General features: G+C 70.6%; 52 protein-coding genes, 2 tRNA genes and 5 pseudogenes (1 of these 59 running past the window's edge). 32 read left to right on the forward strand and 27 right to left on the reverse strand.

Annotated elements, in window-relative coordinates; translation table 11 throughout:
- The first annotated feature begins 55 nt into the window (after positions 1 to 55).
- Positions 56 to 1,381 (forward strand): hypothetical protein, encoded by a 1,326-nt coding sequence (locus tag AB0P17_RS04705; protein ID WP_365807559.1) that lies wholly within the window; start codon positions 56 to 58, stop codon positions 1,379 to 1,381.
- A 43-nt stretch (positions 1,382 to 1,424) separates the two neighbouring features.
- On the opposite strand, the gene AB0P17_RS04710 is transcribed toward AB0P17_RS04705, so the two are convergent.
- Complete coding sequence (locus AB0P17_RS04710) at positions 1,425 to 2,813, reverse strand: serine/threonine-protein kinase (protein ID WP_365807560.1); 1,389 nt, start codon at positions 2,811 to 2,813, stop codon at positions 1,425 to 1,427.
- A 73-nt stretch (positions 2,814 to 2,886) separates the two neighbouring features.
- Positions 2,887 to 3,435 carry a DNA-binding protein gene (locus AB0P17_RS04715; RefSeq protein ID WP_329822797.1) on the reverse strand — a complete coding sequence of 183 codons (549 nt, stop codon included), beginning with the start codon at positions 3,433 to 3,435 and terminating at the stop codon, positions 2,887 to 2,889.
- 185 nt (positions 3,436 to 3,620) lie between these two features.
- Here AB0P17_RS04715 and AB0P17_RS04720 point away from each other — a divergent pair.
- The 3 genes and pseudogenes from AB0P17_RS04720 to AB0P17_RS04730 form a co-directional block, all read left to right on the forward strand.
- Positions 3,621 to 3,693: transfer RNA gene (locus tag AB0P17_RS04720), tRNA-Ala, on the forward strand.
- A 578-nt stretch (positions 3,694 to 4,271) separates the two neighbouring features.
- A pseudogene (locus tag AB0P17_RS04725) lies at positions 4,272 to 4,334 on the forward strand (hypothetical protein); the annotation flags it as partial.
- Between the two features lie 100 nt (positions 4,335 to 4,434).
- Positions 4,435 to 4,656: pseudogene (locus AB0P17_RS04730) on the forward strand (integrase core domain-containing protein); the annotation flags it as partial.
- A gap of 212 nt (positions 4,657 to 4,868) precedes the next feature.
- Here AB0P17_RS04730 and AB0P17_RS04735 read toward each other — a convergent pair.
- The 7 genes from AB0P17_RS04735 to eda all read right to left on the reverse strand — a co-directional run bounded on the left by AB0P17_RS04735 (position 4,869) and on the right by eda (position 10,719).
- Entirely contained in the window at positions 4,869 to 5,087 is a 219-nt protein-coding gene (locus tag AB0P17_RS04735) for a hypothetical protein (protein ID WP_365807562.1), read from the reverse strand.
- A 64-nt stretch (positions 5,088 to 5,151) separates the two neighbouring features.
- The gene (locus tag AB0P17_RS04740; RefSeq protein ID WP_365807563.1) at positions 5,152 to 5,943 is read right to left on the reverse strand and encodes an SDR family oxidoreductase; all 792 of its coding nucleotides are present in this window, start codon (positions 5,941 to 5,943) and stop codon (positions 5,152 to 5,154) included.
- 166 nt (positions 5,944 to 6,109) lie between these two features.
- Entirely contained in the window at positions 6,110 to 6,922 is an 813-nt protein-coding gene (locus AB0P17_RS04745) for a sugar phosphate isomerase/epimerase family protein (protein WP_365807564.1), read from the reverse strand.
- A 57-nt stretch (positions 6,923 to 6,979) separates the two neighbouring features.
- A complete protein-coding gene (locus tag AB0P17_RS04750; RefSeq protein WP_365807566.1) occupies positions 6,980 to 8,401 on the reverse strand; it encodes an MFS transporter in 1,422 nt (473 codons plus the stop codon).
- A gap of 88 nt (positions 8,402 to 8,489) precedes the next feature.
- Entirely contained in the window at positions 8,490 to 9,287 is a 798-nt protein-coding gene (locus AB0P17_RS04755; protein WP_365807568.1) for an IclR family transcriptional regulator, read from the reverse strand.
- Positions 9,288 to 9,406: 119 nt separating this feature from the next.
- Positions 9,407 to 9,994: an AAA family ATPase gene (locus AB0P17_RS04760; protein ID WP_365807569.1), complete on the reverse strand. Its 588-nt coding sequence runs from the start codon at positions 9,992 to 9,994 to the stop codon at positions 9,407 to 9,409.
- Complete coding sequence (gene eda, locus AB0P17_RS04765) at positions 9,991 to 10,719, reverse strand: bifunctional 4-hydroxy-2-oxoglutarate aldolase/2-dehydro-3-deoxy-phosphogluconate aldolase (protein ID WP_365807570.1); 729 nt, start codon at positions 10,717 to 10,719, stop codon at positions 9,991 to 9,993. Before eda ends, AB0P17_RS04760 begins: the two co-directional genes overlap by 4 nt.
- A 190-nt stretch (positions 10,720 to 10,909) precedes the next feature.
- Between eda and AB0P17_RS04770 the strand changes: the two genes are divergently transcribed.
- The 6 genes from AB0P17_RS04770 to AB0P17_RS04795 are packed head-to-tail and all read left to right on the forward strand — an operon-like array spanning position 10,910 to position 15,991.
- Positions 10,910 to 11,797 (forward strand): Gfo/Idh/MocA family oxidoreductase, encoded by an 888-nt coding sequence (locus AB0P17_RS04770; protein ID WP_365807571.1) that lies wholly within the window; start codon positions 10,910 to 10,912, stop codon positions 11,795 to 11,797.
- Positions 11,790 to 12,785: a LacI family DNA-binding transcriptional regulator gene (locus AB0P17_RS04775; RefSeq protein WP_365807573.1), complete on the forward strand. Its 996-nt coding sequence runs from the start codon at positions 11,790 to 11,792 to the stop codon at positions 12,783 to 12,785. Before AB0P17_RS04770 ends, AB0P17_RS04775 begins: the two co-directional genes overlap by 8 nt.
- A complete protein-coding gene (locus tag AB0P17_RS04780; RefSeq protein ID WP_365807574.1) occupies positions 12,782 to 13,354 on the forward strand; it encodes a VOC family protein in 573 nt (190 codons plus the stop codon). The genes AB0P17_RS04775 and AB0P17_RS04780 overlap by 4 nt, the downstream gene beginning before the upstream one ends.
- Complete coding sequence (locus AB0P17_RS04785) at positions 13,351 to 14,271, forward strand: sugar phosphate isomerase/epimerase (protein ID WP_365807576.1); 921 nt, start codon at positions 13,351 to 13,353, stop codon at positions 14,269 to 14,271. Before AB0P17_RS04780 ends, AB0P17_RS04785 begins: the two co-directional genes overlap by 4 nt.
- Entirely contained in the window at positions 14,268 to 15,248 is a 981-nt protein-coding gene (locus AB0P17_RS04790; RefSeq protein WP_365807577.1) for a Gfo/Idh/MocA family oxidoreductase, read from the forward strand. The genes AB0P17_RS04785 and AB0P17_RS04790 overlap by 4 nt, the downstream gene beginning before the upstream one ends.
- Complete coding sequence (locus AB0P17_RS04795) at positions 15,224 to 15,991, forward strand: SDR family oxidoreductase (RefSeq protein ID WP_365807578.1); 768 nt, start codon at positions 15,224 to 15,226, stop codon at positions 15,989 to 15,991. Before AB0P17_RS04790 ends, AB0P17_RS04795 begins: the two co-directional genes overlap by 25 nt.
- Before the next feature lie 100 nt (positions 15,992 to 16,091).
- On the opposite strand, the gene AB0P17_RS04800 is transcribed toward AB0P17_RS04795, so the two are convergent.
- Entirely contained in the window at positions 16,092 to 16,394 is a 303-nt protein-coding gene (locus AB0P17_RS04800) for a hypothetical protein (RefSeq protein WP_365807580.1), read from the reverse strand.
- A 346-nt stretch (positions 16,395 to 16,740) separates the two neighbouring features.
- Between AB0P17_RS04800 and AB0P17_RS04805 the strand changes: the two are divergent.
- From AB0P17_RS04805 to AB0P17_RS04820, 4 genes and pseudogenes are all read left to right on the forward strand, one after another.
- Positions 16,741 to 16,860: pseudogene (locus AB0P17_RS04805) on the forward strand (hypothetical protein); the annotation flags it as partial.
- Positions 16,861 to 16,969: 109 nt separating this feature from the next.
- Positions 16,970 to 17,071 (forward strand): annotated as a pseudogene (locus AB0P17_RS04810) (hypothetical protein); the annotation flags it as partial.
- 281 nt (positions 17,072 to 17,352) lie between these two features.
- Positions 17,353 to 17,502: pseudogene (locus AB0P17_RS04815) on the forward strand (hypothetical protein); the annotation flags it as partial.
- Between the two features lie 85 nt (positions 17,503 to 17,587).
- A complete protein-coding gene (locus tag AB0P17_RS04820; protein WP_365807695.1) occupies positions 17,588 to 17,923 on the forward strand; it encodes an SDR family oxidoreductase in 336 nt (111 codons plus the stop codon).
- A gap of 20 nt (positions 17,924 to 17,943) precedes the next feature.
- On the opposite strand, the gene AB0P17_RS04825 is transcribed toward AB0P17_RS04820, so the two are convergent.
- The gene (locus AB0P17_RS04825; RefSeq protein WP_365807581.1) at positions 17,944 to 21,789 is read right to left on the reverse strand and encodes a hypothetical protein; all 3,846 of its coding nucleotides are present in this window, start codon (positions 21,787 to 21,789) and stop codon (positions 17,944 to 17,946) included.
- 20 nt (positions 21,790 to 21,809) lie between these two features.
- Positions 21,810 to 23,126: an MFS transporter gene (locus AB0P17_RS04830; protein ID WP_365807583.1), complete on the reverse strand. Its 1,317-nt coding sequence runs from the start codon at positions 23,124 to 23,126 to the stop codon at positions 21,810 to 21,812.
- A gap of 241 nt (positions 23,127 to 23,367) precedes the next feature.
- Here AB0P17_RS04830 and AB0P17_RS04835 point away from each other — a divergent pair, with 241 nt between their 5' ends.
- A complete protein-coding gene (locus AB0P17_RS04835; RefSeq protein WP_365807585.1) occupies positions 23,368 to 24,000 on the forward strand; it encodes a DUF6344 domain-containing protein in 633 nt (210 codons plus the stop codon).
- Positions 24,001 to 24,022: 22 nt separating this feature from the next.
- Here AB0P17_RS04835 and AB0P17_RS04840 read toward each other — a convergent pair whose 3' ends face one another.
- Complete coding sequence (locus AB0P17_RS04840) at positions 24,023 to 24,754, reverse strand: DUF5324 family protein (protein ID WP_365807587.1); 732 nt, start codon at positions 24,752 to 24,754, stop codon at positions 24,023 to 24,025.
- Between the two features lie 289 nt (positions 24,755 to 25,043).
- Here AB0P17_RS04840 and AB0P17_RS04845 point away from each other — a divergent pair, with 289 nt between their 5' ends.
- The gene (locus AB0P17_RS04845) at positions 25,044 to 25,571 is read left to right on the forward strand and encodes a peptidylprolyl isomerase (protein WP_365807588.1); all 528 of its coding nucleotides are present in this window, start codon (positions 25,044 to 25,046) and stop codon (positions 25,569 to 25,571) included.
- A 165-nt stretch (positions 25,572 to 25,736) separates the two neighbouring features.
- Entirely contained in the window at positions 25,737 to 26,642 is a 906-nt protein-coding gene (locus tag AB0P17_RS04850; RefSeq protein WP_365807590.1) for a rhomboid family intramembrane serine protease, read from the forward strand.
- A 287-nt stretch (positions 26,643 to 26,929) separates the two neighbouring features.
- On the opposite strand, the gene crgA is transcribed toward AB0P17_RS04850, so the two are convergent.
- A complete protein-coding gene (gene crgA, locus AB0P17_RS04855) occupies positions 26,930 to 27,187 on the reverse strand; it encodes a cell division protein CrgA (protein ID WP_365807593.1) in 258 nt (85 codons plus the stop codon).
- A 223-nt stretch (positions 27,188 to 27,410) separates the two neighbouring features.
- Between crgA and AB0P17_RS04860 the strand changes: the two genes are divergently transcribed.
- The 5 genes from AB0P17_RS04860 (at position 27,411) to AB0P17_RS04880 (ending at position 31,410) form a co-directional block, all read left to right on the forward strand.
- Positions 27,411 to 28,142 (forward strand): DUF881 domain-containing protein, encoded by a 732-nt coding sequence (locus AB0P17_RS04860; RefSeq protein WP_365807697.1) that lies wholly within the window; start codon positions 27,411 to 27,413, stop codon positions 28,140 to 28,142.
- A gap of 113 nt (positions 28,143 to 28,255) precedes the next feature.
- On the forward strand, positions 28,256 to 28,429 hold the full coding sequence (locus AB0P17_RS04865; protein ID WP_365807594.1) for a hypothetical protein: 174 nt from the start codon (positions 28,256 to 28,258) through the stop codon (positions 28,427 to 28,429).
- Complete coding sequence (locus AB0P17_RS04870) at positions 28,426 to 29,064, forward strand: aminodeoxychorismate/anthranilate synthase component II (protein WP_365807596.1); 639 nt, start codon at positions 28,426 to 28,428, stop codon at positions 29,062 to 29,064. The genes AB0P17_RS04865 and AB0P17_RS04870 overlap by 4 nt, the downstream gene beginning before the upstream one ends.
- A 131-nt stretch (positions 29,065 to 29,195) precedes the next feature.
- Positions 29,196 to 30,566, forward strand: coding sequence for a class E sortase (locus AB0P17_RS04875; protein ID WP_365807699.1), 1,371 nt, complete (start codon positions 29,196 to 29,198; stop codon positions 30,564 to 30,566).
- A 175-nt stretch (positions 30,567 to 30,741) separates the two neighbouring features.
- The gene (locus AB0P17_RS04880) at positions 30,742 to 31,410 is read left to right on the forward strand and encodes a class E sortase (protein ID WP_365807701.1); all 669 of its coding nucleotides are present in this window, start codon (positions 30,742 to 30,744) and stop codon (positions 31,408 to 31,410) included.
- 131 nt (positions 31,411 to 31,541) lie between these two features.
- On the opposite strand, the gene pknB is transcribed toward AB0P17_RS04880, so the two are convergent.
- The 6 genes from pknB to AB0P17_RS04910 form a co-directional block, all read right to left on the reverse strand.
- On the reverse strand, positions 31,542 to 33,590 hold the full coding sequence (gene pknB, locus AB0P17_RS04885; RefSeq protein ID WP_365807598.1) for a Stk1 family PASTA domain-containing Ser/Thr kinase: 2,049 nt from the start codon (positions 33,588 to 33,590) through the stop codon (positions 31,542 to 31,544).
- A gap of 167 nt (positions 33,591 to 33,757) precedes the next feature.
- Positions 33,758 to 35,224: a penicillin-binding transpeptidase domain-containing protein gene (locus tag AB0P17_RS04890; RefSeq protein ID WP_365807600.1), complete on the reverse strand. Its 1,467-nt coding sequence runs from the start codon at positions 35,222 to 35,224 to the stop codon at positions 33,758 to 33,760.
- Positions 35,221 to 36,636 carry an FtsW/RodA/SpoVE family cell cycle protein gene (locus AB0P17_RS04895; RefSeq protein ID WP_365807601.1) on the reverse strand — a complete coding sequence of 472 codons (1,416 nt, stop codon included), beginning with the start codon at positions 36,634 to 36,636 and terminating at the stop codon, positions 35,221 to 35,223. Before AB0P17_RS04895 ends, AB0P17_RS04890 begins: the two co-directional genes overlap by 4 nt.
- A gap of 26 nt (positions 36,637 to 36,662) precedes the next feature.
- The gene (locus tag AB0P17_RS04900) at positions 36,663 to 38,183 is read right to left on the reverse strand and encodes a PP2C family serine/threonine-protein phosphatase (protein WP_365807603.1); all 1,521 of its coding nucleotides are present in this window, start codon (positions 38,181 to 38,183) and stop codon (positions 36,663 to 36,665) included.
- 141 nt (positions 38,184 to 38,324) lie between these two features.
- Positions 38,325 to 38,843, reverse strand: a complete 519-nt coding sequence (locus AB0P17_RS04905) for an FHA domain-containing protein (RefSeq protein WP_365807604.1) — start codon at positions 38,841 to 38,843, stop codon at positions 38,325 to 38,327.
- Between the two features lie 10 nt (positions 38,844 to 38,853).
- Positions 38,854 to 39,720, reverse strand: a complete 867-nt coding sequence (locus AB0P17_RS04910) for a DUF3662 and FHA domain-containing protein (RefSeq protein WP_365807605.1) — start codon at positions 39,718 to 39,720, stop codon at positions 38,854 to 38,856.
- Between the two features lie 338 nt (positions 39,721 to 40,058).
- Here AB0P17_RS04910 and AB0P17_RS04915 point away from each other — a divergent pair.
- The 4 genes from AB0P17_RS04915 (at position 40,059) to AB0P17_RS04930 (ending at position 43,304) form a co-directional block, all read left to right on the forward strand.
- Positions 40,059 to 40,142, forward strand: a tRNA-Leu gene (locus AB0P17_RS04915).
- A 315-nt stretch (positions 40,143 to 40,457) separates the two neighbouring features.
- Positions 40,458 to 41,942: a DUF2252 domain-containing protein gene (locus AB0P17_RS04920; RefSeq protein ID WP_365807606.1), complete on the forward strand. Its 1,485-nt coding sequence runs from the start codon at positions 40,458 to 40,460 to the stop codon at positions 41,940 to 41,942.
- 70 nt (positions 41,943 to 42,012) lie between these two features.
- Positions 42,013 to 42,876 carry a hypothetical protein gene (locus tag AB0P17_RS04925; RefSeq protein WP_365807608.1) on the forward strand — a complete coding sequence of 288 codons (864 nt, stop codon included), beginning with the start codon at positions 42,013 to 42,015 and terminating at the stop codon, positions 42,874 to 42,876.
- Positions 42,877 to 42,959: 83 nt separating this feature from the next.
- On the forward strand, positions 42,960 to 43,304 hold the full coding sequence (locus AB0P17_RS04930) for a rhodanese-like domain-containing protein (protein WP_365807610.1): 345 nt from the start codon (positions 42,960 to 42,962) through the stop codon (positions 43,302 to 43,304).
- Between the two features lie 121 nt (positions 43,305 to 43,425).
- On the opposite strand, the gene AB0P17_RS04935 is transcribed toward AB0P17_RS04930, so the two are convergent.
- The 5 genes from AB0P17_RS04935 to paaA are packed head-to-tail and all read right to left on the reverse strand — an operon-like array spanning position 43,426 to position 47,097.
- Positions 43,426 to 44,484 (reverse strand): 2Fe-2S iron-sulfur cluster-binding protein, encoded by a 1,059-nt coding sequence (locus AB0P17_RS04935; RefSeq protein WP_365807612.1) that lies wholly within the window; start codon positions 44,482 to 44,484, stop codon positions 43,426 to 43,428.
- Positions 44,485 to 45,060, reverse strand: a complete 576-nt coding sequence (gene paaD, locus AB0P17_RS04940) for a 1,2-phenylacetyl-CoA epoxidase subunit PaaD (RefSeq protein ID WP_365807614.1) — start codon at positions 45,058 to 45,060, stop codon at positions 44,485 to 44,487.
- The gene (gene paaC / locus AB0P17_RS04945; protein WP_365807615.1) at positions 45,054 to 45,818 is read right to left on the reverse strand and encodes a 1,2-phenylacetyl-CoA epoxidase subunit PaaC; all 765 of its coding nucleotides are present in this window, start codon (positions 45,816 to 45,818) and stop codon (positions 45,054 to 45,056) included. Before paaC ends, paaD begins: the two co-directional genes overlap by 7 nt.
- On the reverse strand, positions 45,815 to 46,105 hold the full coding sequence (paaB, locus tag AB0P17_RS04950; protein WP_365807617.1) for a 1,2-phenylacetyl-CoA epoxidase subunit PaaB: 291 nt from the start codon (positions 46,103 to 46,105) through the stop codon (positions 45,815 to 45,817). Before paaB ends, paaC begins: the two co-directional genes overlap by 4 nt.
- Entirely contained in the window at positions 46,102 to 47,097 is a 996-nt protein-coding gene (gene paaA, locus AB0P17_RS04955; RefSeq protein WP_365807619.1) for a 1,2-phenylacetyl-CoA epoxidase subunit PaaA, read from the reverse strand. The genes paaB and paaA overlap by 4 nt, the downstream gene beginning before the upstream one ends.
- Before the next feature lie 114 nt (positions 47,098 to 47,211).
- On the opposite strand from paaA, the gene AB0P17_RS04960 reads away from it, so the two are divergent.
- The 3 genes from AB0P17_RS04960 to AB0P17_RS04970 are packed head-to-tail and all read left to right on the forward strand — an operon-like array spanning position 47,212 to position 49,985.
- Complete coding sequence (locus AB0P17_RS04960; RefSeq protein ID WP_365807702.1) at positions 47,212 to 47,916, forward strand: DUF5819 family protein; 705 nt, start codon at positions 47,212 to 47,214, stop codon at positions 47,914 to 47,916.
- A gap of 44 nt (positions 47,917 to 47,960) precedes the next feature.
- Entirely contained in the window at positions 47,961 to 49,307 is a 1,347-nt protein-coding gene (locus AB0P17_RS04965; protein WP_365807703.1) for an HTTM domain-containing protein, read from the forward strand.
- Positions 49,308 to 49,985: a TrmH family RNA methyltransferase gene (locus tag AB0P17_RS04970; RefSeq protein WP_365807621.1), complete on the forward strand. Its 678-nt coding sequence runs from the start codon at positions 49,308 to 49,310 to the stop codon at positions 49,983 to 49,985.
- Positions 49,986 to 50,085: 100 nt separating this feature from the next.
- Here the strand turns inward: AB0P17_RS04970 and paaN are convergent, their stop codons facing one another.
- The gene (gene paaN / locus AB0P17_RS04975; protein ID WP_365807622.1) at positions 50,086 to 51,792 is read right to left on the reverse strand and encodes a phenylacetic acid degradation protein PaaN; all 1,707 of its coding nucleotides are present in this window, start codon (positions 51,790 to 51,792) and stop codon (positions 50,086 to 50,088) included.
- A gap of 359 nt (positions 51,793 to 52,151) precedes the next feature.
- Here paaN and AB0P17_RS04980 point away from each other — a divergent pair, with 359 nt between their 5' ends.
- On the forward strand, positions 52,152 to 53,675 hold the full coding sequence (locus AB0P17_RS04980; RefSeq protein WP_365807624.1) for a 3-hydroxyacyl-CoA dehydrogenase: 1,524 nt from the start codon (positions 52,152 to 52,154) through the stop codon (positions 53,673 to 53,675).
- Positions 53,672 to 54,262: a TetR/AcrR family transcriptional regulator gene (locus AB0P17_RS04985; RefSeq protein ID WP_365807626.1), complete on the forward strand. Its 591-nt coding sequence runs from the start codon at positions 53,672 to 53,674 to the stop codon at positions 54,260 to 54,262. Before AB0P17_RS04980 ends, AB0P17_RS04985 begins: the two co-directional genes overlap by 4 nt.
- 81 nt (positions 54,263 to 54,343) lie before the next feature.
- On the opposite strand, the gene AB0P17_RS04990 is transcribed toward AB0P17_RS04985, so the two are convergent.
- Positions 54,344 to 54,850: an Lrp/AsnC family transcriptional regulator gene (locus AB0P17_RS04990; RefSeq protein WP_365807627.1), complete on the reverse strand. Its 507-nt coding sequence runs from the start codon at positions 54,848 to 54,850 to the stop codon at positions 54,344 to 54,346.
- 206 nt (positions 54,851 to 55,056) lie between these two features.
- Between AB0P17_RS04990 and pdhA the strand changes: the two genes are divergently transcribed.
- Positions 55,057 to 55,867, forward strand: partial view of a pyruvate dehydrogenase (acetyl-transferring) E1 component subunit alpha gene (gene pdhA, locus AB0P17_RS04995; RefSeq protein WP_365807629.1) — the 5' portion only. Its footprint extends 371 nt past the window's final position; the window shows 811 of its 1,182 coding nt (coding positions 1-811); its start codon is at positions 55,057 to 55,059; the stop codon falls past the right edge of the window.

Consider the following 55,867-nt stretch of genomic DNA (forward strand, 5'->3'; position numbering starts at 1 on the left):
GGGGCAGGATGGGACCTCGCAGGCGGAACGTGGGCACAGGCAGGGGGAGAAGCGCGTGAACGGGCAGCGCAGCAGGGGCCGGGTGGCGTCGGCCGCGACGTCGGTGATGTGCCTGGCGGCGGCCATGGGCGCGGTGGTGGCGCTGCCGGGGCAGGCGTGGGCGGCCGGCGGGCCGGCTCCGTACGCCTTCGAGCCCGGCGGGCGGCCGATCGCCGGCGCGACGACCACGAGCGAGGCGAAGACGCTCGACACGGGCGCGGTCTACCGTGACGCGATCGAGCCGGGCGAGAAGCGCTTCTACCGGCTGGAGCTGACGAAGAACACGAGCGACTACGTCTCGGCGGTCGCGGTGCCCGAGTCCGGCACGAAGGTCGCCTACGGGGACCAGATCGAGGTCTCCCTCCAGAACCGCGAAGGCACCGACTGCAGTTCGAACAGCTCGAATTTCGGTGCGCAGGGCGTGTACGCCCGGCCGATCGCCGCCTACGCCCACCGCGTGATCGAGGAGGGACGGTCCACCTGCCAGGAGTCGGGGACGTACTACGTCGTCGTCGAGCGCACCAGTGACAGCGAATCCTCCCCCGCGCCGTGGGAGCTGGAGATCCGGCACGTCACCGAACCCGGGCTCAAGGAGACCGGACCGACCGAGGCTCCCTCCCAGTGGCCGAGCGCCTCCCCCGAGCCGGTCGCGGGAACCGTGCGCGAGCGGGCGGGCGGCAGCGGTTTCGCCGACGCCAAGGGGCTGGAAACGGGCGAGTGGACGACGCGGATCGAGCCGGGGGAGTCGCTCTTCTACCGCGTACCCGTCGACTGGGGGCAGCAGCTCTTCGCCAGCGCGGACCTCGGCAGCTCGGACGGAGAGAAGTTCGTGGGCGGCGCGTTCTCCGTGTCGCTGTACAACCCGGCGCGCGGGTTCGTGGACGGCAGCAACGCGGTCTCGTACGACGGCAAGCAGAAGACGACGGCCCTCGATCCGCTGCCGCCGGTGGCCTACGAGAACCGCTTCGGCAGCCGCTCCGGCGACCAGGACATGCGGTTCGCGGGCTGGTACTACCTACGGGTGGACCTCAGCCCGGAGATGGCCGCGGCGTACGGGAGGAAGCCGTACGGGCTGACGCTGCGGGTCAACGTCAAGGGCACGCCGAAGGCCGGACCCGGGTACGACGGGCCCGCGGGCCTGTTCGCCGTGACCGACGACGACCGGGACGCGGCCGCGTCCGGGCAGGGCGTCGAGGACGCGGCGAGGAGCGACACGATGGCGCTCGTCGCGGCGGGCGGGATCGGCACGGGCACGGTGCTGGTGCTCGGCCTCGGGGTGTGGACGCTGCTCGCGCGGCGCGGGGGCGACGGAGACCGGGGCGGGGCCGCACCGGCGCGGTGAGGGCCGCGTCGGCGCGTGAGGCCGTACGCGACGGCTCCGCGCGTCAGACGACCTGGGTCAGCGCCCAGAAGCCGACGGCGAAACAGGCCAGCGCCAGCAGCAGGACCGGGACCGTCACCTTCGTGGGCGGTCCCGGGCGCCTGCGGGGCGCGTGGTGGGCGACGGTACGGGGCGCCTGCGGGGTCTCGGCGGTGTACGGGCGCGTGAGGCTGTGGTCCTGCCGTACGGCCGAGGTCGGCGCCTGCGACTGGGCCAGCTCGGCCGGCGAGGGGTACGGCTGGGGCTGGGGCTGTGCGTACGGCTGCGGGAGGGGCCCTGCCTGGGGCTGTGGCCGGGGCTCCTGGTGACGGGCCGGCGGTGGGGGGAGATGGAAGCTGCCGGTCTCCGACATGGAGGTGGGGGGCGGAGGCGTGGGCGTGGGCGTGTGCGGGGACGCGGCGGACGGCTCGGCGGGCGGTTCCGGTGTCGCGAGCGGGGCCGGGACAGGCGTCGGCGCGGGTGTCGGCTCGGGCTGTGGGGACTGCTGCGGCTGCGGTTCGGGTTCCGGCTCCTTCACGGGGCCGGAGGGACCGAACCCGGGCGGCAGCGGACCGATCTGGTCGAAGATCTCGACCGGCTCCTCGTCCTCCCCGGCCTCGGGCAGCAGATCCACGGCCGTCGTCAGCGCCTTGCGCGCGCCCGTGGCCGTACGGAACCTGGCGTGCGGGTCCGGCTGTACGAGCCCGGCCAGAACCTGCCACAGCGGCTCCGGGATGCCCTGCGGCGCGCCCGGGGTGCCATGTGCCTCGAAGTGCTCGACGAGCGCCTTGGCGTCGGGTTTCTGACCCTGCAGCAGGTAGAGCGCGACCAGGCCGACCGCGAAGAGATCGGCGGGGAAGTCGGGCTCCGCGCCCATCAGCTGCTCGGGCGCGAAGTAACCGGGTGTCCCCACCACGTAGTTGGTCTCCGTCAGCCGTGGCTCCCCCTTGCGCATGGAGATGCCGAAGTCGGACAGGCGCAGGTGCGGCCGCGCCGTTCCGGTGGCGTCGAGCAGGATGTTGGCCGGTTTGATGTCGCGGTGCACGACCCCCTCCGCGTGCACCGCGGCCAGACCGGCGAGGAGCTGATCGAGCAGGGTGCAGACGAAGCGGGGCGGCAGCGGGCCGTAGTCGCCGATGACATGCGCCAGCGACCCGCCGGTCACCAGGTCCATGGTGAACAGCACCTTGTCGTCGTCCGCCGCCCAGCTCGCCGGGGCGAGGACATGCGGATGATCGATCCTGAGCGCCTGCTCGCGGACGAACCGCAGCAGGGTGTGCGCGTCGCTCTGCTGGAGGACCTTCGCGGCCACGTAACGGCGGCGCCGGTGGTCCCAGGCGCGCCAGACGGCGCCCACACCGCCGCGGCCGATCGGGTCGATCAGCTCGTACCGCCCCGCGAAGACCTCACCCATGGTGCCGCGCTCGCTCCCCGTCGTCGTGTCCGGCGGACTTCCGCCCTTGCCCCTGCCCGTGGCCGGTACCGCGTCAGCTCTGGTGCGCCTCGTAGTGGGCGACCGCGTCCGCGGTGCGCCCGGCACCGTAGACCCGGAGGAACTCTGCCAGTTCGGGCTGGGTCGGGGCGAGGGAGTCCGCCGCGTCTATGATGTCGCCGGCCGCGGCGACCGACCGCAGCAGGGACTGGATCTCCCGCACGACCCGGCGCACGGTGGGCGCGCCCGAGCTGTTCGTGGTCTGGCTGGTCCCGGTCAGGACGGAGCCCCCCTGGGACTTCTTGATCTCCTCCATCCGGTCCGTGGCCTCCCCGGCGCTGACGCTGCCGTCCGCCACCTGACCCGCCAGATCCTGCAGCGCCTGCACCCGCTGGACCACCGCGGGGTTGCCGATCTTCGCGCGCTGGCCGCTCATCAACTGCGAGAGCATCGGGGCGGACAGCCCCAGCACGGCCGCGAGCCGCGCCTGGTTCAGGCCCAGGTCATCGATGAGGCGACGGAAGAGCGCCCCCAATGGCTCCCCGTACCAGCTTCTCTGGAGCTCTCTGGCTCTGGCAGTCGATTCCTGCTGTGCGGCATCCATACGCGTCTCCCCATCGCTTCCCCAATGCGGCAGCTTCACTGCTGCGAACCTCGTGGGGCATCTTACGGAGCGTGGTCGCGGACGGGGAGCCCCAATCGTTTTGCGGGATCACCTGGTGCACCCGCTATTCTGGTGCGCGGTGAGGGGAGTGCCGGTCTCTGCTGGTCGGCGTACCCACTCGTCACGGGGCCTTAGCTCAGTTGGTAGAGCGCTGTCTTTGCATGGCAGATGTCAGGGGTTCGACTCCCCTAGGCTCCACAGCGTTGGAGGCCCCTGACCTGCGGAAGCGTAGGTCAGGGGGCCTCTCTGTGTTCATAACGTCAGCACCGTGTCAGCACCGGTCTGATTTGCGGTGCCTTCCATGGCGTACAGCAAGAAACGGGACAAGCGCGACGGAACGGCGAGCTTCACCGTCATGTGGAGGGCCGGCGGAGCCCGTGGTGGCAAGCAGGAGTCCGAGGTCTTCGAGGACGAGACGGCCGCCGAGCGCTTCCGTGACCTGGTGAACGGGCACGGTCAGCAGTGGCCACCCGGGTGGGTACGGGGGCAGGGGTTCGTAGCCGAACTCCGCAGGCCGGGCACGATGTTCGAGCCTTCGCCCTGGCCCACATCGACCGGCTTACCGGCATTCAGGGTGATAGTCCCGCCGGACGGTTGTCATCAGGTGGAGCCTGTGGGAGAGGCTTCAGCGCCGGGCCAAGGGGCTCAAGCAGAACGATCTTCTTTACACCGGTCCCGAAGGCAGACGATGAGATGCAGGAACGTTTCGCCGCCTTCGATGGCTGCCCGCCATCGAACTTGCTGCGGAGAAATACGGACTCATCAAGCGACCCAGGATCCACGACCTCCGGCACTCACACGCGTCGTGGCTGATCGCCGCGAAGGTGCCGCTGCCCGCCATCCAGGCCAGGCTGGGGCACGAGTCCATCACGACCACCGTGGACCGGTACGGACACCTCCCGGACGCCCTGGACGATGAGGTCATGGCCGCTGTCGAAGTCGAGTTACGACAACGCCCTCGCCGAGAGCTTCTGGCAGGGGCTGAAGAGAGAGACGCTGCACCAGAGGTGTTTCACGACGATCAGCCAGGCCAGGCTGGAAATCTTCCAGTGGCTGACGTACTACAACGGGCGAAGGCGCCACAGCTCGCTCGGCTACCTCTCACCCGTCGAGTTCGAACAGCAGCACCAAACAGAACGTAGACTCACACTCGCGGCATGAACCCCTGTGTCCACACTCCGGGGGGCACCTCAGCATGGAGCCGCCCCCGGTTTGGGTACCAGTCTTCGGCTGCCTCAACGGGCTTCGGAATCCAACCCGAAGCGCCGGATGATGTCCGGGTGGGTGGAAGCGGCAACATGATCGGCAAGGGGCCAGACGCCTCGCTGATGTCCGAGATCCTCGTAGTGCAGCGGCTGGTCCAGATCGAACCCCTATGGCGAGGCGTCTGTGACAGCGGTCAGGATCCGTTCGTCGGGCCCGGGGCCCAGCCCGTGCAAGATCACCGTACGGCCGAGATGGCTCGGCAGCACCACCGTCCAGAGGTCTGCGAATTCCCAGCGGCGGCCGACAACGGTCTCCGTGTCCCGATCATGGAGCTGCCACTCTTCGGTCGGCCAACTGCTGATCTGTGCAGCTTCCTCTTCAGCCACGCCATAGAGCGGGCGGCGGAGCCGCTCACGATCGGCCTCGGTGGCCAGGGGAAGAAGAACCCCGTCAGGACTTGGAGCTGGGCCGACCGGGAATGTGACTGAGAATGGACTTGGAGAAACCCCCATCGACGCAGACATCTTGGCCGGTGACATATCCTGCCAGCGGGCTGACAAGAAACTCGATCACGTTCGCGATATCCATCGGGTCGCCAATTTTCGACAACGGGATGATTTTTTCCCTTGCCTTCTTGACTTCGGGATCGAGGTACATTTGTTCAGTCATCTGCGTGCGAGTCATTCCCGGGGATACCACGTTCACGCGGATTCCGTCAGGTGCCCATTCCAGTGCGAGTGTCTGAGCCAACAGCGTGAGCGCAGCCTTGGTCGGACTGTATGCACCTGATCCGGCATGTGGGAGCTGGCCGGACATTGAAGAGGTGAAACAGGCGGACCCGCGGCTATCCTTCAGGTGCGGGTAACTTGCTTTGGCAAGTAGCCACGCCCCGCGGAGGTTGACGGAGAACATGCCGTCCCAGTCCTCGAGGGAGAGATCCTTGAGTGCGCCAGGGTTGGCGATTCCGGCATTTGCCACCAGCGCATCCAAGCCGCCGAACTCGTCGACCACAGCGGTTACCAGCTGACCAGGTACGTCGGGATCACCCAGGTCTCCTGTCAATGCAATGGCTTTGCCGCCCATCGACTGGATCGATCGGACGACCTCGTCTTGTCGCGCGTTCGCAGTAAGGCCGGATACTGCGATCATCGGCTGTTCGCCACGGGCAAGCGCTGCCTCTGCGAGCCTCAGGCTTGCAGCCGCGCCGATGCCGCTGCTTCCGCCACTGACCAGAGCTCTCATCGCACACTCTCCTTGTATATTTCCAGCGGGCATACTCAGCAGGTCACACAAGTCGTGACAGCTTTCTGATGCGTTTCGAAGCACTTCGACTCACACCGGTGATCGAGAAATGTCACCTTACTGTTCGATGAGCCTCGGAGTCGCTCTGAACACCGATGCGCTGAAATCACTCTCCGAGATTCCAACCCTCTTCACTGAGGTCACGCATCGCCTTCGCGAATTCTTCAAGGGTGTTCTCTTCGCGGATGACTTCGAGCACGACGTTGTCTACCCCAATTGTTTCTTGGACTGCTTTACCCAGCCCGTTCCAATCGATCACCCCAGTGCCGATGGGGTCGTGGCCCCACGTTTCAGTACCCGTATCGGAGATATGCATGAGTGCAACCGATCCGTGGTGTGAGCGCAGACTCGATACGGGATCCTCCCCGATGTAAGCAGCGTTCGCGACGTCGTACACGATTTTTAGTGCATCATCATTGACCGTGTCGACGATATCTGCCAGTTCCCCGATCGTCGGAGCAAAGCAGTAGGGGGTGTTCTCGAAGAGGAGTCGTTTTCCCGCCCGCTTGGCCAGCGGGATCAGCTCTTCCAGGCTTTCGTGCATCCACCCGTGGACATTCTCGAGTGAGGGGGAGATCATGGGGCGCCGTGTGCCGGGTGAGATCACAATTTCCGGGACATCCCAAGCTACCGCAAGATCGATCACCGACGTGATGTGCTCGATGCTCTTCCGGCGCATGCTGGCACCAGGACTGGCCAGATTGATGTCGTATCCGCCGGCGTTAAGGGATCGGATCTTGGCGCCGTTCTCGTTGAGCGTCGCCAGGATTCGCGAATGCTCGGAGCTGGAGATCTCTTCCGGCCAGCAATGTGGAGAGCTGATGGGAACCTCGAAGGTAATGTACCCATTCTGGACCAGCTCAGATATCGCATCGATGGCCGTTGCCGACCAAAGATATGAAAAAGTGTTGATGATCATATGAATTTCCGTTCAATCTTTGAGGTGCCCCCATCGCGCGCTCGGGAGCAGGGGCGGCTACGACCGGGAGTCCTCGAACCGTTCAGGGGCTGAACTGGCAGCAGTGGACGAGTTCTCGCTCATGACGACGGCGATGGTGTCGGTCGCGGAAACGATCTCCCGCGGGGCGCGGCTGCCGGTCTCCGGGAGCGTGAAGTAGACGACGAGGCACAGGGCGACGATGACGATCATGTAGATCGCCACGTACATGGGCCGTCCGGCGCCGACGAACGCGGCTGCGATGAGGGGTGCGGTGCCGCCGAAGAGGGCGATGACGATCTGATGGGCGAATCCGATTCCGGAGACGCGGACCGAGGCGGGGAACAGCTCAGCCTGGATGGTGGGGTAGACGCCTTGCCAGATTCCGAGGACTACCCATCCGGAGGCGGCGACGATGACGTAGACACCGAAGCCGGGCGCCTGCAGGAGGAGAAGGAGCGGATAGAACAGGACGATCATTCCGATGGCGCCGATGATGGGGAAGATCTTCCGGCGACCGAGACGGTCGGAGAGGTAGCCGCTGGCAGGAACGACGACAACCAGCAGGGCTAGGCCGATCGCGCTGCCGGTAAGGGCGGAGGACAGGTCTCGGCCCGAGGTGAGGTTGGCGTAGGTGGGCAGGAACGTCGCCCAGGTGTAGTAGGCCACGGCGGGAGCGGAAAGGGCAGCAGTCTGCAGGAGCGCCTTGGGGTGCTCGCGGAGCAGCTGGAGGAGCTTCGCGGGTGCGGACTTCTGCTCGACGAGCGTGCTGGCTTCGAACTCCGGAGACTCGTCCGAGCGGGCGCGGAGGATGAGTCCAGCGACGCCGATCACACCACCGATGATGAAAGGGATCCTCCATCCGTAAGACGCCAAGGCGTCGGCGGCGAAAAGAGAGGTGACGGTGGCTGCGGCGCCCGTTGCGGCGAGGGTTGCCAGCCCGCTGGCCATGTTGGTGAAGGACCCGAAAAAACCGCGCCGGTTGGCTGGAGCGTGTTCCACCATGTACGCGATGGCGCTCTGCCCCTCGACGCCGGCGGAGATGCCCTGGAGGATGCGGGCGACGACGAACAGGATCGGCGCGAAGTAGCCGATGGTCGCGTACGAGGGTGTAAGCCCGATGATCAACGCGCCGAGAGCCATCCCCGAGACCGCGAGAGACAGGACGCGTCGGCGCCCGTACCGGTCGGCAAGCGGCGAGATGACGATGCCGCTCAGAGGCCGCACGATGAACCCGATGGCGTAAGTGAGGAACGCGGCGATGAGGGACGCGAACTGGGAGCCCGAGGGGAAGATCTGCGCGGAGAAGACAGAGGCGAGAAGACCGTATATATACCAGTCGTACCACTCGACAAAGTGCCCGACGGTTCCGGCGAGCAGGTTACGGGCCTGCCCCTTGCGCGGGGCAGGATCTGCGCTGTCGAGGGTGGACGCGCTGGGCGCGCAACGTGAGGGCGTCATTGCATTCTCCATTGCATTTGGCCGCGAGTGAGCATCCCAACGCCCCGGGCCGAGGGTCGCTGAACTTGTTGAAGGGGTGTCTGCCTGTCTAGGCGGAGAGTTCCTCGTCGGCGACGAGGTAGGCATAGCTCGGCCAGCTCCGGGAGATGTCAGCCGCAGCCGCGAGCAGGGGCGGCGACAGCTCGGCCATGCGTGCTCGGGTCATCCGCACGGAGGGGCCCGCGATGCTGATCGTCCCGGTGGCCTCCCGGCCCGGTCCGGCTCCGTGGATGGCGGCCGCCACGGCACTGATACCGAGGTCCATCTCCTCAATCGTCGTGGCGTATCCGCGGTGACGAACCTCGTCGAGCTCGACCTGGAGAGCGGACCGATCGAGGGTGGATCTGGGGGTGACGTCGAGACGGCTCTCGTTCGCCAGCACGGTCGCGACTCGGTCCGGAGAAAGAGTGGCGAGCCACGCCTTCCCGGATGCAGTGGCGTGGGGGACCGCGTCCTGGCCCATGACGGGGTCGATGCGGAGGGACGAGTTCGCACCCTGGGCTTTGGCGATCCACTTCAAGGAGTCGTTGGTGGCTACCGCCAGGCGAACGAGCTCTTCACACTCCGCCGCGAGCGAGTCCAGGCTTCGCTGAGCCCACGTTTCCACTGCTGACGAGGACAGCTGGCGGAGCCCCAGGGCGCCGAGGCTGTGAGTGGCGAAGTAGCTGGAGGTGCGGGGATCCTGATTCACATAGCCCGCATCGACCAGGGCGGCGAGGAGGCGATGAGCGATGGCCTTGTTGACGCCCAGGCGCTCGGCGATCTCCGTGACGCGTCGGCCTTCGGGATGCGGCGCCAGCAGTTCGAGCACACGCATCGCATTTGTGACGTCATCGGCTAGTGCCATGTCCTCGTCTCCTCGCCATCGTGGATCCGCGTCCGCGTCTGTAACGCTGTTACGAAAAATCACACGCGTCCGCCTGGCTGTCAAGCCCTCCTGGTCGTCAGACCCCGGGAACGCAGCGGTCAGATCTGCTGCACCAGCTCACGCAGACGCGTGAACGCCGACTCGTCATCGTTCACGACGACGTCGTGCTCGCCGGTATTCCAGCGGCACTCGAGTGCACCGAATCGCTCCCAGTAGACGTCCCATCCGGCGAGCTTGACCCGGTCCCGCTCGCTGCCGCGCTCGATCAATCGTTGCCGCACGACCTCGGGCGAGGTGCGCACGTGGATCACCCGGATGCGAGCGGCGGGCCAGCCTGCACTCTCGGTCGAGCGACGCAGGAAGTCGGGGTCTCCGAGGTACGCCACGAACGGTGCATCGAGGACGACGGAGTGGCCGAGTTCCAGATTCCGGCCGGCGGTCGCGAAGAGCGTCTCGTACTCGGCCGGCATGACCCTCCGCAGGTACAGCTCGTTCGATTCCCGATCGGAGGGATCCTGTCCGAACGCCTCGAGAGCCACTCGCACGAGGGGCCCGGCGAGCGTGTCCTTGTCGAGATACGCCGCGCCCGTGAGGGAGCTGAGGTGTCTCGACAGGGTCGACTTACCCGACCCTGCCCCACCGAGCGTGATGTAGGCAACGGGCAGGGCCTGGACGTCGGTTGTCATCGCTTCACTCGCGCGATCGCGGCCACGAACTCCTTCGCCGCCGCGGTGACCTTGCCCATGTCGCCGTCGGGGCGACCGGCCTTGGTGATGGCGCTGCCCACTCCGACCGCCGCGACGCCTGCGGCGAACCAGTCGCCGACATTGGTGGTGGTTACGCCACCCGCCGGAAGGATCGGGACGTGCGCGAGCGGCGCCAGGACCGCCTTGGCGTAAGGGATGCCGCCGGCTTCGGTGGGGAAGAGCTTGACGATGTCCGAGCCGGCCTCGGCCGTATCGAGGATCTCGGTCGGCGTGTAGGCGCCACTGATGGTGACGACCTGGTAGCGGTTGGCGACGCGGATCATCTCGGGGTTGAGGTTCGGGCTGACGAGGAACTGCGCGCCGGCCTGAATGCTCGACCAGGCGGCGTGCCCGTCGAGGACGGTGCCCGCGCCGAAGACGACATCTTCACCGGCGAAGCGCTCGGTCAGACGCTCGATCACGGTGAGGGCGCCGGGGATCGACAGGGTGATCTCGAGGGCGCGGATGCCGCCGGCGACGGCTGCCGAGGCGACCTCGAACGCCTCCTCGGCGGTGTCGAGGCGGACGATGAGGATGTTGCCGGAATCGCGGATGGTCTCTATGACGTGGAGTTTCTGGAACATGACCCCGATGGGTACACCACTTTGGCGCGCTTCGCGAGCCGCGATCCCGATGCGTTGACGAATCGCGGCGAGGTATTGCACCCTGGGCTGCAATCGATCTCAGCAATCGTTCTCATTCGGGGGCGACTGATGCGCCGGGATCCTCATCGAGACGAAGGAGTCCACGGCGGTGGATCATTCCTCTTCGGCTCCTCGGCCCTCGGCCGTGGTGCTGGGTGCGTCCCACTGGCACGCGCCGCTGTACTGTGCCGGGCTCGCTCGACACTTCCGCGTGACGGCGGTGCAGGACCCCGACCCCGCGGTCTCCCGGGCATTCGCCGAGCCTTTGGGCGCACCCGTCGCGGCGAGCGTCGACGAGGCTCTGGACCAGGACGGCATCGAGGTGGCGTTCGTGTTCTGCCCGCACCACGAGATGCTCGCGGTCGGCCGAGAGCTCATCGACCGCGGCATCCCGTTCGTGATCGAGAAGCCAGCCGGTGCGAGCCTCGACGACCTTCGGACGATCGAGGAGGAGGCGCGCTTGGCCGCCGTGCCGACGACCGTGCCGCTCGTCCAGCGCGGCGCCCCGATCGACACTTGGCTGCGACAAGCCGGCGACATTGTCTACGAACGGATGGCGTTCGTCGCCGGTCCGCCCTCGCGGTACCGGCGCAACGGCAACCCGTGGATGCTCGAACCCGCCCTCTCCGGCGGCGGCAGCCTGATGAACCTCGGCCCGCACTTCGTCGACCTGGCGATTCGCCACCTCGGACACCCCGTCGACGTCGTCCAGAAGCTCTCCACCACGCTGCACGGCGAGGCGGTCGACGATCACTCCACGATGGTCCTGACCACCGCCACGGGCCGCGAGGCAATCGTCGAGGTCGGCTACGCGTTCCCCCCCTCGCCGCTGAAGCGGTACTGCAGCTTCACCGCGGCCGGGACCAACGGGTTCGCCACCGTCGACACCAACGGCGACGCGACATTCACCGACCAATCCGGCGTCACCAAGAGCGCCGTCCTCGAAGTCGACAGCGACCCGCTGTACGACGTCTTCGTCACCGGCGTCGCCGACACGCTCACGACCGGGTTCGCGGGCCTGCCGACGCTCGCCGAGCTTGTGACCACTATGGAGCTCATCTGGTCGCCGCACCTGGAGAGGACGGCACGTCGTGGCTGAGGTGAGCATCGACGACGTCGCCGAAGCGGCCGGCGTGCACCGCTCGACCGTGTCGCGCGCGTTCTCGAAACCGGACGCCGTGCGCGCGGCGACCCGGGAACACGTGCTGCGTGTCGCAGCGGAGCTCGGGTACTCGATGAACCCCCTCGCGCAGGCTCTCCGCCGCGGCTCAAGCAACCTCATCCCGCTGATCGTTCCGGACCTGACCAACCCGTTCTTCGCCGAGCTGGCGCGCACGACCGCCGCCGCCGCCGAAGCACGCGGCTACCAGCTGATGCTCTGCATCACCGACGGCGACACCGGGCAGACCGCCGACTACGTGAGCGCGATGCACTCCATGTACTCCCCCTTCGGCATCGTCGCCCCCTCGACCCGGGTCAACCTCGAGGCGCTCCGCCGGTACGCGTTTCAGAACCGGGTCGTCGTCATCGACCGGGTCGAAGACGACCCGGCCGTGCCCACCGTCACTGTCGACAGCGCCCGGGGCGTCGACCTCGCCTTCGACCACCTCCTTGGTCTCGGCCACTCGAACATCGCCTACGCCCCGGGGATCGTCGGCACGTACACCGCCCAGGATCGCTGGGACGCCTACCACCACGCCGCCGAGCGTCACGCCATCCCGCCCGTCGTCCTGGAGGCGGCGCCCGGCGCCGAACCGGGGCCGGGGATCTTGGACCACTGGATGCGGGAACCGATCCGCCCGACAGCGGTGATCGCCTCCAACGACCTCATCGCATTCGCCATGATCTCCGAGCTCGGCTCGCGCGGACTGTCCGTGCCCGCCGACCTGTCGGTGATCGGCTTCGACGGCCTCGACCTCGGCGCCCAGTTCAACCCCCGGTTGACCAGCGTCCGACAACCAATCACCGACCTCGGACGGATCGCCATCGAACTCGGCGAGGGCCTCATCGCCGGCGGCCCACCCGAACACGTCGTGCTCGAGCCATCGCTTCTCATCCGCTCCTCCACCCAGGAACACCGCTCATGAATCCGAACCCCGGTCGCCTTCCCGGTCTCCAATATGTGGACCACATGGCCTTCACCGTCCCCGACCTCGACGACGCCACCCGCCTGTTCACCGTCCTCCTCGGCGCCGAGGAGCTCTATCGCTCCACCCGCGGACCCGATGCCGCGGTCATGCCGGAGCACTTCGGCGTGCCCGCGGACGCACACCTGGAGCTGCGCATGCTCCGGCTGCCGCCGAACCTGAACGTGGAGCTGTTCCAGTGGTGGAGCGAGGACCGCTCCCCCGTGTTCCCGCGCGCCAGCGATGCGGGCGGGCACCACCTCTGCTTCGTCGTCGACGACGTGGACGACGTCGTCGACGCGGTCGCCGACCTCCGGGGCATCGAGATCCTCGGTGCGCGCAAGGAGGTCGCCGGCGACAGCCCCGCCGTCGCCGGGAACCGGTGGGTGTACGCCCGCACCTCTTGGGGGCTCATCCTCGAGTTCGTCGACCGCTCGCGGGTCGTCGATCCCCCGCGTCTCGTCGGGCCCCACGACTGGCACACCCACTCGACCTCGAAGACCTCGAAGACCTCGGAGACACCCTCGTGAAGATCGCCGGCCACACCCTCGGCACTCCCGACCACACCGTTCCCGAAGCGCTTAAACTCTTCGCCCGAGCCGGCCTGGATGCCGCCGAGGTGATCTACCAGGACGACTACACGAGCGGTCTGCCCATCGGCGGTGCCGCGGCAGCGGCGGAAGCGGCACGCGTCGCCGACGGCGAAGGCATCCCCGTCATCGGGCTCACCCCGTACACGACCGCCATCAACGCGACCGACGAGCGCATACGCGGAACAGCCGTCGACGAACTGCGATCGGCCATCGACATCGCCCACGCGATCGGGGCGAACCGCATCCGCGTCTATTCCGGCGCGTGGCAGCCGGACCGGCAGGACCACGCCGCGCACTGGGCGCAGCTCGTCCGCTCGTTCCAGGAGCTCTCCGGCCCGGCGGCGGACGCAGGCGTCGTGCTCTGCGCCGAGAACCACTTCGGCACCATGACGCAGACCGCGCGCGACACCGCCAAGCTCATCCGCGCGGTCGACTCGCCCGCCGTCCGCGTCCTCTACGACCAGGCGAACCTCACCTTCACCCACGACGAGGACGTCGACGACGCCTTCGCCGTCCAGGGCGATCTCATCGGCCACGTGCACGTCAAGGACCTTGTCTTCAAGGACCCGAACGCCCCGTTCGTCGCATCCGAAACGGCGCGCGTGCACGCCGAGGAACGCGCCGTCATCTCGCGCGTCGTCGGCGACGGCACCCTCGCCTGGTCGCCCATCCTCCGACGCCTCCGCGAGGTCGGCTACGACGACGTGCTCTCGCTCGAATACGAGTACCGGTGGCATCCGCAGGATCTCGACGCCCCCGAGATCGGATTCCGTCGCGGCGCCGAGCACCTCCGTACGCTGCTGCGACAGCTCGATGTCAAGGCGACCGGCCAGAACGCCGAGGTCCGCTCGTGACCGCACTGCGCGTCGGCGTGGTTGGCGCCGGCAACATCGCCAGCATCGCGCAGCTGCCCACCCTCGTTCAGCGCGACGACGTCGAGCTGCGCGCCCTGGTGTCGCGGCGCGAGGACCCGAGCCCGCTGCAGCGTCGGTGGGGGTTCGCGAACGTGTACCGCACGGTCGACGCGATGCTCGACGCCGAAGAGCTCGACGCCGTCTTCGTGCTCACTCCCCGCTCCGAGCACGTCGCGGCCGTCGAGAGCGCCCTCCGCGCTGGCACCGACGTGTTCTGCGAGAAACCCCTCGCCACCTCGACCTCCGACTCGGTCCGTCTCGCGGAGCTCGCCGACAAGCACGGCCGCATCCTGATGGTCGGCCTGAACCGGCGGTTCGCGCCCGTGTACGTCGCTGCGAGGGAAGCGTTCGGTGCGGCCGGAGCGTCGTTCTGCGTCGCGCAGAAGAACCGCGCCGGCTCCGAGTACCGGGCCACGTTCGAGAACGCGATCCACATGGTGGACCTCCTCCGCTGGTTCTGCGGCGGAGACGTCGTCGAGGTCACCAGCGCGGCCGCCGGAACCGACCCCTGGGAGGAGGACGGCACGGCCGCCCTCATCCGGTTCTCGACCGGGAATACGGGCCTGCTGGTCGCGGCCCGAGCCGCCGGAGCGTGGGGTGAGAAGCTCGACGCGTACGGGCAGCTGCGCTCGGCGGAGGTCATCGCCCCCGACACCGTCGCGGTGACGGCGGACGGCGTCCGCACCGTCCGGTCGATGAGCCCGGAGGCATTCGGCTGGGCGACCGCGACCGAGACCTTCGGCTTCGCCGACGCGGTCCGCCACTTCCTCGACCGCGTTCAGGACCGGCAGCAGCCGCTGACCTCCGGATGGGAAGCGGTCAAGACCCAGCAGCTACTCGACAAGATCCTCGCGGCGGCAGGCCTGCCCACCGAGGAGCAGGAGGGACGCACGTGGTCCAGCAAAGCAGTGCACTAGCACCTCTGCCCCAGGTCGCCCTGGTCACCGGCTCCAGCGGCGGCATCGGCGCGGCCGTCGTCGAGGCGCTGCAGGCGCGCGGGGACATCGTCGTCGGGGCCGACCTCGCACCGCTCGGCGGGCAGGACATCACCGGCTTCTCCGAGCTCGACGTCACCGACGAGCAGCAGACCGCCGAAGTGGTACGCCGGACCGTCGCCGAGCACGGCCGCATCGACGTCCTCGTCCACGCCGCGGGGGTGCTCGGCGGCACACCCGATCCGCTGGCGACCACGACCGAGGAGTTCGATCGCACCATGCGCATCAACGCCACGGGCACGTTCACCATCACGCGCGAGGTCGCGAACCTCATGCGGGGCAGCGGCACGAAGGGCACCATTCTGCTGCTGTCGTCGGTCGCGGCCAAGGAAGCGCGGCTCGACTACCTGCCGTACAACGCCAGCAAGATCGCCGTGCTGCACATCATGTGGTCGATGGCGAAGATCCTCGGACCGGACGGGATCTCGGTCAACACAGTCAACCCCGGACCGGTGAACACGCCGATGTGGACACTGCTCGCCGACCAGTCCGGCTCCGCGCAGGCAGCACGCGACGCTCGCGCCGCGCAGCTCCCCATGCGACGCTTCGCCGAACCGGCCGAGGTCGCCAACGCGATTGGCTTCCTCACGGACCGGGCCAACCGGTACATCACCGGCGTCTCTCTCGACGTCGCCGGTGGAGCGCATCTCGGTATGGGGTCCTAGGGACCCCCTTATCGATCCGGGCCGAGGCCCGGCGGAGCCGGACGGCAAGCTCCGAGGAGTCGAAGTTGAGTACTGCGCTGTCGTCACCTTCGTCCAGCAGCTACGGGGGCCCGGATCCCTGGACGCCGGCCGCGCGAACGGTGACAATGACGGCGCGGATGGCGCGGGCAACCGCCATCGCACCGAGAGCGACGGCGGCCATCCAGAGCCCGGTGGAATGCGGGCGCCGGGACATGCGGGCGTAGCGGCGAGTCCATCGGCACGCCGTGCCGAGCGCGTACATGAGGTACAGGCCGGCCCCGCCGTAGAAGAACGTGATCTGCGGAGTCGTCATGTCGGCCGTGCTGAAGGAGCCGGCGAAGACCTCGTGCGGCACCGACCCGGCAGCCGCAGTGATCGCCACCGCGCCGATCCCGACAACGACGGCTTCCTTACGGGCCCTACGTCGGCCCGCATCCTCGTCGGCTGCTGAGCGAGATGCGGGAGCGGATGCGCGGCCTCGCCCGACGCGCCGCGACCTACCCCGCCGAGGGCATCGACTACGGGGCGGTCCGCTACTGACGGGCGGTGCACCCGTACGGGGGCTCAGGGGTGTCCGCGACCACGCGTACGCGCCCCTGAGCCTCCCCCGATCGAGCGGAGAACACGAGGAGACCACGAGTGAGGCAGGGGACATGACAGGGAGTGGGCAGGGGCCGCGTACCACCGGCCCGTGGGCGGCGCTGGCTGCCCTGTCGCTGGGACTGTTCATGATCGTGGTGGACACGTCGATCGTGTCGGTGGCCGTGCCGGCCATGGTGCGCGGCCTCGGCACCGGTCTCAACGCGGTGGTGTGGGTCACCAGCGTCCACCTGCTCGCGTACGCCGTCCCCATGCTGTTCACCAGTCGGCTCGGCGACCGCTACGGCCCCCGGCGGGTCTTCGTCGCCGGGGGCCGTGTTCACCGCGGCCTCCCTGGGCGCCGGGCTCTCCACGGGCGTGGAGACGCTGATCGCCGCCCGCGCGGTGCAGGGTCTGGGGGCGGCGCTGCTGACCCCGCAGACCCTGACCCTCATCACTCATCTCTTCCCGGACGGCGACCGCGGCCGGGCGATGGGAATCCTCGGCGGAGCCTCCGGGCCGGCCACCGTCACCGGCCGGGCGACGGGCGACGCCGACCTGGGGACGACCCCCCCATGGCCTCCCCGGACACCTGGCCCGCCGAGGGCACCAGCTCGCCGAACAGGCCGTCCACAACGGCCTGACCCAGGCGGCGAGGGAGACCCTGATCCCCCTGATCGCGGTCCTTCTCCTGGGCACGCCGACCGGCGCCGCGATGCGCTGTACCGCACCGGCCCAGGGCCCCTCACAGCCGACCGATCATCCTTCCCCGCGCACCCCCGTCACCCTCAGGAAAGGCTCCTCATGATCTCCCCCGCTCGGTCCCGCGCGTCGCCCTCGTCACCGGCGCCAACAAGGGCGTCGGACGCGCCGTCGTCGAGCAGCTCGCCGACCTCGGTACGACCGCCTACCTCGGAGCCCGCGACGGAGAGCGCGGCCGGGCGGCCGCGAGTGAACTGCGCGCCGACGGCCCCCCGCGTCGTCAACATCAGCAGCGTGCTCGGCTCGCTCACCGCCGCCGCCGAGAACCACGACCCGACCGGCGCCTTCCCGGACGGCGGCTTCCCCGTCCTCCTCGGCTACAGCCTCTCCAAGACCGCGGTGAACGCCCTCACCGTCATGTACGCCAACGAACTGCGCGAGGAGGGCATCCTCGTCAACTCCGTCTCCCCGAACTGGGTGCCGACCGATGCCAACGACCACTCCGGCATCCTGTCGCGGGAACAGGGCGCCGTCATGCCCGTACGGATGGCCACGCTCCCCGACGGCGGCCCGACCGGCACCTTCACCTGCTCCGACGCCACCGGGGCCGGGTTGACGCTGCCCTGGTGAGCGGGGCGCCGCGGGCCGGGTCACGCTTCGTACCGCACCAGTCGTACCGGTCCGAAGAGGCCCGTACGGACCTGGCCCGCGGTGACCGCCGTCGTCGGGGACGCGTCGTCCAGGTAGCCCGCGAGGGTGCCGCGGACCACGATCTCCAGGTCGTTCTCCCCGGGGCGCAGGGCACCGGTGATCTCGGTGCGCCAGGGGCCCCAGACGAGCCGGTCGACCAGCGCGCCGTTGACCAGCACGTCGGCCGTGCCGCGCACCTCGCCCAGGTCGAGCACCAGGCGCCCGCCGGGCGGTGCGCGGAAGACCGTACGGTGGCGGACCTCGCCGCCCAGGGCGCGCAGCCCGAGCTCCTCCCAGGCCACCAGCTCCGCCGGGGCCTCGGCGACCTCGGCCTCGATCGCCGTGTCCAGCAGGGCGCCGCCGTGCCGGCCGTCGGTCGCCGTGACCCGCAGCAGGACCTCCGTCCCGGCGGGCAGCGGGGCGGGGAAGCGGACCCGGCCGTCCGCCGCCGGACGGTACGTGCGGTCCGCCGCCGTCACCGCCACATCGAGGGCGGTGGGGATCCGCAGCGCGGTCGTCCCCAGCGGCGCCGGGAAGCGGAGCCACTCGGTCCGTGCGCCGTCTTCCCCGGCGGCCGGTGACCGGGGCACCAGGGGCAGTACGACACCGCCTTGCGCCGCTCCCGGCTCCAGCCAGCTCGCGCCGGGCAGCGGATGCGGTCTGACCCGGGCGCACAGGAAACGCGGGTCGCGCGGGTGGTGCCGGCGCGGCGCGGCCGATGTCCAGCCCGGGCCGCTGAGCACGTCCAGGGTGCGGGAATCCACCGTCGCCGCGCCGCCCTCGCCGAGCCGCAGCGCCAGCGTGTTCTCCCCCGGGCGCAGCACCGTACGCAGGTCGTAGGGGTGCACCCGGATCTCGCGGTGGCCCGGGTACGGGTTGAAGTCGCCCTGGCGGCCCACCTCGACGCCGTTGACCAGCACCGTGCAGGCGCCCTCGCAGCCGACCAGCACCTCCGCGTCGTCCGGGACCTCCGCGAGCCGGAAGACCCGGGTCGGCTCCGTGCCGGTCAGCCACTCCGGCCTGCGGTACGCGGCGGGGTCGGTGACCACGGCGAAGGAGGCGCGCAGCGGCCCGTCGCGCTCGGCGGTGAACTCGATCTCCACCTCGACCGTGCGCCCCGCCGTGTGCGCGGGCAGCGGGCTGAAGGACTGGTACCCCTCGCCCTCGGCGGGCAGTCCGGTGCCGTCGATCCGTACCCGGCGCGCCGCCCCTGCCCCCACGGCGAGCCAGCGCGCCGCCCCGTCCTCGCCCCCACCGTCCCCGGCCGTCCCGTCGGGCTCGGGCAGCTCGATCCGGGTGCGTACGGCGACGGTGGCGCCGCGCGGCACATGGCGCCAGTCGAGGAACTCCTCCGGTACGTACCCCTTGGGGCCCAGCGGCCCTTGGTGCGCGGGGTCCTTGTGGATGCCGCGGGAGAGCGACCACCGGGCGGGCCGCCAGGTTCCGTCCGGGTCGCGGACCTCGGCGAACGGGCCGTACCCGGCGACGACCGGCCGCCAGTCGCCGGGCCCGTCGCCGTCGGCCCGGTGCTCCAGGCGCCAGACCTCCACGGGCAGGACGCCCGTACGGTCGGCGGCGGCCAGGTCGCCGTGGGTGTTGTCCAGCGTCGAGCGCGCCAGCGCCCGCCACGGGCCCTCTACGGGGGTGCTGTCCACGGGCTCGCCCAGCGGCTCCCGGGTGGCGTCGGGCAGCTCCGCGCCGAGCACGAGCAGGGTCATGGGGCCGTCGGCGAAGTCGACCTCCACCGTCCAGAAGTCCCCGTCCCCCTCGTCGGCCACCGTCAGCTCCGTACGCGCCCCCGTCCGCGGGTCCCAGCGCTGCGCCCGCAGCGGCGGCAGGCCCTCGACGGTGACCCGCGCGCGCCGGTCGCCCGGCGGCACGAAGACGTAGCCGTCCTCCCGCAACTGGCGCCAGTACTCGTCCCACGGGAAGCCCGCGTCGGCCCAGTCGTGCCGGTCCAGCCCCGCCAGCCGCGTCATCGGCGCCTTCGTACCGCTGAGCTCGTCGTGCGCGGCGAGCAGCACCACCCAGGTGTCGTCCGGGGGCCGTGCCGGGTTCTCCCGCGGCGTCGCGCCCCCCGGTGCCCCCAGCCGCCGCAGCAGATACGGCGCGTCGGCCCGTACCCGGACCGGCCCCGCCGCCAGCGCCGCCGGTACGTCCCGCGGAGCGGCGACCCGCACCGCGAGCCCGGCCAGCGCCGGGCCCACCGGGCTCCGGCCGACGCGGATCACCCGGCCGCCCGCCCGCGCGAACTCCGCGAGGACCGACTCCGCCGCCGCGTCGACGAGCGCCACGTCGGGGATCACCACATTGCGGTAGGTCTCCCGGCCGATCCGCAGCCCGCCGTCCCCGGTGACCGTGGCGCCCGCGACGGTCGCCTCGTCCAGCGTGTCGTGATCGGCCCCGGCCCGCTCCAGCACCCCGCGGCGCTCCGCGAACCAGGCGCTCACGCCGTTCAGTTCGTGGTACGCGGCGACCGCGCGCCGCGCGGGCGGCAGCGGCCCGTCCAGCGTCAGATACGCCTGGGCGGTGCTCGTCGGGGAGAGCAGCACCGTGTCGCAGACGTGCGTACCGGCCGACAGCACCGAGCAGAGCCGGGTCACCGCCCCGGCGAACTGGTGGTACGAGGGCCAGTACGGCTGACGCCAGCAGGTGGACGGCGGGGCCCACTCCCACCAGCCCCCGGCCGTCGAGTAGTAGACGGCGTGCGGGTCGTAGAGGTTGGCGCCCCGGCGCAGAAAGGGCGCGAGCCAGTCGTACGTCTCCTCCAGCGTGCCGCCCCAGCCGGAGGAGTGGAACGCCTCGATCCAGGTCCGCGGGCCGCCGTGCGCGTGCGCCAGTGAACTGTGCGCCTTCGGGTCGCCCCAGTGGTCACTGCCGGGCGCCCCGTACCCCTTGTGGGTGCCCAGGTAGTCGCCGTAGAGCAGCACCCCGCCCACCGGATCGCCCTCCCGCGCCGGGGACGCCTGGTCGAAGCCGCAGACCAGCCCCCGCTCGGCGAACCAGTCGTCCAGCGGGTCGAAGAACGCCCGGCGCGCCAGCGTGGCCCGGTGCGCGTGGTAGTCCCGGCGGACCCGCGCCGCGTCCCGGCTCACGGCCCCGAGATACCGGGCGCCCTCGGCACTCCGGCCGCCCGCGAACAGCGCGGAGCGCAGCGGCACCAGGTCGTACCCGTACGCCTTCTCGAACGTGGCCGCGAAGTCCCGCCCCCAGGTCGGCATCGGCGGCAGCTCGTCCTGGAAGAACCCGGGGATGACCGTGCCGAACCAGTGCCCCACCTGGCGCTCCAGCTCGCCGTGCACCTGGTCGAGCAGGGCCGCGCACGCCTCGGTGCCGAAGTAGTCGAAGCCGCTGACCCGCTCCTCGATCACCCCGTGGGCCCCCTGGTGCAGGGCGAGTCCGGCGAAATCGGGGCGCCCGGCGGTGAGCCTGCCCTGGAAGTTGGCGCCGGAGAAGCCGATCTGGTCGTACATCCACAGGTGGAAGCCCAGCTCACGCGCGTCCTCGCAGGCGCCGTCCAGCAGCTCGATCCACCGGGGGCTGAGGAAGGGCGGATCGTCGGCGAGCGAGCCGAACATCGGCCCCGTCGGCGCCAGACACATGACCACGGCCTGCCGTACGCCCTGCGAGACCAGCTCCGTCATCTGGCGCCGCAGACCCTGCCGCGTGACCTTCGCGCCGCTCCACCACCAGAGGGGCAGCGGGGTGTACTCCGGCCCCGGCGCGGTGAACCGGGCCAGGAGCTCGCCCGCGCTCGTGCGGGTGTCCGTGTGCGCGTTCGCGGTTCCGATTGATCCCGGATTCATGCCCGCATTCCTGCCCCTGCTCATGCCGTGGCACGCTCCGCCTCGATCAGCTCCAGCGGCTTGCCGGAGGTATTGGGCATGAAGAAGAACCCGACCACGCCGCTGACCAGCAGAAACAGCGACAGCAGACCGCCCACGACGCCGAGCCCGACCTGCGCGAGCGTGGGTACGAAGAAGCTCCAGACGCCGAGGAACACGCGCGCCACCCCGAAGGTGAAGCCCTGCGCCGTGCCGCGCAGCATGGTGGGGAACAGCTCCTGGCTGAAGACCTTGTAGAACGCCTCGCCCGCGAGGGCGCCGCCCGCGCTGAACAGCACGATGTTGACGATGATCACCGGGATCGTGAACGGCAGGACGAGGAAGAGCGCGTACGCCACGATCTGCAACACCGAGCCGACGCCCCACAGCAGCCTGCGCGTCCCGTGCGCCCCATCCGCATGCCGCATGAACACCAGCACCGTCACCGCGATGCTGATCACGAAGCCCGCGCAGGACAGCGCCACGCCCGCGGCCTGGCCCCCGGCGCCGAGCGTCTGGACGAAGTACGGCGTGAAGATGCCCGCCGTACCGGCCGCCAGCCCCCAGAAGACGTAGATCGTCCCGGTCCACGCCAGGGCCCGCAGATGGGCCCCGGAGAACAGCTGCCGTACGCCGTGGCCCGCGGCCGTCCCGGCGGCCGTCCCCGCGGCCGCGGCGGCGGACGCGGCCTGCCAGCGCGGTGACTCGCTGAGCCCCTGGCGCAGCGCCCAGGTGATCAGGGCGACGACGAGCAGATGGAGGAAGACGATCCGGATGCCCAGCAGTCCCAGCGGGGCGAGCACCAGGGCCAGCACCAGGACCACCACGGGCCCCAGCGACCAGGCCACCTGGGTGAAACCGAGCAGCCTGCCGCGCGACTTCGGCGGCGAGAACTCGCCGACCAGCGCCAGTGAGGTGGGCACGTCCGCACCGACCGCCACCCCGATGACGAAGACCCCGAGGAAGAGCATGAGGGAGTCGAAGGAGAGCGCGACACAGAGCACCCCCGCCGCGTACACCAGCAGGTCGTACTTGTAGATGCGCTTACGGCCGAGGCGGTCACCCAGCCGGCCCCCGATGAACGCGCCGATCGCGCAGCCGACCGCGTTCGGGCCGATCGCGGCGAGCGCGCCCACCACCGTGCTGCTCAGCTCCAGATACGTCTGGAACAGGGCCAGCCCGGCGCCGAGGGCCACGATGGATCCCGCGTCCAGATAGGACGCCATACCGGCCAGGACGGACCATCGCCACTGCTGGGAGCTGACCTCCTCCCGGCCGACGGCTTCGCCAGGGGCAGCTCCGACCGTCCGCTGGGCCATGGCTGTTCCTCCTACACGACGTTGTGCCGGGGGGATTTCGGGGCCGGTTGGACCGTACGAGTGGTGTTCATCCGAAGAACTGCGAAGCGGCGGCGTAGCTCCTGGGTTTCTCAAGATGCGTACACATCATGAGGAAGGTATGTAGATCGCCCCGACCGAAAGCGCAACTCGAAGCAGCAGATCCGAAGCAAACAGCAGATCCGAAACAGCAGATCCGGAACTCGATCGAAAGCGAGGGGTCATGGCCGCCTTCAAGGTCAAGAAACTGTGGACCGTCTTCCTCACCGCGTTCTTCGCGGTGCTCGCCTCCCTGGGGCTCACCACCCCGGCCACCGCCGCCGCCCGTGGCGCCCAGCAGCCGGCCGACCGGTCCGGCGCCGACACCGCCGGCCGGCCGGAGCAGGCGCCCGCCGCCGCGCACCGGGCCGCCGCGTCCGTACCGGCGGCCAGATCGTCCGTGCCCAGGGCGACCGTGCCCCGGGCCCTGCCGCGGGCCCGCTCCCTGCCGCCCACGATCAAGCAGCGCATCCGCGCCGAGGCGCACGGCTCGTCACCGTCGGTCCGTCACCTGCCCGCCCTCGCGGTGCCGGACGGTGAAGGTGTTCACTCCGGTGTCGGCGTCGGTGCCGGCACCGGTGCAAGTGCCCGCTCGGACGCCTATTTCGCTGCCCACGGTGACACCCGTTCGGATGCCTCCTCCGGTGCCCGGGCCGACGCTCACCCGCACGCCTCCTCCGGTGCCCGCGGTGACGCCCGTCCGGATGCCCGCTCCGCCGCCCGCCCGGACTCCGCCGCCCGCCCGGACTCCGCCGCCCGCCCGGACTCCGACGCCCGACCCGACGCCCGTGCCGCCGCGGCACTCGTCGCGGCGTGAGGCGCTCGTACGGCCCGGGTGGTCAGGGACGGTCGTCCCGGTTCCGGTCCCGCTCCCCGGTCTCCGCGTCGTCCTGCTTCGCCTGTACCTCGGCGTCGAGCGGATCGACCACATGGCTGCCCTCCAGGGGACTGCCGTCCACCGATGTCAGCGGGGCGCGCTCCGAGACCTCCGTGGCGGCCGGCGGCTCCACCAGCCAGTCCGGGTTCGCCTGCTTGTCCCACCACTTCCACGCCGCGAAAGCTCCACCGGCCACCACACCGAGGACCGCGAGGCCCTTGGCGATCCGGCCGGCCCTGGCCCGGCGCTCGTGCTTGCGCACCAGCTTCCGGATCTCCTTCGGTGTGACCTGTCCGCGCAGGGCGGCCAGCGCCGCCACCGAACGCGCCGCGGCCTGCTCCGCCACCGGCTGGGCCGTGGCCACCGCCAGACCGACCCGTGGCACCGTGTAGTCCGCCGCCTGACGGGCGGCCCTGCGGGTGCGTACGGCGGCACGGTGAGCCGCGTCATCGACCTTCGGGGGTACCCGGGGCGCCACATACGTTCCGTACTGAACACGAGCCTGCTCGGCGGCTTTCGAGACCGCCGGCGCGAGCCGTACCCGTGCTTCGCGGGCGTACAGCGCCGCTTGTTCCTTGGCCAGAGTGGCCTGCTCCTTTGCCGTGCCGGCGTAAGGGGCCACCGCTTCCGCGGCGTGCTGCACGCTGTCCTTCGCCGAACCGGTAGCGGCGAGCACGCTGTCCATGCGGGTCACAGGATCATCCTCCTCGGTGGCGTTCCGTATGTCGCCTGTCCACCCTTTTCGAAATCATGCCTGCCGGTGACGATCCCGGCACGCGTTACGGGCATCCGTGTCATCCCGGGCGTCCGTCCCTTCGGCATGCCCGACGGGCCGTCTGAACCCGCCCTCAGGCCCTGACTTCCGGCCTGACTTCCGGCCTGACTTCCGGACCTTCCCCGGGACCTGCCTTCCGCGGCCGCGTTCCGCCGCTGCTTCCGTGCGAGGATCGTGCACGTCAGCGACGACTCACGGAAGGCACATCGTGGCCGAGCAGCTTTACGCCACCCTCAAGACCAGCCAGGGCGACATCGAGCTGCGGCTTCTGCCCTACCACGCGCCCAAGACGGTCAAGAACTTCGTCGAACTGGCCCAGGGCGAACGGGAGTGGACCCACCCGGCGACCGGCCGGAAGACGACGGAGCCGCTCTACGACGGCACTGTCTTCCACCGCGTGATGAAGGGCTTCATGATCCAGGGCGGTGACCCCCTGGGCAACGGCACCGGCGGTCCGGGGTACGAGTTCGCGGACGAGTTCCACCCCGAGCTGGCCTTCGACAAGCCGTACCTGCTGGCGATGGCCAACGCGGGACCGGGGACCAATGGCTCGCAGTTCTTCATCACCGTCTCGCCGACCGACTGGCTGAACCGCAAGCACACCATCTTCGGCGAGGTCAGCGGCGCCGCGAGCAAGAAGGTCGTCGACGCGATCATCTCCGTCCCGACCAACCCGGGCACCAACCGCCCGCTCCAGGACGTCGTGATCGAATCGGTCGTCGTCGAGACCCGCTGAACCACCGGCCCCGTGCCGACACCACCGGCCCCCGTGCCGACCCGCCGCCGACCGGTTCCCGCACTCCGGGAACCTTCCCGCCCTGCCCGTCCGTAGTGGTTACATACCGGACGGGCGGGGCGGTGCGCTGCGTACCGCCCGCCGCCACGAAGACCGAGGGGACCGATGGACCAGCCGCCAGGAGGCCGCGGAGGCCAGGACCAGCCCGCCGTCACCGACGGCCCGCCGAGCTGCTACCGCCATCCCGGCCGGGAGACGGGCATAAGCTGCACGCGCTGCGACCGGCCCATCTGCCCGGAGTGCATGATCAGCGCCTCGGTCGGATTCCAGTGCCCCGAGTGCGTCCGACAGGGATCCGGTACGGGCCACGGCGCCACCGCCAACCTGCCGCGCACCCTCGCGGGCGGCACCGTCGCCGCCGACCCGCGGCTGCTCACCAAGATCCTGCTCGGCATCAATGTCGCCGTCTTCGTCGCCGTCCTCGCCGTGGGCGACCATGACCGGCTCGTCCTCGACCTCGGGCTCATCGGCGGCGCCTACAGCTCGGGCCAGGTCATCGGTGTCGCGGACGGCGAGTGGTACCGGCTGGTCACCTCGATGTTCCTGCACCAGGAGGTGTGGCACATCGCCTTCAACATGCTGGGCCTGTGGTGGCTCGGCGGTCCGCTGGAAGCCGCGCTCGGCCGCGCCCGCTATCTGGCGCTCTACCTGCTCTCCGGGCTGGCCGGCAGCGCGCTCACCTATCTGATCGCGGCGCCCAACCAGCTCTCGCTGGGCGCGTCGGGCGCCGTCTTCGGGCTGCTCGGCGCCACCGCCGTGCTGATGCGCCGGCTCAACTACGACATGCGGCCGGTCCTCGCCCTGCTGGCGCTGAACCTGCTCTTCACCTTCACCTGGAGCGGTATCGCCTGGGAGGCCCATGTCGGCGGCCTGGTCGCGGGCGTCGCGATCGCCATAGGGATGGTCCACGCGCCCCGGGCGCACCGGACGGTGGTGCAGTACGGGACGTGCGCGCTGGTGCTGCTGGTGACGGTCGGGATCGTCGTGGCCCGGACGATGCAGCTCACCTGAGGCCGATCCAGGGGGCAGTTCCGGCAGTTCCGAAGTACACCTGAGGCCAGTTGTCCACAGAGTGTGCCGGATCTTGTGCATCCTGTGGGGAACATGCGTGCCCCTTGTCGCCGGAACGGGTTTGACCAGCGGAGACAAGGGGCTGTCACATGATCGGAGGGACCGGATCGGTCACACCGGCGTCAACGACCCGCGGGGTTATCCACAGATCTTCTGACCTTTTCCCCTGCCTGTGGATAACAATGTGGACAAGCGTGGGGAGAGCTTGACGGGGAGCGGCCGGGCCGCTACTTCCACTGGGTGGAGACGCCGAAGCCGGCCGCGATGAAGCCGAACCCGACCACGATGTTCCAGTTCCCGAAGCTCTTCATCGGGAGATCGCCCTCGGTCACGTAGAAGACGACGATCCACGCAAGCCCGATCAGGAACAGGGCCAGCATGACCGGAGCCACCCAGCTGCGGTTGGTGAGCCTTATGGCGGTCGCCTCCTTCGCCGCCGGGGGCGGTGTGAAGTCGGCCTTCTTGCGGATACGTGACTTCGGCACGAGGGACTCTCCTGTCGATGCGCTGCGTGACCGCGCAGGGGACTGTTAACGGGTCCCGGGGCGGAGAGCAGGGGGAACCGCCGCCCCCGGGCGTCCGTTAGCGTAGTGCTTCCGCGGCGCCTAAGGAGATAAGGGTACGTTGAGCAATTCAGCCGACTCTCCCCCAGGGCTGGTGAACCGGCCGGACGAACAGCCGGGAAACCCGCCGGGCCGCCGGTCACGGATACGCCCCGTCCGGGGCCTCACGGCCGCCGTCTTCGCCCTCGCCGGGCTGATCTTCGTGACGAGCTTCAACACGGCCAAGGGCACCAACATCCGTACGGACACCTCGCTCCTCAAGCTCTCCGACCTGATCCACGAACGCGACCGGAAGAACGCCGAGCTGGGCGACACCACCGCCGCGATACGGCGCGGCAACGAGCGGCTCGTCAGCCGTGACCACGGCACCTCCGAGGCGGAGAACGCCCAGCTGCGCGCCCTGGAGAGCGCCGCGGGCACCAAGGAGGTCACGGGCCCCGGCCTCACCGTCACCCTTGACGACGCCCCGCCCGACGCCACCGCCAACCCCGGCTACCCCGAACCGCAGCCCAACGACCTCGTCATCCACCAGCAGGACCTCCAGGCCGTCGTGAACGCGCTGTGGCAGGGCGGCGCCGAGGGCATCCGCGTCATGGACCAGCGGCTGATCTCCACCAGCGCCGTCCGGTGCGTGGGCAACACCCTGATCCTCCAGGGCCGCGTCTACTCCCCGCCGTACCGGATCACGGCCGTCGGCGACCGGACCAAGCTCCGCAAGGCGCTCGACGACTCGCCCGCGATCCAGAACTACGAGCTGTACGTGAAGGCGTACGGACTCGGCTGGAAAGTCGATGAGCTGCGCAAAGAGACGCTCCCCGGCTACTCGGGCACGATCGACCTGCACTACGCGACGCCCGCGGACGACGGGGACGAGTGACGAAGAGCAAGTCCGGAACCTCCGCGCAGCTGGCTCATCACCGCCCACGTGCCCCCGCGGCCCTTTAGTCTGGTGCCGTACCGCCTGGTGCGGTACCGAACGGAAGGGACAGCATGTACGGCTGGATCTGGCGTCATCTGCCGGGCAACGCATTGGTACGGGCGGCGATCTCGCTCGTGTTGGCGCTCGCCGTCGTCTACGCGCTGTTCCAGTACGTCTTCCCGTGGGCGGAGCCGCTGCTGCCGTTCAACGACGTGACGGTCGACGGAGCGGGGGCGGCCCGATGAGCGCGCGCATCCTGGTCGTGGACAACTACGACAGCTTCGTCTTCAACCTCGTCCAGTACCTCTACCAGCTCGGGGCCGAGTGCGAGGTCCTGCGCAACGACGAGGTGGCCACCTCGCACGCCGAGGAGGGCTTCGACGGCGTCCTGCTCTCCCCGGGCCCCGGCACCCCCGAACAGGCCGGTGTCTGCGTCGAGATGGTGCGCCACTGTGCCGGGATCGGGCTGCCCGTCTTCGGCGTCTGCCTCGGCATGCAGTCGATGGCCGTCGCGTACGGCGGCGTCGTCGGCCGGGCGCCCGAGCTGCTGCACGGCAAGACGTCGCTCGTCACGCACGAGGGCAGGGGCGTCTTCGCCGGGCTGCCCTCGCCGTTCACGGCGACCCGCTACCACTCGCTCGCGGCCGAGCCGGCCGAGCTGCCGGCCGAGCTGGAGGTCACGGCGCGGACCGAGGACGGGATCATCATGGGCGTACGCCACCGTGAACTGCCCGTCGAGGGGGTGCAGTTCCACCCGGAGTCGGTGCTCACCGAGCACGGCCACCTGATGCTGGCCAACTGGCTGGCGCAGTGCGGTGATCCGGGTGCCGTGGACCGCTCGACGGGACTGGCGCCGGTGGTGGGCAAGGCGCTCGCGTGACCCCACCGCGCCCCGAACACGGCGCCGGTCACGGGTCCGCGTACGAGCCGGAGGGATACGGACCGGGCAGATACGAACCGGACGGATTCCGGCCGGGTCCGTACGGGGACACCCGCGCGTTCGAGGCGGCGGTGGACGGCCTCACCGACCCGCTGAACGACCCCCTGCCGGGGCAGCGCGCCGCGGAACAGCGACAGCCCCCGGAGCGGCGGCAGGGGCGGCACAGGGGCCCGCGGCGCGACGAGCCGCCGGAGCCGGGACCCGGGCGCCCGCCGGCGCCCGTGCCGGGGGCCGCGGCCGAGCCCGAGTGGTCCGGGGACTACTACCGGCAGTACGCGGCGGAGCCGCCGCGGCCGCTGTACGACGGCGGCGGAGCGCCCCCGCCCATGGCCCCGGCACCGGCTCCGCGGCAGGCACGGCCGCACCCGGATCCGGCCCCGGCACCCGCTCCCGCCGCCATACCCCCGGCCGGCTCCGCGGACTCCGGCGTGGCGTCGTTCGTGACGCAGCCGATGCCCGTGGTGGAGCCCGTGCCGGGCCCGGGACCGCTGCCGGCCGCCGTGCCCGTACCGGCGGCGCCGGAGCCCCGTACCGGGGGCCGTGCGGAGCGCCGGAGAGCGGCGGCCAAGAGCGGCGGCAGGGGCCGCAGACGCGCCGAGGCGCCGGAGGACGAGGACACACCTGAAAGCGGCGGAAGCGGCCGTAACGGCGTAGGCGGCGGAGGCGGCCGGAACGAGGCGGAGCGGACGGCCCCGGGCCCGGCGGGGGCCGCGGCGGCGTCCTCCCGGCCGCTCTCCCGGCTGGAGGCGCGGCGGGCGGCGCGCGCCCTCAAGGAGAGCCCCGCGGTGATCGCGAGCCGGGCGATCGGTGAGCTGTTCATCAGCTTCGGTGTGCTGATGCTGCTGTTCGTCACGTACCAGCTCTGGTGGACGAACATCCGGGCCGACCAGATCGCCGGCAAGGAGACGAACAAGATCCAGAGCAACTGGGCGGAGGGACGGCAGCCCGGGAACTTCGCGCCGGGGCAGGGCTTCGCCATCATGCACATCCCGAAGCTGGACGTCGTCGTGCCGATCGCGGAAGGCATCAGCAAGGCGAAGGTCCTGGACCAGGGCATGGTCGGCCATTACGCGGAGGGCACGCTCAAGACGGCGATGCCCTCCGACAAGCAGGGCAACTTCGCGGTGGCCGGACACCGCAACACCCATGGCGAGCCGTTCCGTTACATCAACCGGCTGCAGCCCGGCGACAAGATCATCGTCGAGACGCAGAACACGTACTACACGTACGACATGACAAGCATCCTGCCGCAGACCCCGCCGTCGAACGTGAGCGTGATCACTCCTGTGCCGCCGGGATCCGGGTTCACCAAGCCCGGCCGCTACATCACGCTGACGACGTGCACCCCCGAGTTCACCAGTACCTACCGCCTGATCGTGTGGGGCAAGATGGTGGAGGAACGGCCGCGCAGCAAGGGGAAGCCCGACGCACTCGTCGGCTGAGGCCGGCGGGGACCCCGCGCGGCCCGGCCGACGAACGAGCGGCCGGAATCACGACAGGGAAACGGGGACGGGTGCCGTGGCAGCGAGTACCGGGCACGAGGAACAGGCCCAGGACCAGGAACGCGACCCGGACCGGGACCCGGCGCCCGCCCCGGTCCGCCGCCCCCGGGGCCGGGTGGCCGCCGCCGTCAGCGTCTTCGGTGAGCTGCTCATCACCGCGGGGGTGGTGCTGGGCCTCTTCGTCGTCTACTCGCTGTGGTGGACGAACGTGCTGGCCGACCGCGCGGCGGACCGACAGAGCGACGACGTACGGCACAACTGGGCGCGTGAGGCGACCGGCGGCGGCCCCAAGAGCTTCGACCCGGCGGACGGCATCGGCTTTCTGCACGTCCCGGCGATGGGCGCCGACGAGGTGCTGGTGAAGAAGGGCACGAGTACGTCCCTGCTGAACGACGGCGTCGCGGGGTACTACACGGATCCGGTCAAGTCGGCGCTGCCCTGGGACGAGCAGGGCAACTTCACGCTGGCGGCCCACCGGGACGGGCACGGGGCGCGGTTCCACAACATCCACAAGATCAGGACGGGTGACCCGGTGGTCTTCGAGACGCGGGACACCTGGTACGTCTACAAGGTCTACAAGGAGCTTCCGAAGACCTCGAAGTACAACGTGGACGTGCTGTCTCCGGTGCCCAAGGAGTCGGGGAAGACCAAGCCGGGCCGCTATCTGACGCTGACGACCTGCACGCCCGTCTACACCTCGGACTACCGCTACATCGTCTGGGCCGAGCTGGAGCGTACGGAGAAGGTCGACAAGGAGCGCACGCCCCCGCCCGAGCTGCGCTGACGGCCGCCGCCGGTCACGGCCGGAGGCCGCCCCCGCGGGCACGCGAACTGCCCCGGTACCCATCAGGTGGGTACCGGGGCAGTTCGCCGAGGCGTTCAGCTCATGCGACGCGCCGGGGCGTCGGCGTCCGGCTACTGCTCCCCGTTGCGGAAGCCGGACTGGCCGGCGAAGAAGCCACCGCCGTTGTTGCCGCCGTTGTTCCCACCGCCGTTGTCGCCGCCGCCGTTGTTCCCACCGTTGTTGCCGCCGCCGAAGGTGGTCAGGGTGACCGTGTCGCCCTTGTTGACTTCCTGGCCGGGGCGCGGGTCGCTGTTGATGACGATGGCGTTGTCGTCGTTGGACGAGCCGCCCGCGACCGCGACGTTCAGGCCCTGGCCCTGGAGGGTGCCCCTGACCTCACCGAGCCGCTTGCCGGCGAGGATGTCCGCGGGGATGGTCACCTTCTCCTGCTGGGGCCCCTTGGAGACGTCCAGGGTGATGGTGGCGCCCTTGGCGGCCTTGGACTCGCCCGCCGGGTCCTGCTTGACGACCGTGCCCGGGGGCTGGTCGGAGTCGACCGGGTTGCGTACGACCACGAATTCGAGCGTCTTGAGCTGCGCCTCGGCCGTGTCCACGTTCTGGGTGGTCACGTCCGGGACGGGGATCAAGCTGTTCGTGGCGATCGTCAGCGTGACCGTGGAGTTCTTCTCGGCCTGGGAGTTGCCCGCGGGGTCCTGGGAGAGCACCGTGCCGGCGTCCCGGTCGGACTCCTCCTCCTTGTACTCGACCTTGAAGCTCTTGTTCTCCAGCTGGACGGTCGCCTTGTCCTTCTGCTTGTCGGTGACGTCCGGGACCTCGATCTGCGGCGCGCCCTCGGAGACGACGACCTGGATCGTCTCGCCCTTGTCCATGTCGCCGCTCTCGGGCACCTGGCTGCAGATGGAGCCCTTGGGCTGGTCGCAGCGCTCCGCGCCCGACTGGGCGACCTTCACGGAGGCGTTCTCCGCGAGTGTCTGGGCTTCTTCGAGCGTTTTGCCGACGAGTTGCGGGACCGGCACCTGGCCGGTGGCCTCGCCGCCGCTGCCGTCGAAGAGCCACTTGCCGATGAGGATCGCGCCGACCAGCACCAGGACGCCCGCGACCGCGAGCAGGATGGTCGATGTGTTGGACTTCTTCGGCTGCTGGCGGCGGCGGGCCGGGCGGTCGTCGTACCCGCCGAAGCCGCCGTCGTCCGGGTTGACCGGCGGGAGCATCGAGGTCTGGCCGGCCGGGTCGCCCGCGCGCATCGCCGTGGTCGGCTGGTCGGCGCCGTAACCCCCGCCGTAGCCGACCGCGCCCATGGCGGCGGTGGCGGCGACGGGCTGGCCGTCGAGGCAGGCCTCGATGTCGGCGCGCATCTCGTCGGCGGACTGGTAGCGGTAGTCCGGGTCCTTGACGAGGGCCTTGAGGACGATCGCGTCCATCTCGGGCGTGATCTCGGGGTCGAAGACGCTGGGCGTCTGCGGCTCTTCCCGTACGTGCTGATAGGCGACGGCGACCGGGGAGTCGCCGATGAACGGCGGCCGGACCGTGAGGAGTTCGTAGAGCAGGCAGCCGGTGGAGTAGAGGTCGGAGCGCGCGTCGACCTGTTCGCCCTTGGCCTGCTCCGGGGAGAGGTACTGGGCGGTGCCGATGACCGCCGAGGTCTGGGTCATCGTCATGCCGGAGTCGCCCATGGCGCGGGCGATGCCGAAGTCCATGACCTTGACCTGGCCGGTGCGCGTCAGCATGACGTTGGCCGGCTTGATGTCGCGGTGGACGATCCCGTTGCGGTGGGAGTACTCCAGCGCCTGGAGGATGCCCACGGTCATCTCCAGCGTGCGCTCCGGCAGCAGCCTGCGCCCGGAGTGCAGCAGCTCGCGGAGGGTGGAGCCGTCGACGTGCTCCATCACGATGTACGGGAGGGAGACCCCGTCGACGTAGTCCTCGCCGGTGTCGTAGACCGCGACGATCGCCGGGTGGTTGAGCGAGGCCGCCGACTGGGCCTCTCTGCGGAACCGGGCCTGGAAGGACGGGTCGCGGGCCAGGTCGGCCCGCAGGGTCTTGACGGCCACGGAGCGGCCGAGCCGGGTGTCATGGGCGAGGTAGACCTCCGCCATGCCACCACGACCGAGCACCGAGCCCAGTTCGTACCGGCCGCCGAGGCGACGCGCCTCTTCCATAACGTTCCAGCCCTCTCCGTCAGTCCCGACCGCACCGGCGAGTGGTCCGGCGGTGTGCTGTTCGCGCCTACGCTACCGGGCACGCCGTATGAGGTTGGCCCGTAACGGTGAGCTGATATACGACCGGTATCGCATTGTGCGGGTATGGACGTGTGTCGTGACGGGCGTCACTTCTTGCTGTCGATGACCGCCTTCATCACGTCCTTGGCGATGGGGGCCGCGAGGCCACCACCGGAGATGTCGTCACGGCTGGCATCGCTGTCGGCGACGACGACAGCGACCGCAACCGGGGAGCCGTCACCCGTCTTGGCGTACGAGATGAACCACGCGTACGGGTTCTTGCTGTTGTTCTCGCCGTGCTGGGCGGTGCCGGTCTTCCCGCCTACTGTGACGTTCGGGATCTTGGCGTTGGTTCCCGTGCCCTCGTCGACGACGGTCTCCATGATGCTCTGGAGCTTCTGGGCGTTCTCCTGCGAGAGGGGCCGGCTCAGCTCCTCGGGCTCGGTCTTGTTGAGCACGTCGACGCTGGGCGACTCCAGGCGGTCGACCATGTACGGCTTCATCAGCTTGCCGTCGTTGGCGACCGCGGCGGCGATCATAGCCATCTGGAGGGGCGTGGCGCGGGTGTCGAACTGGCCGATGGAGGAGAGCGCCGTCTGCGAGCTGTTCATCTCCTCGGGGAAGACCGAGGCCGCCGCGCGGACCGGGACGAACTGCTCCTCGTTGAAGCCGAACTTCTTCGCGGTCTCCAGCATCTTCTCTTTGGTCAGGTCCGAACCCAGCTTGCCGAAGACGGTGTTGCAGGAGTAGCGCAGGGCCACCCGGAGCGTGGCGTCCTTGCAGGGGATGTTGCCCTCGTTCGGGAGCGGGGTGGTCGTCCCGGGCATGATCCAGGGGAGCGGCGTCTGGGTGGGAGCGTCGACGTCGGTGACCTTGCCGTGCTCCAGGGCGGCGGCGGCGGTCAGCACCTTGAAGGTGGAGCCCGGCGGGTAGGTCTCGCGCAGCGCCCGGTTGAGCATCGGGTCGTCGGGGTTCTTCTTCTTGTCGAGGGCGACCCAGGCCTTGGAGTCCTTCTCCGAGTTGCCGGCGAAGGTGGACGGGTCGTAGCTGGGGGTGGAGGCCAGCGCGAGGATCTTGCCGGTCGCCGGCTCGATCGCGGCGACGGCGCCCTTCTTCTTGCCGAGGCCCTCGTACGCGGCCTTCTGGGCGGCGCTGCTGAGCGTCGTGACGACGTTGCCGCCCTTCTTCTCGTCGCCGGTGAACATGGACATCGTCCGGTCGAAGAAGAGCCGGTCGTCGTTGCCGGTGAGGACGCCGTCCTCGATGGACTCGATCTGGTTGGCGCCGAACGCCTGCGAGGCATAGCCGGTGACGGGCGCCCACATCGCGCCGTCGGTGTAGGTGCGCTTGTACGTGAAGTCGGTGTCGTCGGTCTTGGCGGAGCCGGTTATGGGCTTGCCGTCGACGATGATGTTGCCCCGTGCGTTGCTGTACCGCTCGATCTGCACCCGGCGGTTGAACTCGTGCGAGGTGAGTTCGCTGGAGCGTACGAAGCCGAGCCAGTTCTCCCGGATCAGCAGGGCGAGCATGAGGAGCCCGCAGAAGATGGCGATACGGCGCAGGGGCTTGTTCACGGTCGGACCACCTGGGTCATCTCGGCGTCGGGGGACGGGGCGGGGGCCGGGGCGGGTCGGCGCGCGGTGTCGCTGATGCGGATGAGAATGCCGATCAGGGCCCAGTTGGCGAGGACGGAGGAGCCGCCGTACGCGACGAACGGCATGGTCATACCGGTCAGCGGGATGAGTCCCATGACGCCGCCGGCGACGACGAAGACCTGGATGGCGAAGGCGCTGGAGAGCCCGATGGCGAGGAGCTTGCCGAAGGGGTCGCGGGCGGCGAGGGCGGTGCGTACGCCACGCTCGATGATCAGCGCGTAGATCATCAGGACGGCCATGGTGCCGGCCAGGCCCAGTTCCTCGCCGATGGTGGTGAGGATGAAGTCGGCGTTGGCGGCGAAGCCGATGAGGTCGGAGTTGCCCTGGCCGAGTCCGGTGCCGAGGGTGCCGCCGGAACCGAAGGAGAGCAGGGCCTGGCCGATCTGCTCGCAGGCGCCGCTGTCCTTGTAGCAGGCGAAGGGGTCGAGCCAGGCCTCGACGCGGGACTGGACGTGCGACTCGAAGGAGGCGACGCCGACGGCTCCGCCGACCGACATCAGCAGTCCGAAGACGATCCAGCTGGTCCGCTCGGTGGCGACGTACAGCATCACCACGAAGAGGCCGAAGAAGAGCAGGGAGGTGCCGAGGTCGGTCTCGAAGACCAGGATGAGGATCGAGATGCCCCAGATGCCGAGGATCGGCCCCAGGTCGCGCCCCCGGGGCAGGTAGAGGCCCATGAAGCGGCGGCTGGCGAGGGCCAGGGCGTCCCGCTTCACCATGAGGTAGCCGGAGAAGAAGACCGCGATGATGATCTTCGCGAACTCGCCGGGCTGGATGCTGCCGAGGCCGGGGAGGGTGATCCAGATCTTGGCGCCGTTGATGGCGGGGAAGAACATCGGCAGGATCAGCAGGAAGAGCGCGAGAGCCATCGAGATGTACGTGTAGCGCTGCAGGACGCGGTGGTCCTTGAGCAGGACCAGTACCCCGACGAAGAGCGCGACGCCGATCGCGGAGTTGAGGAGCTGGCCGGGGGCGTCGGGGCTGTAGGAGCCGAAGAGGATCTCGGCACGCTTGATCAGCCGCGGCGACTGGTCCAGGCGCCAGATCAGCACCAGCCCGAGGCCGTTGAGAAGCGTCGCCAGCGGCAGGAACAGCGGATCGGCGTACGGGGCGAACTTGCGCACCACGAGGTGCGCGACGCCCGCGAGCAGGCTGAGCCCGGCCCCGTAGCCGAGCATGCCCGCGGGGACCTTGCCGTCCATGGCCAGCCCCACGTTCAGATACGCGAACACGGGGATGGCCACGGCGAAGGCGAGCAGGACGAGCTCGGTGTTGCGGCGGCTCGGTGCTTCGATCGCGCCGATGGTGGTCGTGTTGGTGACAACGCTCATGGTGGTGAAGGGCCCCCTACGGCCGGCTACTGCTGCTTACCGCAGTTCGAGGCCACTTTCTGCTCCTCTTCCGAGAGGCTGGGGCCTGGAGTGGGAGTCGCGGCTTTCGGGTTGACGGTGGACTTCGTGAGGGGCGTACCGGTCGTACCGCCGGCCTCTCCCTCACCCGTGACCACATTGGACTCTTGGTCGGCGGTGCGGCGCTGCTCTTCCTTCTTGCACGCCGACGCCTGGGTGGCGAGTTCCTCGATCTTCTTGCGGCCGTTGGCGAGGCTGCCTTCGGCGATGGTGTCCTCCACCTGCTTGCGCTGGTACGGAGGGAGGTACTTGAGTTCGATCTCGGGGTGGTCCTTCTCGACCTTCGAGAGCGAGAGCCAGGCGAGGTCCTGGCTGATGCCCCGGTAGAGGGCGACGTGCTGGTCGCTGGCGCCTACGTAGTACTGCGTCTGGGTCCAGCGGTAGCCGCTGTACAGACCGCCGCCGACGACGGCCAGCGCGAGCACGGAGTAGAGAGATCTCTTGAGCCACCGGTGGCGCGGGCGCTCCTTGACGAAGCCGTCCGAGGCGCTGTCGTACGCGCCGAAGCCGTCGGAGCCGCTGCCGGGCGGCACGCCGTACCCGTAGTCGGTGTCGTCGCCGCTGCCGGGCGGGCCGAAACTGCCGGCGGTCTGCGGGGGTACGGCGCGGCCGAGGCCGGCGGCGCGGCCGGCCGGGGTCTGCATCGCCGCGGCGTTCTCGGCGGCGTTCAGCGGGAGCTGGTTCTCGGCGACGGCGCCGACGACGACGGGGGTGTCGTTGAGCTGTCCCGCCAGAGTGTCGTTGGCCTCGGCGTCCAGGACGTCGGCGACGATGCAGGTGATGTTGTCGGGTCCGCCGCCGCGCAGGGCGAGCTGGATGAGGGCCTGGATGGTCTCCTGGGGGCCCTGGTAGCCGGCGAGGGTCTCTTCCATCGTCTGGTGCGAGACCACGCCGGAGAGGCCGTCCGAGCAGATCAGGTAGCGGTCGCCGGGGCGGACCTCACGGATGGAGAGGTCGGGCTCGACGTGGTCGCCGCTGCCCAGCGCGCGCATCAGCAGGGAGCGCTGCGGGTGGGTGGTGGCCTCTTCCTCGGTGATCCGGCCCTCGTCGACCAGCCGCTGCACCCAGGTGTGGTCCTGGGTGATCTGGGTCAGTACGCCGTCGCGCAGGAGGTACGCGCGGGAGTCCCCGACATGGACGAGGCCGAGTCGCTGGCCGGTCCACAGGAGGGCGGTGAGCGTGGTGCCCATGCCCTCCAGCTGGGGGTCCTCCTCGACCATGACGCGGAGCTGGTCGTTGGCGCGCTGCACCGCGGAACCGAGCGAGGTGAGGAGGTCGGAGCCCGGTACGTCGTCGTCGAGCTGCACGAGAGTGGAGATCACCTCGGACGAGGCGACCTCTCCGGCCGCCTGGCCGCCCATGCCGTCGGCGATGGCCAGCAGCCGGGGGCCGGCATAGCCGGAGTCCTCGTTCCCCTCCCGGATCATTCCTTTGTGCGACCCGGCGGCGAAACGCAGAGACAGACTCATGCGCACCTCGCCCGTCGGCTCGCCGGTCGACTGTCGCGCCAGCCGGTCTCGAGCCACACTGCCCACCCTCCGGTCGGGAGCCTGCTGCGGTCCGCTGTGGGGACCGTCGCGGCTCGCTCGCTCCGCTCGCTCATTGTCGTACTACTTCCGCAGCTCGATGACGGTCTTTCCGATGCGGATCGGAGCGCCCAGTGCGATCGGCTGCGGGGTCGTGAGCCGGGTCCGGTCGAGATACGTGCCGTTGGTGGACCCGAGGTCCTCGACGATCCATTGACCGTCACGGTCCGGGTAGATCCTGGCATGCCTGCTGGACGCGTAGTCGTCGTCCAGCACGATGGTCGAATCGTGGGCGCGGCCCAGCGTGATCGTCTGTCCCTGGAGCGCCACCGTGGTGCCGGTGAGGCTCCCTTCGGAGACGACCAGCTTGGTGGGTGCTCCCCTGCGCTGCCGACCCCCCTGCTGTTGCTGCTGGCGCTGCTGGGGCGGCGCCGCGGACTGGCGTCCCTGCTGCGGGCGGGCGTCTGCGTTGCGGCGTGAGCCGCGCTGCGTGACGCGTGTTCCGAACAGGTCGCTGCGGATGACCTGTACGGCCACGATCACGAACAGCCACAGAACGGCCAGAAAACCTAGCCGCATGACCGTCAGGGTCAGCTCTGACATTGCCCCCGCTTCACCCTTCGGCTTGCCTGAAAACGATGGTGGTATTGCCCACGACGATCCGCGAGCCGTCGCGGAGCGTAGCGCGGGTGGTGTGCTGTCCGTCTACCACGATGCCGTTGGTGGACCCGAGGTCCTGGATCGTGGAGGGCGTTCCCGCCCGGATTTCGCAGTGCCTGCGCGAGACCCCGGGGTCGTCGATCCGTACGTCGGCGTCGGTGCTGCGGCCCAGGACGAGGGTGCCGCGGGAGATCTGGTGGCGGGTGCCGTTGATCTCGATCCAGCGGCGCACCTGGCCGTGCGGCAGCGGGCCGGGGCCGGGGCCCGCGGGCCGGCCGCCGGGGCCGCCCGCCAAGCTTCCGGGCGGCGAGGAGGAGGGCATCGGGGGCACGGCGCTGGGCGGGTAGCCGTAGCCGCCGGGGGCGCCCCGGGAAGGCGACGAGGGGGCCGCGGGGCCGGGACGGCCGGAGACGCCCGCGGGTCCGCCGGGTCCGTCCTGTGACGTACTCGACGCCAGGGTCCGGCTGCGTACCCGGTACAGACCGGTGTCGAGGTCCTCGGCCTTCTCCAGGTGGACCTTGATCGGCCCCATGAAGGTGTACCGCTGCTGCTTCGCGTAGTCGCGGACCAGCCCGGACAGTTCGTCGCCGAGCTGGCCGGAGTACGGGCTGAGCCGCTCGAAGTCCGGCGTGCTCAGCTCCACGATGAAGTCGTTCGGGACGACCGTCCGCTCGCGGTTCCAGATCGTCGCGTTGTTGTCGCACTCGCGTTGGAGGGCACCCGCGATCTCGACGGGCTGGACCTCGGACTTGAACACCTTCGCGAAGGTGCCATTGACCAAACCTTCGAGACGCTGTTCGAAACGCTTCATGACTCCCATGGGGCACCTCCTCCGTCGTTGCCGTCCTGGTACTGCTTACTGATCGTATCCACGCGTCGGGAAATCGGCTGGTTCCCCTTGTCTGCCCCGTCGATGAGTGTCACCTCTCACACGGATCGTAGAGGCGGCCCGACGCCAGTGTCCCGCACCCTGGGTGCACTCAGGAGGAGTGGGTGGCGCCCGGAGTCCGTTCCCTGCTTCCGCGGTCGATCCGTGGAACGGTCCCGGAAACAAACGGATGTGATTCCACCCTCCGCAGCGTGCTAATCTTCTCGATGTCGCCAGGAGCGCACACCAGCTCAACACCAGCAGGTGAAGCACCGGACGACGCACCCAATGCGCGGGTGGCGGAATAGGCAGACGCGCTGGATTCAGGTTCCAGTGCCCGAAAGGGCGTGGGGGTTCAACTCCCCCCTCGCGCACAGCGGGTAGTCAGTGATTACCCACAGCGGATTGGTCGAACCCCCGCTCCGGAGATCTTCCGGGGCGGGGGTTCTTCCGTATGTCCGGGCGGTGTCGTGCGTGGTCCGGCGGAGGGGGCCGCCCCCCCCGTACGGGATCCGGCTCTGTGACGCAGGTTACGGCCGGGCGGCCGGGCGGCCGGGCGGCCGGGCGGGGCCCGTTCCGAGTTTTCCACAGGGGCGGTCACCTGGCCGAAACCGGCGGTACCGTCGTGAGCGGTTGATCTCACACGACGAGTCACGACGGGCAGACGAGTACGGGGGAGGCGGCGCGCCATGGGCGGTGTCGGGTCTGGGACGGCTGGTCCGCGGGCGGCGGGGCCGGCGACGGCGGCCGGGGCGGTACGGATTCCGGCGGTGCCGGGGTTCGCGCCGCGCGCCGTGCGGGCGGAGGCGGACGGCGCGCGGACGCCGAAGGCGCGGGGGCGCGCGCTGCGGGAGCGGGTGCCGCGGTCCTCGCACGCCGTGTCGGCCGCGGTGGCGGGGCGGCCGGACGCGGTGCGGGCCGTCGAGGAATCCAGCCGGGGCCGGGTGGCGAGGCTCACTCCCCTACGGGTGGGGCGGATGGCCGCGACCCCCTTCGCCTTTCTGCGCGGCTCCGCCGGACTGATGGCCCATGACCTGACGGGCACCCCGGTCACCGGGGTCGGCGCGCAGCTCTGCGGTGACGCGCACGCGGCCAATTTCGGCCTGTACGGGGACGCGCGCGGCCGGCTCGTCATCGATCTCAACGACTTCGACGAGACCGTGGTCGGCCCCTGGGAGTGGGACGTCAAGCGGCTCGCCACCTCGCTGGTGCTGGCGGGGCGCGAGGCCGGCGCCGACGAGGACACCTGCCGGGGCGCCGCGTACGACGCGGTGGGGGCCTACCGGCGCACGATGCGGCTGCTGGCGAAGCTGCCCGTGCTCGACGCGTGGAACGCCATCGCCGACGAGGAGCTGGTCTCGCACACGGACGCCCGTGATCTCGCCGGCACGCTGGAGCGGGTCTCGGAGAAGGCGCGCAACAACACGAGCGCGCGGTTCGCGGCCCGGTCGACCGAGGCGGTGGACGGCGTGAGCGGGAAAGGCCCCGCCGGGCGGCGCTTCGTCGACGCGCCGCCCGTGCTGCGGCGCGTGCCCGACGAGGAGGCGGCGGCCGTGGCCGCCTCGCTGGAGGAGTATCTGACCACCCTCCCGGCGGACCGGCTGCCGCTGCTCGCGCGGTACGCGATCCACGACGTGGCGTTCCGGGTCGTCGGCACCGGCAGCGTGGGGACTCGGTCGTACGTGGTGCTCCTGCTGGACCACCGGGGGGAGCCGCTCGTACTCCAGGTGAAGGAGGCGCGGCCGTCCGCGCTGGTGCCCCATCTGCCGGCCGTCGGATTCGAGCCGCCCCGGGTGGCGCACGAGGGGCGGCGCGTGGTCCTCGGCCAGCAGCGGATGCAGGTGGTGAGCGACAACCTGCTGGGCTGGACGACGGTCCTGGGCAGGCCCTGCCAGGTGCGCCAGTTCAGGAACCGCAAGGGCAGCGTGGACCCGGCGGCGCTCCCCGCCGACCAGGTCGACGACTACGCCCGGATGACCGGGGCGCTGCTCGCCAGGGCCCACGCGCACAGCGTGGACCCGCGCCTGATCGCCGGGTACTGCGGCAGGAACGAGGAACTGGACGCGGCCGTGGCGGAGTTCGCGGTGGCGTACGCGGACCGCACGGAGGCGGACCACTCGGAGCTGCTCGCGGCGGTGCGCGGTGGGCGGATCTCCGCCGAACTGGGCGTCTGAGCGGCCGGTACGGGCGTGCCGGGGGCCGGGGAGGGACGGGGGCGGCCGGATCCGCCCGTAGGCTGGGCGGGTGATGCACGACGCCCCTGGGGAGCCGACGATCCGTAACGACGACGAGCAGGACGTACGAGACGTGCCGGACGCCACCGAAGCGTCCGACCCGCGCCCCGAGGCGCGCCTGGAGCGGGCCGTGCGCGCCGCCGAGCAGGCGCTGATCGAGTTCGAGATCGCCCTGGAGACGTTCCGGATCGAGGTCGAGAACTTCTCCCGGCTGCACCACCAGCGGCTCGGCCCGATGTACGCCCGGCTCGACGAGCTGGACGCGCTGATCGCGGAGGCCCGCGCCGCCCGCTCGGGCGACCCGGAGGATCTGCGCAAGGCGCGGGAGGCGCGGGCGATGGTGCAGCCGATGCCGGGCGTGGAGGAGCTGTTCCACGATTGGCTCGATTCCGACGGTCTGTCGCCCGAGGCCTCGGCGATGCTCACGGACCGGCCCGTTCGGCCGCCCAAGCGGGTCCGGCCGAGCGACGAGGCGCGCAAGCTCTACCGGGACCTGGTGCGTAAGTCGCACCCGGATCTCGCGCAGGACGACCGGGAGCGCTCGCGCCGTGAGGAATTCCTCACGCGGGTCAACTCCGCGTACGGGCGCGGGGACGAGGCGCAGCTGCTGGAGCTGGCCGGCGAGTGGGCGGCGGGGCCCGCGCCGCGGCCGGCCGAGCTGAGTGAGAGCGAGGAGCTGTACGCCCGGCTGGAGTGGCTGTCGCAGCGCAAGGAGACGCTGACGCTGGTCGCTCAGGAGCTGGAGCAGGGCGCGATCGGAGCCATGCTCAGGATGGCGCCGGACGATCCGGACCGGCTGCTGGAGGAGATCGCGGAGCAGCTGCTCGCGGAGGTCTCCGGGCGTGAGGCGGAGCTCGCCAGACTGGTGGAGTAGATTCCGGAGCCCGGGTGCCGCCACGGCGATCGCGCCCCGGCTCAGGCCCCGGTCCCGGTTCCGTACGAGAGAAGGCAACACCCATGAATTTCGCCCCGCTGCCCTCGGTCGATGCCGCGGCGGTGCCCTCCGACGCCCTGGTGCTGGACGTCCGGGAGGCCGACGAGTGGGCGGCCGGTCATGTCGAGGGCGCGCTGCACGTGCCGATGAGTGACTTCGTGGCCCGCTTCGGTGAGGTCACGGAGGCGGTCGCCGAGGGCCGGAAGGCCTTCGTGATGTGCCGGGTGGGCGGCCGGTCCGCACAGGTCACCCAGTATCTGGTGCAGCAGGGGATCGACGCGGTGAACGTGGACGGCGGCATGCTCGCCTGGGACGGCGCCGGGCGCCCGATGGTCGCCGACAACGGCACCGCGGCCTTCGTGCTCTGACCGCCGGGCCGCCGGGCCGTCGGGCCGCCGATCGGCTCAGCCGGCCGAAGCGGTGAGCGGTGAGCGGTGAGTGGCCGAAGCCGCTGGTCGCGGCCAGCGGTCAGCGGCCAGCGGTCAGCGGTCAGCGGTCGAAGTCCAGCTCCACCTCCGTGGTGGCCGGATGGGACTGGCAGGCCAGTACGTACCCCGCGTCGGTCTCCTCCGGTTCCAGCGCGAAGTTGCGGTCCATGGTGACCTCGCCCGAGACCAGGAACGCCCGGCAGGTGCCGCAGACCCCGCCCTTGCACGCGTAGGGCGCGTCCGCGCGGCCGCGCAACACCGTCTCCAGCAGCGATTCGCCCTCCTGGACCGGCCACGTGCCCGAGCGGCCCCCGAGGCTCGCGGTGAGGGTGCTGTGCGCGGGAGCCCGGGCGCCGGGTGTGGCTGTCGCGACGGCGGAGGGCGCCTCGTCGACATGGAAGATCTCCTGGTGGATGCGGGCGCGCTCCACCCCGAGGCCGCGCAGCGCGCGTTCCGCGCCGGAGACCAGGCCGAGCGGGCCGCACAGGAACCAGCCGTCGACCTCGGCCACCGGGAGCAGCGCGGGCAGCAGCCCGGTCAGCCGCTCGCGGTCCAGACGGCCGGACGGCAGTCCTGTCTGCCGCTCCTCCCGGGAGACGACCGTGACGAGCTGGAACCGGTCGGGAAAGCGGTCCTTGAGGTCGGCGACCTCCTCCAGGAACATCGTGGACGCCACGGTGCGGTCGCTGCGTATCAGACAGAACCGGGCGGTGGGCTCCCGGATCAGCAGGGTGGCCGCGATCGACAGCACCGGGGTGATGCCGCTGCCCCCGACGATCGCCGCGAAGTGCCCGGGGCGGGGCTCCAGGACGAAGCGGCCGGTCGGCTCCATGACCTCGACCGTGTCGCCCACGGCGAGCTCCTTGAGGGCGTACGTCGAGAACTCGCCGCCCTCGACCAGCCGGATGCCCACCCGCAGCGCCGGCTCGGGGCCCGCCGGGGCGCAGATCGAGTACGTACGCCGGATCTCCTCGCCGTGCGCGGTGCGGCGGCGCAGGGCGATGTGCTGGCCCGGCGTGTGCCGGAACGCCTCGCGCAGCTCGGGCGGGACGGCGAGGGTGAGCGCCACCGCGTCGTCCGTGAGCGGTTCGACCTCGCTGACCCGGAGCGGATGGAACATCTACAACTCCTTGAAGTGGTCGAACGGTTCGCCGCAGGCCGTGCAGCGGCGCAGGGCCTTGCAGGCGGTGGAGGAGAACCGGCTGAGCAGTTCGGTGTCGGTGGATCCGCAGTGCGGGCAGCGCAGGGTGAGCGCCAGCGGCACCGGTCCGGCGACGGGTCCCGGCGCCGCCGCCCCCGGGCGCGGCGGCGCTATGCCGGAAGCGGCGAGTTTGCGGCGCCCCTCGGCGCTGATGTCATCCGTCGACCAGGCCGGGGAGAGGACCGTGACGACCGAGACCTCCGGCACCCCGTGGTCGTGCAGGACGCGCTCGATGTCCGCGGACATCGTCCCGATGGCCGGGCAGCCGGTGTAGGTGGGGGTCAGCTCCACGCGGACCCGGCCGGGGCCCGACAGACGCAGCCCGCGCAGCACGCCCAGCTCGGCCAGGGTCAGCACCGGCAGCTCCGGGTCGGGCACGGCGCCGGCCAGGGCGCGCAGTTCCTCCTCCAGCGCCGTCGTACCCGCCGGTGCCGCGCTCCTGTCCGCGCTCCTGTCCGGGGAGGTGTACGGGGTCGTGCCCGGGGGCGTCACCATGACGCCCCCGGGTGGCTGCGGTGAAGATGCTGCATCTCGGCGATCATCCGGCCGAACGACTCCGTGTGCAGCCCCTGCCTGCCCGCGCCCGCCGTCCAGGCGCCGGACCGGGGGCCGTCCGGCACGGTCAGGGTCGCCCGGCGCAGCACATCGGTGACGGACGCGAGCCAGCTCTCCTCCAGCACCCGCCAGTCGACGTCGAGCCCGTCGGGTGCGGCGAGGCCGTTGAGGGGCTGGAACATCTCGCCGGTGAACCGCCAGAGCGCCCGGCAGGCCCGGTCCATCCGCTCATGGCTCTCCGGTGTGCCGTCCCCGAGCCGCAGCGTCCAGCGCTCGGCGTGGTCCTGGTGGTAGGCGACCTCCTTGACCGCCTTGGCCGCGAGTCCGGTGAACTCGCTCTCCCCGGCGGCGAGCTGCCGGTACAGCAGGAGCTGGTAGGTGGAGAAGTAGAGCTGGCGGGCGATCGTGTGCGCGAAGTCCCCGTTCGGCTGCTCGACCAGGTGGAGGTTGCGGAACGCGCGCTCCTCGCGCAGATAGGCCAGCTCGTCCTCGTCCCCGACGAGGGAGAGCAGGAACCGCGCCTGACCGAGCAGGTCCAGCGCGATATTGGCGAGCGCGACATCCTCTTCGAGGACGGGGGCGTGGCCCGCCCACTCCGCCAGCCGGTGCGAGAGCACCAGCGCGTCGTCGCCGAGCGCGAGAGCCGCCGCCCGGGGCACCGGCCGCGCGGGCCGTTCCGTCGCCGGTACGCCGGTCACAGGTGCTTCACCCCCTCGGGGATCTCGTAGAAGGTCGGGTGCCGGTAGGGCTTGTCGGCGGACGGGTCGAAGAACGGGTCCTTCTCGTCCGGCGAGGAGGCGGTGACCGCGGACGACTCCACCACCCAGATCGAGACGCCTTCACCGCGCCGGGTGTACAGATCGCGCGCGTTGCGCAGGGCCAGCTCGGCGTCCGGGGCGTGCAGGCTGCCCGCGTGGGTGTGCGAGAGCCCGCGGCGGGAGCGTACGAAGACCTCCCACAGGGGCCAGTCGGCCGTACCGCTCATGCCGCCGCCTCCGTCCGTGCCGCCGGGCGGTGCTTCTCCGCGTACGCCGCGGCGGCCTCCCGGACCCACGCGCCCTCTTCGTGTGCGCGGCGGCGCTGGGTGATCCGCTCCTCGTTGCACGGTCCGTTGCCCTTCAGCACCTCGTGGAACTCCGCCCAGTCGATCGGCCCGAAGTCGTGCCGCCCCCGCTCCTCGTTCCACCGGAGGTCCGGGTCGGGGAGGGTCAGGCCGAGGGCCTCGGCCTGGGGGACGCAGATGTCGACGAAGCGCTGCCGCAGCTCGTCGTTGGAGTGCCGCTTGATCTTCCAGGCCATGGACCGGGCCGAGTGGGCCGACTCGTCGTCCGGGGGGCCGAACATCATCAGCGACGGCCACCACCAGCGGTCCACCGCGTCCTGGGCCATGGCGTGCTGTGCCTCCGTCCCGTTGCTCAGGGTCAGCAGCAGCTCGTACCCCTGGCGCTGGTGGAAGGACTCCTCCTTGCAGATCCTGACCATGGCCCGCGCGTAAGGGCCGTAGGAGCAGCGGCACAGCGGGACCTGGTTCGTGATCGCCGCGCCGTCCACCAGCCAGCCGATCGCGCCGACGTCGGCCCAGGTCAGGGTGGGGTAGTTGAAGATCGAGGAGTACTTCTGGCGGCCGGTGTGCAGCTTGTCGAGCAGCTCGTCACGGCCCGTGCCCAGCGTCTCGGCCGCGCTGTACAGATACAGACCGTGTCCCGCCTCGTCCTGCACCTTGGCCATGAGGATCGCCTTGCGGCGCAGGGAGGGCGCGCGAGTGATCCAGTTTGCCTCCGGCTGCATTCCGATGATCTCGGAGTGGGCGTGCTGGGCCATCTGGCGGATCAGCGACGCGCGGTACGCCTCGGGCATCCAGTCGCGCGGCTCGATGCGCTCGTCGGCGGCCACGGCCGCGTCGAACGCCGCCTCGAAGGACTCCGCCGTCCTTTCCACCGTCGCCTCCTCGGCTGTCCCCGTGGTCACTGCCGTCATCCGGACCCCCTACCGACCGATCGTTCGGTTCATGGACTTCAATGGTGAGTCGGCGGCCCGTAGGGTGTCAACCCTGTGGATAACTCACCGGAGTACGACGGCGATCGGGGCGGGATGGATTCGTACGACGACCAGGGCGGGAAAGCCGGACCGCCAGCCGGGGCCGGGATAGCCGGCCTCTCCTTCCGTTACCAGGTGGTGGCCGCTGTCTCCCTCGCGGTCATCGGGCTGCTGGCCTGCGTGCATGTCGCGATGGTGTTCCTCCACGTCGCCCCGTCCAACACGCTCACCAAGCAGCACGGCAAGGCCGTCGACGCCTGGGTCTATCCCGAGTTCGAGCAGAACTGGAAGCTTTTCGCGCCCAACCCCCTCCAGCAGAACATCGCCGTCGAGGCGCGCGCCGAGACCGGGTCCGGCGCCGCGCGCCGGACCAGTGAATGGATCGATCTCTCCGCCGAGGACGGCGCCGCGATCCAGGGGAATCTCCTGCCCAGCCATGTCGACCAGAACGAGCTGCGCCGGGGCTGGGACTTCTTCGTCGGATCGCATGACAATCAGAACCGTCCGAACGGGTTGCGCGGCCAGCTCTCCGAGAGCTACATACGCCGGATCGTGATGCTGCGGCTGGAGAGCCACGACCTGGGCGGCCCGGTGGAACGTATCCAGGTCAGATCGGTCACCACAGCCGTCGCCGCGCCGTCCTGGAGTACGGAGAAGATCAGCACACGCCCGTCCTACCGGGTCTATCCGTGGTGGGCGGTGAACGCCGCCGACCTTCCCGGAGGCGTGAAGAACGGCAGCGCGGAGGCGGACCGGTGAGCGAACAGCCCGTGGAACCCTCGCAGCCGGCGCGGCCCGATCCCGTGGAGCCCGTACGGCCGGGAGCGCCCGGTCCGGAGCCCGCCCCGGCCGCGGGGCGGCCGCGCCACCTCGAACAGCGGGCCGCGGTCGCGCTCCGGCGTGTCACGGCGACCGCCCTCGGCCGCTACCAGAGCGCCGTCATCCGGATCGGCTTCGCCGGCACCTGGCTGCTCTTCCTGCTGCGCGAGGTGCCGCACCGCCATGAGCTGTACGGTCCCGAGGGCCCCTGGAGCTGGGACATGGCCCAGCAGCTCATCGCGAAGAACAGCGCCTTCTCCGCACTGATGTGGTCGGACAGCACGGTCTGGTTCGAGATCGTCTACGCCGTCGCCGTTCTCTCCAGCGCGCTGCTGATGCTCGGCTGGCGGACCCGCACCATGTCCGTGCTCTTCATGTTCGGGGTGCTCTCGCTCCAGAACCGCAGCATCTTCATGGGGGACGGCGGCGACAACGTCATCCACCTCATGGCGATCTATCTCGTGCTGACGCGCTGCGGGCAGGTCTGGTCGCTCGACGCCCGGCGTGCCGCCCGCGCGGCGCGCCGCGCGGAGATATCCGCCGGGACGGGTGCCCAGGACCCGTCGGGACCCGCCGGGGCGGGTGCGGCGGAGGCCGTCCGGCCGACCGTACGGGACCGGGTCGGCCCCGTCCTGTGGGCCGTCACCGGCACGGTCCTCCTCGTCGGCACGCTGACCGACCGGGTCCAGGCCGAGAGCTGGCTGCTGGCGCTGTTCTGGGGGGCGTGGGCCGGACAGGGGCTCTGGTGGGCCGTGAACCGGCGCGCGCCCCATGGCGAGCCGCGCGCGCTGCTGGACGTCCTCGCCAATCTGATCCACAACGCCGCGCTCGCCGTCATCATGGCCGAGGTCTGTCTCATCTACGCCACCGCCGGCTGGTACAAGATCCAGGGCTCGCGCTGGCAGGACGGCACCGCGCTGTACTACCCGCTCAAACTGGACTACTTCTCCCCCTGGCCCGCGTTCTCGGGCCTCTTCGCGTCCAGCGCGCTCGTCGTGATGGTGCTGACGTACGGCACGGTCATCGTGCAGGTCGCCTTCCCGTTCACGCTCTTCAACCGGCGCGTCAAGAACGTCCTGCTCGTCGCGATGATCCTGGAGCACGCGGGGATCGCCGTCCTGCTCGGGCTGCCGTTCTTCTCGCTCGCGATGATCGCCGCCGACGCCGTGTTCCTGCCGACGGTCTTCCTGCTGTGGCTCGGCGGCCGGACCACCGCGGTGTACGACCGGCTGCGTCGGCGGCTGCCGGGCCGACGGCGCCCCCTCGCCGGGGCGGCCGCCCCGCCCGGGCAGCGGCAGGAGAGCTCCGAGCAGCCACGTACCCTCGTGTAGGTGATCAGCGAGACAGCGGACGAGGGCCTGGAGCCGGTCCAGTACGACGAAGGCTACGGGCCCCCGGTCGGCGTCGGACCGCACGGCGAGCCGTGGCCTCAGGGCGAGCGGTACGACCCGGAGCTGCTGGCCGCCGGTGACCGGCGCAATGTGGCCGACCAGTACCGCTACTGGACCCGCGAGGCGATCGTCGCGGACCTCGACACCCGGCGGCACGACTTCCACGTGGCCGTGGAGAACTGGAGCCACGACTTCAACATCGGCTCCGTCGTCCGCACCGCCAACGCCTTCCTCGCCAAGGAGATCCACATCGTGGGCCGGCGGCGCTGGAACCGGCGCGGCGCGATGGTCACCGACCGGTACCAGCATGTGCGCCACCACCCCGGCACGGAGGAGCTGACGGCCTGGGCGGCGGCCGAGGGGCTGCCGATCATCGGGATCGACAACCTGCCCGGCGCCGTCGCGCTGGAGCGGACCGAGCTGCCGCGCCGCTGCGTGCTGCTCTTCGGCCAGGAGGGTCCCGGCCTGACCGAAGAGGCCCGTCTCCACGCCACGATGGTCTGCTCGATCGCCCAGTTCGGCTCGACGCGCTCGATCAACGCGGGAGCCGCCGCGGCCATCGCCATGCACGCCTGGATCCAGCGGTACGCGGAGATCCCGGCGCCACCCGCGCCCTGATCCGGCCTGATCAGGGTCTGCCCCGATCGGGCCGGGGCCGCCCCGATCGGGCCGGGACCCGGACGTGCCACCTCAGGTCTCAGGCCTCAGGCCGGCGACCTCAGGCCGGGCGGCGGACCTCCACCGTCCGGAAGCGGTTCGCCACGAACGCCGCGTCGCACAGCGCCGCGTTCGCCGCCGGGTTGCCGCCCGAGCCGTGGAAGTCCGAGAACGCCGCCGTCTGGTTCACGTACACCCCGCCCGTCAGGTTGAGCGAGAGCTGCGCGGACTCGTCCAGGCACACCTCCTCGACCGCGCGCTCCGTCTCCGGGGACGTGGTGTACGCGCCGACCGTCATCGCGCCCTGATGGCGCACCGTGCGCCGCAGCAGCTCCAGCGCGTCCTCCGTCGAGTCCATGGCGACCGCGAAGGACACGGGCCCGAAGCACTCCGTGAGGTACGGCACCTCCTCGCCGCCCTGCCACGCCTTCTCCCAGACCTTGCGGGCGCCGTCGGCCTTCACGATCGCGGGCGTACGGACCACGGCGTCCGGGAAGTCCGGGTGCGCGATCTCCCGCGAGGCCAGCGCGATGTCCCCGAGCCCGTCGGCGCTCTCCAGCCGGGCCTTCACCCCGGGGTTGACCAGCGCGCCCAGCAGCGCGTTGGCCCGGGCGTCGTCGCCCAGCAGCCCGGCCACCGAGGCCGCCAGATCGGCCACCACCTCGTCGTACGCCTTCTCGCCCGCGTCCGTGGTGATGCCGTCGCGGGGGATCAGCAGGTTCTGCGGTGTGGTGCACATCTGGCCGCTGTACAGCGACAGTGAGAAGGCGAGGTTGGAGAGCATCCCCTTGTAGTCGTCCGTGGAGTCCACGACGACCGTGTTGACGCCCGCCTTCTCCGTGTACACCTGCGCCTGGCGCGCGTGGGTCTCCAGCCAGTCGCCGAAGGCCGTCGACCCCGTGTAGTCGATGATCCGGACCTCCGGGCGGACGGCCAGGGTCTTGGCGATGCCCTCGCCGGGCCGCTCCACCGCCAGCGCCACCAGATTCGGGTCGAAGCCCGCCTCGGCGAGCACCTCACGGGCCACCCGTACCGTCAGCGCGAGTGGCAGCACGGCGCGCGGATGCGGCTTGACCAGGACCGGATTGCCGGTGGCGAGGGAGGCGAACAGCCCCGGATAGCCGTTCCACGTGGGGAAGGTGTTGCAGCCGATCAGCAGCGCGACCCCGCGCGGCACGGCGGTGAAGGACTTCCGCAGCTCCAGCGGGTCGCGCTTGCCCTGCGGCTTGGACCAGCCGGCCGAGGCGGGGGTACGCGTCTGCTCCTGGTACGCGTACGCCACCGCCTCCAGGCCGCGGTCCTGGGCGTGCGGGCCGCCCGCCTGGAACGCCATCGTGAACGCCTGGCCGCTCGTGTGCATCACCGCGTGCGCGAACTCGTGGGTCCGCGCGCTGATCCGCGCCAGGATCTCCAGACAGACCAGGGCGCGGGTCTCGGGCCCGGCCTCGCGCCAGGCGCCCATGCCGGCGCGCAGGGCGGGCAGCAGGACGTCCGGGTCCGCGTGCGGATACTCGATCTCCAGGGGCGGCCCGTACGGCGAGACCTCGCCGCCGGTCCAGCCGTCCGTGCCCGGCTGGTCCAGCTCGAAACGGGCTCCGCGCAGCGCCTGGAAGGCGGCGAGCCCGTCGGCGGGGGCGCTGTCGCCGTACGCCTTGGGGTGCTCGGGGTGCGGGGACCAGTAACCGCGGGACCCGACCGTCTCAAGGGCCCGGTCGAGCGTGGGCCGGTGCTTCTCGGCGAGCTGCTGGGGGCTGAGCTGGGCGGCCATCGTGGACCAACTCCTCATCGAGTCATCGAGTCATCGGGCATCGGGTCACCGCGCGTCCCGCGTCGGGCTGTCGAGCGCGCGGGAGGCTGGGCGAGAGGGACGGGGCGAGGGACAGGGACGAGGGACAGGGACGAGGGACAGGGGACAGGGGCAGTGGGACGGGGCGGGAGAGGCGGGCAGGGGGAGCGGGGGGACAAGTACGGGCGGACAGGGTTAGAGTAACCGAACGATCGGTCGGGACAAGGGGATCCGGGCGATCCTGTGGAAAAGCGACGCCGACCCGGCGTGGCGGCGGACCTCGCCCCCGGAGCGCGGTCACCCGACGTCGCGCGCCCACCGACAACAGGAGGATTGCGGCCATGACAGCAATCGGGCCCGGCCGCGTCGTCGCGGTCGTCGGCAGCGGCACGATGGGCCAGGGCATAGCCCAGGTGGCGCTGGTCGCCGGCCACCCCGTGCGGCTCCACGACGCCGTGCCGGGCCGGGCCGAACGGGCCGCCGCCACCATCGCCGGACGCCTGGACCGGCTGGTCGCCAAGGGCCGGCTCGACGCGGCGGCCCGCGACGCCGCGACCGCCCGGCTGTTCCCGGCCGCGGACCTCGCCGAGTTGTCCGACGCCGCGCTCGTGATCGAGGCGGTCCTGGAGGAGCTGTCCGTCAAGCGCGAGCTCTTCGCGGCGCTGGAGGACGTCGTCGCCGAGGACTGCCTGTTCGCCACCAACACCTCCTCCCTCTCCGTCACGGCCGTCGCGGGCGCTCTGCGGCTGCCGGGACGCCTGGTGGGCACGCACTTCTTCAACCCGGCCCCGCTCCTGCCCCTGGTGGAGGTCGTCAGCGGTCACGCCAGTGACCCGGATGCCGTGACGCGCGCGTACGAGACCATGGCGGCCTGGGGGAAGACCCCGGTGCGCTGCGCCGACATGCCGGGCTTCGTCGTCAACCGCGTCGCGCGCCCCTTCTACGCCGAGGCGCTGCGGGTGTACGAGGAGAGGGCCGCCGACCCGGCCACCATCGACGCGGTCCTGCGCGAGTGCGGCGGCTTCCGCATGGGCCCCTTCGAGCTGACCGATCTCATCGGCCAGGACGTCAACGAGGCCGTCACCCACTCGGTGTGGGAATCCTTCTTCCACGACCCGAAGTTCACGCCGTCGCTCGCCCAGCGCCGGCTGGTGGAGTCCGGCCGGCTCGGCCGCAAGACGGGCCGGGGGTGGTTCCCGTACGGCGAGGGCGCCGCCGCGCCCGTACCGCGTACCGAGGAGCCCTGCGAGGCCCCGGAGACGGTCGGCCTCCATGCCCGCCTCGGGCCCGCCGCCGTTCTGCGCGAGATGATCGAGGAAGCGGGCATCAAGGTCACCCGCGACCGCACCCCACACGTCTCCGAGGGGTTCCTCGCCCTGCCCGGCGGCACGATGCTGCGCCTCACCGACGGATCGAGAGCCTCAGGGGATCCCTTCGGTCCGTCCATCCAATTCGACCTGTCGCTGGACTACCGCTCCTGCACGCGCGTCGCCCTCGCGCCCGGCGACGACGTCGACCCGGCGGACCTGCGGGCGGCCATCGGACTCTTCCAGCGGCTCGGCAAGCGGGTCAGCGTCGTCGACGACGTCCCCGGTATGATCGTCGGCCGCACCGTCGCGCTGCTGATCGACTTCGCCTGCGACGCCGCCGCCCGTGGGGTGGCCGGTGCGGAGGACATCGACACCGCCATGAAACTCGGCGTGAACTACCCTGGCGGACCCGGCGAGTGGTGCGACCGGCTCACCTCGGAGTGGGCCCGGTGCTTCCTGTCGACCTTGGACGGGGCGTATCCCGGCGGCCGCTACGCCCCGTCCCCGGCACTGACCCGCCGTGCCGACACCGAAGCGAAGCAGGGGCGTTCATGACCACCGCCAAGCGCGACACCTACACTCCGGAGACCCTGCTGGCCGTGGCGGTCCGGGTCTTCAACGAACGCGGCTACGACGGCACCTCCATGGAGCATCTGTCCAAGGCCGCGGGGATCTCCAAGTCCTCCATATACCACCATGTCGTCGGCAAGGAGGAGCTGCTGCGCCGGGCCGTCAGCCGCGCCCTGGACGGCCTCTTCGGCGTCCTCGACGAGGACGGCGCGACGCACGGGCGGGCCGTCGACCGGGTCGAGCACGTCGTCCGGCGCACGGTCGAGGTACTGATGGCCGAGCTGCCCTACGTGACGCTGCTCCTGCGGGTCAGGGGCAATACGCAGACCGAGCGCTGGGCCATGGAGCGGCGCAGGGAGTTCGACCAGCGGGTCGCCGGTCTGCTCAAGGCCGCCGCCGCGGAGGGGGACCTGCGGGCCGATCTGGACACCAAGCTCGCGACCCGGCTGCTCTTCGGCATGGTCAACTCCCTGGTCGAGTGGTACCGGCCGCACGCGGCCGGCGGCTACGGACGCGACCAGGTCGCGGACGCGGTCGTACGGCTGGCCTTCGACGGCCTGCGCACTTCCTGACGGGCCGCGCCTCTCCGGACGGGCCGCGGACACCGCCCGTCGCCTACAGGGGTGGCACACCGTTACAGGGGTGGCACACGGCTACAGGGGTGGCACACCGCCCCCGCCCGGGTCCAGGTCCGTCTCCTCGAACACCAGCAGCGTGCGCGTGGAGAGCACCTCGGGAATCGCCTGGAGCCTGGTCAGGACCAGCTCGCGCAGCGTCCGGTTGTCCGGGGTGTGCACCAGCAGCAGTACGTCGAAGTCGCCGCTGACCAGTGCGATGTGGGTGGCTCCCGGCAGCTCCTGGAGCTGCTCGCGCACCGTGCGCCAGGAGTTCTGCACGATCTTCAGCGTGAGATAGGCGGAAGCTCCCTGACCGGCCCGTTCGTGGTCGACCCTGGCGCTGAAACCACGGATCACCCCGTCGTCGATCAGCCGGTTGATCCGCGCGTACGCGTTGGCCCGCGAGACATGGACGCGCTCGGCGACCGACCGTATCGAGGCGCGGCCGTCCGTCTGGAGGATGCGCAGGATGTCCCGGTCGATGGCGTCCAGCGGACGCGGTGGCTGCTCCTGCTCGGCGGCCCGTTCCGTGCCGTCGGCCATTTGTTCAGCTCCCCTGTCTCCCGGACTGCCCACCATGGACGGCCTGCGTCCATCCCAGGCTGTGGAGAACCGTTTGTCCACAGGCTGGAGGCGTGTGTAGCCAAAATGGCCCGACGACCGAACAATCGGTAGGGAGGGGGCGCCGCGATCCGGCGTCCGCCCGCTCGCCCCGACGAGCCCGTTCGCCCCGACGAGGAGGTGCACGCGTGAAGAAGAGCAGCACGCCGGTCCAGGAACTGCCCGCCGCCGCGGCCCGTCCACCCGCCCCGCCACCGGCCTGGCAGCCGCGGACCGACCCCGCACCGCTGCTCCCCGACCCCGAGCCGTACCGCGTGCTGGGGACGGACGCCGCGGCGGGGGCCGACCCCGCGCTGCTGCTGCGGCTCTACGCCGAGCTGGTCCGCGGCCGCAGGTACAACGCGCAGGCCACGGCCCTGACCAAGCAGGGCAGGCTCGCCGTCTATCCGTCGAGCACCGGCCAGGAGGCGTGCCAGGTCGCCGCCGCCCTCGCCCTGCGCGAGCAGGACTGGCTCTTCCCCAGCTACCGCGACACCCTCGCCGCCGTGGCGCGCGGGCTCGACCCCGTCCAGGCCCTGACGCTGCTGCGCGGCGACTGGCACACCGGCTACGACCCGCACGAACACCGGATCGCCCCGCTCTCCACGCCGCTCGCCACCCAGCTTCCGCACGCCGTCGGGCTGGCCCACGCGGCCCGGCTCCGGGGGGACGACGTCGTCGCGCTCGCCCTGGTCGGCGACGGCGGCACCAGCGAGGGGGATTTCCACGAGGCGCTGAACTTCGCCGCCGTTTGGCGCGCTCCGGTCGTCTTCCTCGTCCAGAACAACGGCTTCGCGATCTCCGTACCGCTCGCCAAGCAGTCCGCCGCGCCCTCCCTGGCCCACAAGGCCGTCGGGTACGGCATGCCGGGGCGGCTGGTCGACGGGAACGACGCGGTCGCGATGCACAAGGTGCTCGGGGAGGCGCTGGCGCGCGCCCGGCGCGGCGACGGCCCCACGC

The sequence above is a fragment of the Streptomyces sp. NPDC088124 genome (genome assembly GCF_040685895.1).
Lineage (GTDB): Bacteria > Actinomycetota > Actinomycetes > Streptomycetales > Streptomycetaceae > Streptomyces.

Bases quoted from the DNA above. Each gene is read 5' to 3' on its own strand.
- AB0P17_RS04710 (WP_365807560.1), bottom strand. From the start codon at position 2,813: ATGGGTGAGGTCTTCGCGGGGCGGTACGAGCTGATCGACCCGATCGGC.
- AB0P17_RS04715 (WP_329822797.1), bottom strand. From the start codon at position 3,435: ATGGATGCCGCACAGCAGGAATCGACTGCCAGAGCCAGAGAGCTCCAG.
- AB0P17_RS04740 (WP_365807563.1), bottom strand. From the start codon at position 5,943: ATGAGAGCTCTGGTCAGTGGCGGAAGCAGCGGCATCGGCGCGGCTGCA.
- AB0P17_RS04745 (WP_365807564.1), bottom strand. From the start codon at position 6,922: ATGATCATCAACACTTTTTCATATCTTTGGTCGGCAACGGCCATCGAT.
- AB0P17_RS04750 (WP_365807566.1), bottom strand. From the start codon at position 8,401: ATGACGCCCTCACGTTGCGCGCCCAGCGCGTCCACCCTCGACAGCGCA.
- AB0P17_RS04755 (WP_365807568.1), bottom strand. From the start codon at position 9,287: ATGGCACTAGCCGATGACGTCACAAATGCGATGCGTGTGCTCGAACTG.
- AB0P17_RS04760 (WP_365807569.1), bottom strand. From the start codon at position 9,994: ATGACAACCGACGTCCAGGCCCTGCCCGTTGCCTACATCACGCTCGGT.
- AB0P17_RS04780 (WP_365807574.1), top strand. From the start codon at position 12,782: ATGAATCCGAACCCCGGTCGCCTTCCCGGTCTCCAATATGTGGACCAC.
- AB0P17_RS04825 (WP_365807581.1), bottom strand. From the start codon at position 21,789: ATGAATCCGGGATCAATCGGAACCGCGAACGCGCACACGGACACCCGC.
- AB0P17_RS04830 (WP_365807583.1), bottom strand. From the start codon at position 23,126: ATGGCCCAGCGGACGGTCGGAGCTGCCCCTGGCGAAGCCGTCGGCCGG.
- AB0P17_RS04835 (WP_365807585.1), top strand. From the start codon at position 23,368: ATGGCCGCCTTCAAGGTCAAGAAACTGTGGACCGTCTTCCTCACCGCG.
- AB0P17_RS04850 (WP_365807590.1), top strand. From the start codon at position 25,737: ATGGACCAGCCGCCAGGAGGCCGCGGAGGCCAGGACCAGCCCGCCGTC.
- AB0P17_RS04865 (WP_365807594.1), top strand. From the start codon at position 28,256: ATGTACGGCTGGATCTGGCGTCATCTGCCGGGCAACGCATTGGTACGG.
- AB0P17_RS04870 (WP_365807596.1), top strand. From the start codon at position 28,426: ATGAGCGCGCGCATCCTGGTCGTGGACAACTACGACAGCTTCGTCTTC.
- pknB (WP_365807598.1), bottom strand. From the start codon at position 33,590: ATGGAAGAGGCGCGTCGCCTCGGCGGCCGGTACGAACTGGGCTCGGTG.
- AB0P17_RS04895 (WP_365807601.1), bottom strand. From the start codon at position 36,636: ATGAGCGTTGTCACCAACACGACCACCATCGGCGCGATCGAAGCACCG.
- AB0P17_RS04900 (WP_365807603.1), bottom strand. From the start codon at position 38,183: ATGAGTCTGTCTCTGCGTTTCGCCGCCGGGTCGCACAAAGGAATGATC.
- AB0P17_RS04905 (WP_365807604.1), bottom strand. From the start codon at position 38,843: ATGTCAGAGCTGACCCTGACGGTCATGCGGCTAGGTTTTCTGGCCGTT.
- AB0P17_RS04910 (WP_365807605.1), bottom strand. From the start codon at position 39,720: ATGGGAGTCATGAAGCGTTTCGAACAGCGTCTCGAAGGTTTGGTCAAT.
- AB0P17_RS04920 (WP_365807606.1), top strand. From the start codon at position 40,458: ATGGGCGGTGTCGGGTCTGGGACGGCTGGTCCGCGGGCGGCGGGGCCG.
- AB0P17_RS04930 (WP_365807610.1), top strand. From the start codon at position 42,960: ATGAATTTCGCCCCGCTGCCCTCGGTCGATGCCGCGGCGGTGCCCTCC.
- AB0P17_RS04935 (WP_365807612.1), bottom strand. From the start codon at position 44,484: ATGTTCCATCCGCTCCGGGTCAGCGAGGTCGAACCGCTCACGGACGAC.
- paaD (WP_365807614.1), bottom strand. From the start codon at position 45,060: ATGGTGACGCCCCCGGGCACGACCCCGTACACCTCCCCGGACAGGAGC.
- paaB (WP_365807617.1), bottom strand. From the start codon at position 46,105: ATGAGCGGTACGGCCGACTGGCCCCTGTGGGAGGTCTTCGTACGCTCC.
- paaA (WP_365807619.1), bottom strand. From the start codon at position 47,097: ATGACGGCAGTGACCACGGGGACAGCCGAGGAGGCGACGGTGGAAAGG.
- AB0P17_RS04960 (WP_365807702.1), top strand. From the start codon at position 47,212: ATGGATTCGTACGACGACCAGGGCGGGAAAGCCGGACCGCCAGCCGGG.
- paaN (WP_365807622.1), bottom strand. From the start codon at position 51,792: ATGGCCGCCCAGCTCAGCCCCCAGCAGCTCGCCGAGAAGCACCGGCCC.
- AB0P17_RS04980 (WP_365807624.1), top strand. From the start codon at position 52,152: ATGACAGCAATCGGGCCCGGCCGCGTCGTCGCGGTCGTCGGCAGCGGC.
- AB0P17_RS04985 (WP_365807626.1), top strand. From the start codon at position 53,672: ATGACCACCGCCAAGCGCGACACCTACACTCCGGAGACCCTGCTGGCC.
- AB0P17_RS04990 (WP_365807627.1), bottom strand. From the start codon at position 54,850: ATGGCCGACGGCACGGAACGGGCCGCCGAGCAGGAGCAGCCACCGCGT.